Source organism: Rhodococcus sp. 06-221-2 (assembly GCF_002258365.1).
Classification (GTDB): Bacteria; Actinomycetota; Actinomycetes; order Mycobacteriales; family Mycobacteriaceae; genus Rhodococcoides; species Rhodococcoides fascians.
Genome location: NZ_NOYJ01000025.1, coordinates 403,699 through 461,369 on the forward strand (window position 1 = coordinate 403,699; position 57,671 = coordinate 461,369).

The 57,671-nt window shown below is 63.4% G+C and carries 50 protein-coding genes and 1 tRNA gene (2 of these 51 only partly in view); 24 read left to right on the forward strand and 27 right to left on the reverse strand.

Going from position 1 to position 57,671, the window contains the following annotated elements; all coding sequences use genetic code 11:
* The 3 genes from CH281_RS14340 to CH281_RS14350 form a co-directional block, all read left to right on the forward strand.
* On the forward strand, positions 1–840 hold the 3' portion of the coding sequence (locus tag CH281_RS14340) for a flavin monoamine oxidase family protein (RefSeq protein ID WP_032366152.1). The gene continues 504 nt to the left of window position 1, outside the view; 840 of the gene's 1,344 nt are visible here — the last part of the coding sequence; the start codon falls outside the window, past its left edge; it ends in the stop codon at positions 838–840.
* A 157-nt stretch (positions 841–997) separates the two neighbouring features.
* Complete coding sequence (locus CH281_RS14345; protein ID WP_094694536.1) at positions 998–3,061, forward strand: AMP-binding protein; 2,064 nt, start codon at positions 998–1,000, stop codon at positions 3,059–3,061.
* 413 nt (positions 3,062–3,474) lie between these two features.
* Complete coding sequence (locus CH281_RS14350) at positions 3,475–4,143, forward strand: response regulator (protein ID WP_032366150.1); 669 nt, start codon at positions 3,475–3,477, stop codon at positions 4,141–4,143.
* A gap of 7 nt (positions 4,144–4,150) precedes the next feature.
* On the opposite strand, the gene CH281_RS14355 is transcribed toward CH281_RS14350, so the two are convergent.
* The gene (locus CH281_RS14355; protein ID WP_230591966.1) at positions 4,151–4,519 is read right to left on the reverse strand and encodes a LytR/AlgR family response regulator transcription factor; all 369 of its coding nucleotides are present in this window, start codon (positions 4,517–4,519) and stop codon (positions 4,151–4,153) included.
* Positions 4,520–4,594: 75 nt separating this feature from the next.
* Between CH281_RS14355 and CH281_RS14360 the strand changes: the two genes are divergently transcribed.
* The 8 genes from CH281_RS14360 to CH281_RS14395 all read left to right on the forward strand — a co-directional run bounded on the left by CH281_RS14360 (position 4,595) and on the right by CH281_RS14395 (position 13,669).
* The gene (locus tag CH281_RS14360; protein ID WP_032366148.1) at positions 4,595–6,415 is read left to right on the forward strand and encodes a sensor histidine kinase; all 1,821 of its coding nucleotides are present in this window, start codon (positions 4,595–4,597) and stop codon (positions 6,413–6,415) included.
* A 117-nt stretch (positions 6,416–6,532) separates the two neighbouring features.
* Positions 6,533–7,354 (forward strand): alpha/beta fold hydrolase, encoded by an 822-nt coding sequence (locus tag CH281_RS14365; protein ID WP_032366147.1) that lies wholly within the window; start codon positions 6,533–6,535, stop codon positions 7,352–7,354.
* 40 nt (positions 7,355–7,394) lie between these two features.
* The gene (locus CH281_RS14370) at positions 7,395–8,228 is read left to right on the forward strand and encodes an NmrA family NAD(P)-binding protein (RefSeq protein WP_094694538.1); all 834 of its coding nucleotides are present in this window, start codon (positions 7,395–7,397) and stop codon (positions 8,226–8,228) included.
* Positions 8,225–9,844 carry an MFS transporter gene (locus CH281_RS14375; protein WP_370878705.1) on the forward strand — a complete coding sequence of 540 codons (1,620 nt, stop codon included), beginning with the start codon at positions 8,225–8,227 and terminating at the stop codon, positions 9,842–9,844. The genes CH281_RS14370 and CH281_RS14375 overlap by 4 nt, the downstream gene beginning before the upstream one ends.
* Entirely contained in the window at positions 9,844–10,224 is a 381-nt protein-coding gene (locus CH281_RS14380) for a VOC family protein (RefSeq protein ID WP_048320311.1), read from the forward strand. The genes CH281_RS14375 and CH281_RS14380 overlap by 1 nt, the downstream gene beginning before the upstream one ends.
* A gap of 47 nt (positions 10,225–10,271) precedes the next feature.
* Entirely contained in the window at positions 10,272–11,090 is an 819-nt protein-coding gene (locus CH281_RS14385; RefSeq protein WP_027497198.1) for an Fpg/Nei family DNA glycosylase, read from the forward strand.
* 153 nt (positions 11,091–11,243) lie between these two features.
* On the forward strand, positions 11,244–13,097 hold the full coding sequence (locus CH281_RS14390; protein ID WP_094694540.1) for a DEAD/DEAH box helicase: 1,854 nt from the start codon (positions 11,244–11,246) through the stop codon (positions 13,095–13,097).
* 197 nt (positions 13,098–13,294) lie between these two features.
* A complete protein-coding gene (locus tag CH281_RS14395) occupies positions 13,295–13,669 on the forward strand; it encodes a hypothetical protein (RefSeq protein WP_143544808.1) in 375 nt (124 codons plus the stop codon).
* Between the two features lie 16 nt (positions 13,670–13,685).
* Here the strand turns inward: CH281_RS14395 and CH281_RS14400 are convergent, their stop codons facing one another.
* The gene (locus CH281_RS14400; protein WP_027497200.1) at positions 13,686–14,150 is read right to left on the reverse strand and encodes an SRPBCC family protein; all 465 of its coding nucleotides are present in this window, start codon (positions 14,148–14,150) and stop codon (positions 13,686–13,688) included.
* A 131-nt stretch (positions 14,151–14,281) separates the two neighbouring features.
* Between CH281_RS14400 and CH281_RS14405 the strand changes: the two genes are divergently transcribed.
* A complete protein-coding gene (locus tag CH281_RS14405) occupies positions 14,282–15,226 on the forward strand; it encodes a phosphotransferase family protein (protein WP_218829781.1) in 945 nt (314 codons plus the stop codon).
* Positions 15,227–15,260: 34 nt separating this feature from the next.
* Here CH281_RS14405 and CH281_RS14410 read toward each other — a convergent pair whose 3' ends face one another.
* A complete protein-coding gene (locus CH281_RS14410; protein ID WP_094694546.1) occupies positions 15,261–17,249 on the reverse strand; it encodes a TerD family protein in 1,989 nt (662 codons plus the stop codon).
* Positions 17,250–17,612: 363 nt separating this feature from the next.
* Between CH281_RS14410 and CH281_RS14415 the strand changes: the two genes are divergently transcribed.
* Together CH281_RS14415 and CH281_RS14420 are read left to right on the forward strand one after the other, a co-directional pair.
* The gene (locus CH281_RS14415; RefSeq protein WP_256983544.1) at positions 17,613–18,392 is read left to right on the forward strand and encodes an SMP-30/gluconolactonase/LRE family protein; all 780 of its coding nucleotides are present in this window, start codon (positions 17,613–17,615) and stop codon (positions 18,390–18,392) included.
* 717 nt (positions 18,393–19,109) lie between these two features.
* On the forward strand, positions 19,110–19,877 hold the full coding sequence (locus CH281_RS14420; protein WP_094694550.1) for a potassium channel family protein: 768 nt from the start codon (positions 19,110–19,112) through the stop codon (positions 19,875–19,877).
* Between the two features lie 142 nt (positions 19,878–20,019).
* On the opposite strand, the gene CH281_RS14425 is transcribed toward CH281_RS14420, so the two are convergent.
* Positions 20,020–20,442: a hypothetical protein gene (locus CH281_RS14425; RefSeq protein ID WP_048320302.1), complete on the reverse strand. Its 423-nt coding sequence runs from the start codon at positions 20,440–20,442 to the stop codon at positions 20,020–20,022.
* Between the two features lie 702 nt (positions 20,443–21,144).
* On the opposite strand from CH281_RS14425, the gene CH281_RS14430 reads away from it, so the two are divergent.
* The 4 genes from CH281_RS14430 (at position 21,145) to CH281_RS27345 (ending at position 24,201) form a co-directional block, all read left to right on the forward strand.
* Entirely contained in the window at positions 21,145–22,029 is an 885-nt protein-coding gene (locus tag CH281_RS14430; protein ID WP_057474932.1) for a PD40 domain-containing protein, read from the forward strand.
* Between the two features lie 331 nt (positions 22,030–22,360).
* Positions 22,361–22,762: an ester cyclase gene (locus CH281_RS14435; protein ID WP_032408465.1), complete on the forward strand. Its 402-nt coding sequence runs from the start codon at positions 22,361–22,363 to the stop codon at positions 22,760–22,762.
* A 251-nt stretch (positions 22,763–23,013) separates the two neighbouring features.
* Positions 23,014–23,409 (forward strand): hypothetical protein, encoded by a 396-nt coding sequence (locus CH281_RS14440; RefSeq protein ID WP_143544809.1) that lies wholly within the window; start codon positions 23,014–23,016, stop codon positions 23,407–23,409.
* A 159-nt stretch (positions 23,410–23,568) separates the two neighbouring features.
* The gene (locus tag CH281_RS27345) at positions 23,569–24,201 is read left to right on the forward strand and encodes a hypothetical protein (protein ID WP_143544810.1); all 633 of its coding nucleotides are present in this window, start codon (positions 23,569–23,571) and stop codon (positions 24,199–24,201) included.
* A 43-nt stretch (positions 24,202–24,244) separates the two neighbouring features.
* Here CH281_RS27345 and CH281_RS14450 read toward each other — a convergent pair whose 3' ends face one another.
* The 3 genes from CH281_RS14450 to CH281_RS27355 form a co-directional block, all read right to left on the reverse strand.
* Positions 24,245–24,760, reverse strand: coding sequence for a hypothetical protein (locus CH281_RS14450; protein ID WP_032366131.1), 516 nt, complete (start codon positions 24,758–24,760; stop codon positions 24,245–24,247).
* 94 nt (positions 24,761–24,854) lie between these two features.
* Positions 24,855–25,115, reverse strand: coding sequence for a hypothetical protein (locus tag CH281_RS27350; protein WP_230591963.1), 261 nt, complete (start codon positions 25,113–25,115; stop codon positions 24,855–24,857).
* A gap of 282 nt (positions 25,116–25,397) precedes the next feature.
* Positions 25,398–25,577 (reverse strand): hypothetical protein, encoded by a 180-nt coding sequence (locus CH281_RS27355; protein ID WP_256983547.1) that lies wholly within the window; start codon positions 25,575–25,577, stop codon positions 25,398–25,400.
* 174 nt (positions 25,578–25,751) lie between these two features.
* Between CH281_RS27355 and CH281_RS14460 the strand changes: the two genes are divergently transcribed.
* Positions 25,752–26,156, forward strand: coding sequence for a hypothetical protein (locus CH281_RS14460; RefSeq protein ID WP_230591962.1), 405 nt, complete (start codon positions 25,752–25,754; stop codon positions 26,154–26,156).
* 33 nt (positions 26,157–26,189) lie between these two features.
* Here CH281_RS14460 and CH281_RS14465 read toward each other — a convergent pair whose 3' ends face one another.
* From CH281_RS14465 to CH281_RS14485, 5 genes are read right to left on the reverse strand one after another with little or no spacing between them, the layout of a single operon-like run.
* Positions 26,190–28,115 carry a hypothetical protein gene (locus tag CH281_RS14465; protein WP_094694554.1) on the reverse strand — a complete coding sequence of 642 codons (1,926 nt, stop codon included), beginning with the start codon at positions 28,113–28,115 and terminating at the stop codon, positions 26,190–26,192.
* Complete coding sequence (locus CH281_RS14470) at positions 28,112–29,299, reverse strand: VWA domain-containing protein (protein WP_094694556.1); 1,188 nt, start codon at positions 29,297–29,299, stop codon at positions 28,112–28,114. The genes CH281_RS14465 and CH281_RS14470 overlap by 4 nt, the downstream gene beginning before the upstream one ends.
* Positions 29,296–31,488, reverse strand: coding sequence for a DUF5682 family protein (locus tag CH281_RS14475; RefSeq protein ID WP_143544811.1), 2,193 nt, complete (start codon positions 31,486–31,488; stop codon positions 29,296–29,298). The genes CH281_RS14470 and CH281_RS14475 overlap by 4 nt, the downstream gene beginning before the upstream one ends.
* Before the next feature lie 2 nt (positions 31,489–31,490).
* A complete protein-coding gene (locus tag CH281_RS14480) occupies positions 31,491–32,573 on the reverse strand; it encodes an AAA family ATPase (RefSeq protein WP_032384291.1) in 1,083 nt (360 codons plus the stop codon).
* Positions 32,570–35,926 carry a DUF4132 domain-containing protein gene (locus CH281_RS14485; RefSeq protein ID WP_179274193.1) on the reverse strand — a complete coding sequence of 1,119 codons (3,357 nt, stop codon included), beginning with the start codon at positions 35,924–35,926 and terminating at the stop codon, positions 32,570–32,572. Before CH281_RS14485 ends, CH281_RS14480 begins: the two co-directional genes overlap by 4 nt.
* A 636-nt stretch (positions 35,927–36,562) precedes the next feature.
* Between CH281_RS14485 and CH281_RS26900 the strand changes: the two genes are divergently transcribed.
* The 4 genes from CH281_RS26900 (at position 36,563) to CH281_RS14500 (ending at position 40,929) form a co-directional block, all read left to right on the forward strand.
* Positions 36,563–36,787: a hypothetical protein gene (locus CH281_RS26900; RefSeq protein ID WP_162247567.1), complete on the forward strand. Its 225-nt coding sequence runs from the start codon at positions 36,563–36,565 to the stop codon at positions 36,785–36,787.
* A gap of 504 nt (positions 36,788–37,291) precedes the next feature.
* Positions 37,292–38,602 carry a hypothetical protein gene (locus tag CH281_RS14490; RefSeq protein WP_094694562.1) on the forward strand — a complete coding sequence of 437 codons (1,311 nt, stop codon included), beginning with the start codon at positions 37,292–37,294 and terminating at the stop codon, positions 38,600–38,602.
* A 188-nt stretch (positions 38,603–38,790) separates the two neighbouring features.
* Positions 38,791–39,636, forward strand: coding sequence for a hypothetical protein (locus tag CH281_RS14495; protein ID WP_143544813.1), 846 nt, complete (start codon positions 38,791–38,793; stop codon positions 39,634–39,636).
* A gap of 177 nt (positions 39,637–39,813) precedes the next feature.
* On the forward strand, positions 39,814–40,929 hold the full coding sequence (locus CH281_RS14500) for a hypothetical protein (RefSeq protein WP_094694566.1): 1,116 nt from the start codon (positions 39,814–39,816) through the stop codon (positions 40,927–40,929).
* 48 nt (positions 40,930–40,977) lie between these two features.
* Here CH281_RS14500 and CH281_RS14505 read toward each other — a convergent pair whose 3' ends face one another.
* Positions 40,978–41,688, reverse strand: coding sequence for a MerR family transcriptional regulator (locus CH281_RS14505; protein ID WP_094694568.1), 711 nt, complete (start codon positions 41,686–41,688; stop codon positions 40,978–40,980).
* Positions 41,689–41,774: 86 nt separating this feature from the next.
* On the opposite strand from CH281_RS14505, the gene CH281_RS14510 reads away from it, so the two are divergent.
* Complete coding sequence (locus tag CH281_RS14510; protein ID WP_094694620.1) at positions 41,775–42,938, forward strand: erythromycin esterase family protein; 1,164 nt, start codon at positions 41,775–41,777, stop codon at positions 42,936–42,938.
* 393 nt (positions 42,939–43,331) lie between these two features.
* Here the strand turns inward: CH281_RS14510 and CH281_RS14515 are convergent.
* The 14 genes from CH281_RS14515 to CH281_RS14580 all read right to left on the reverse strand — a co-directional run.
* Positions 43,332–43,405 (reverse strand) — tRNA-Pro (locus tag CH281_RS14515).
* Between the two features lie 85 nt (positions 43,406–43,490).
* Entirely contained in the window at positions 43,491–44,939 is a 1,449-nt protein-coding gene (der, locus tag CH281_RS14520; protein ID WP_027497207.1) for a ribosome biogenesis GTPase Der, read from the reverse strand.
* Positions 44,936–45,619 carry a (d)CMP kinase gene (gene cmk / locus CH281_RS14525; protein ID WP_094694570.1) on the reverse strand — a complete coding sequence of 228 codons (684 nt, stop codon included), beginning with the start codon at positions 45,617–45,619 and terminating at the stop codon, positions 44,936–44,938. The genes der and cmk overlap by 4 nt, the downstream gene beginning before the upstream one ends.
* On the reverse strand, positions 45,619–46,800 hold the full coding sequence (locus CH281_RS14530) for a pseudouridine synthase (RefSeq protein WP_094694572.1): 1,182 nt from the start codon (positions 46,798–46,800) through the stop codon (positions 45,619–45,621). The genes cmk and CH281_RS14530 overlap by 1 nt, the downstream gene beginning before the upstream one ends.
* 12 nt (positions 46,801–46,812) lie before the next feature.
* A complete protein-coding gene (gene scpB / locus CH281_RS14535) occupies positions 46,813–47,496 on the reverse strand; it encodes an SMC-Scp complex subunit ScpB (protein ID WP_057474926.1) in 684 nt (227 codons plus the stop codon).
* Positions 47,493–48,323 (reverse strand): segregation and condensation protein A, encoded by an 831-nt coding sequence (locus CH281_RS14540; RefSeq protein WP_162247570.1) that lies wholly within the window; start codon positions 48,321–48,323, stop codon positions 47,493–47,495. Before CH281_RS14540 ends, scpB begins: the two co-directional genes overlap by 4 nt.
* A gap of 2 nt (positions 48,324–48,325) precedes the next feature.
* A complete protein-coding gene (locus tag CH281_RS14545; RefSeq protein ID WP_048320374.1) occupies positions 48,326–49,291 on the reverse strand; it encodes a ParA family protein in 966 nt (321 codons plus the stop codon).
* A gap of 164 nt (positions 49,292–49,455) precedes the next feature.
* Positions 49,456–50,370 (reverse strand): site-specific tyrosine recombinase XerD, encoded by a 915-nt coding sequence (gene xerD, locus CH281_RS14550; RefSeq protein ID WP_094694574.1) that lies wholly within the window; start codon positions 50,368–50,370, stop codon positions 49,456–49,458.
* A 5-nt stretch (positions 50,371–50,375) separates the two neighbouring features.
* Positions 50,376–51,011 (reverse strand): NUDIX domain-containing protein, encoded by a 636-nt coding sequence (locus tag CH281_RS14555; RefSeq protein WP_094694576.1) that lies wholly within the window; start codon positions 51,009–51,011, stop codon positions 50,376–50,378.
* Positions 51,008–52,741 (reverse strand): CTP synthase, encoded by a 1,734-nt coding sequence (locus CH281_RS14560; RefSeq protein ID WP_027497215.1) that lies wholly within the window; start codon positions 52,739–52,741, stop codon positions 51,008–51,010. The genes CH281_RS14555 and CH281_RS14560 overlap by 4 nt, the downstream gene beginning before the upstream one ends.
* 155 nt (positions 52,742–52,896) lie before the next feature.
* Positions 52,897–53,844: a copper transporter gene (locus CH281_RS14565; RefSeq protein ID WP_032370606.1), complete on the reverse strand. Its 948-nt coding sequence runs from the start codon at positions 53,842–53,844 to the stop codon at positions 52,897–52,899.
* Positions 53,841–55,025: a putative cytokinetic ring protein SteA gene (gene steA / locus CH281_RS14570; RefSeq protein WP_032366203.1), complete on the reverse strand. Its 1,185-nt coding sequence runs from the start codon at positions 55,023–55,025 to the stop codon at positions 53,841–53,843. The genes CH281_RS14565 and steA overlap by 4 nt, the downstream gene beginning before the upstream one ends.
* 84 nt (positions 55,026–55,109) lie before the next feature.
* The gene (gene recN / locus CH281_RS14575) at positions 55,110–56,879 is read right to left on the reverse strand and encodes a DNA repair protein RecN (RefSeq protein ID WP_179274194.1); all 1,770 of its coding nucleotides are present in this window, start codon (positions 56,877–56,879) and stop codon (positions 55,110–55,112) included.
* 2 nt (positions 56,880–56,881) lie between these two features.
* Positions 56,882–57,671, reverse strand: partial view of an NAD kinase gene (locus CH281_RS14580; protein WP_032366112.1) — the 3' portion only. 176 nt of this gene lie beyond the right edge of the window; only the last 790 of its 966 coding nucleotides appear in the window; its start codon lies off the right edge, out of view — the gene reads right to left on this strand; the stop codon is at positions 56,882–56,884.

Here is a 57,671-nt window from a genome sequence, read left to right on the forward strand (position 1 = left end):
GGTGTCGACCAGGGGATGCTCGATGCGCACGGGTTGGACGACGACGCGATCGAGGGTGACGAGGTCGTCTTCCCCGAGGGGTACGACCGGCTCGCGGTCTGTCTGGCCGACGGGCTGGATGTACGACTCGGCCATGAAGTGACACGCATCGCGTGGGGATCGAACAGCTCCTCCGTCGAGACTCTCACCGAGACGTTCTCGGCCGACCACATCGTGGTGACGGTTCCGATCGGCGTCCTGAAGTCACCGACCTTGCTTATCGAACCACCTCTTCCCCATCCGGTGTCGACTGCGCTGGACGGACTCCAGATGAACGCGTTCGAGAAGGTGTTCCTACAGTTCCCGCATGCATTCTGGGACGAGGACGTCTACGCGATTCGGCAGCAAGGGGAGGCCGGGCGTTGGTGGCACTCGTGGTACGACGTCACCGTGCCGCAGGGGTTGCCCACGCTGCTCACGTTTGCGGCGGGGCCGTGCGCGCAGACGATCCGGCAGTGGTCCGACGCACGCATTGCCGAATCGGTGCTCGACGCGCTTCGTGGCCTCTACGGCGAACGCGTGATCTCCCCGCAGCGGGTGCATGTCACGCGATGGCAGGACGACCCGTTCTCCCGCGGTGCTTACTCGTACCCGGCGGTCGGCTCGCGACCGAGCGACCACGACGATCTGTCGACCCCGGTCGGCGGAGTTCTACACCTGGCCGGTGAGGCAACGTGGACGGACGATCCGTCGACGGTGACCGCGGCATTCCTGTCGGGACACCGAGCGACGGAGCGAATCCTGGCCCGCACGGTTCCGTTCGACGAGATCTGGGGCGGCGGCGAACTTCGTCCCAATTAGACGGAGATTCGCGTTTCCTTCCCGAAACCGCGCACCGGGATTACTATGACGACTTCATCCAGGCGGATGACCCGTTACCGATGTGCGCTGCCATTCTTCTGGTCGGTGCCGATGTGGCAGCGGCGCTGTTCGACACGGCAAGGCACAGGGGTGGACCATGGTTTCCGACGTCATCGACTGCAGCACGGTCTTCGCACACGACGTCGAGCAAGTGTGCGGGATGCTCAGTGCGGTCGAACTGTACCCGCGATATTTCCCCGGACTCGGGTACTGCCTTCTCAGCGAGTCGGCGAACCGCTACACGTGCGGCGTCGGTGGGGTCGAGCACGCACTCGAAGTCGTGGTGAACAGACGTAACCGGCCGATCATCACCGTCGAGCACGTCGAATCCGGCGGTTTCATCAGATTCACCCTCAGCGCGCGTTCACCGAGCGAGACCAAAATCGATGTGACGATCTTCAGAGCCGGCCTGGCCGGAACCTACTCGCCGCAACCCGAACACAATCGGGCAGTGGTCGACTGGGTCATGGGTGGCCTGAACAGGTTGGCCGAGTCCCTCTCCGGCGCAACGACATCGATCGTGTCCAACGCCGGCGATTCCCGGTCGCTACAGCTTGCGGTCCTCAAAACGATGATCGGTACCGGCGTCGTTCGCGCCGCGCGTCCTGATCGCGCATACCGGCAGCTGAACTCGCTGGCGAAATGGGGCTTCACCCTCGGCGGTGGCTTCGCGGCCGCCGCCGCCAAGTCACCGGACGAAATTGCCGTGATCGACGATCGCGGTACTCGCACGTTCGCAGAGATCCACCTGCGATCGCATCGGATAGCAGCAGGGTTCGCCGCATCCGGAATTCGCCCGGGAAGCACGGTAGGAGTTCTGGCCCGCAATCACACTGCCATGATCGAATGCGTCGTCGCCTGCGGCATGCTCGGTGTCGAGGTCGTACTTCTCAACACCGGCCTCGCGGCCCGCCAGATCGAGACCATCTCGAGTCGTCACCAGCTGCAAGCGTTGTTCGTCGACGACGAATTCGACAAGATGGTTCGCTACCTCCCCAACGACGTCCTCCGCGTCAGCTTGTCGGCTCATACCGTCGTCGCGGGCCGTCGCACCCTGGAGCATTTCGTCGCGGCTCCGTCCGCCACGTTCGACAGACCGCAACGGCCCGGATCCGTTGTCGTGCTGACCTCGGGCACCAGCGGGTCTCCCAAAGGTGCACTTCGCCCGACCCCACGCGGCTTCGGGACCGTCGCGGCCATGTTGTCCCGCATGCCACTTCGTATGAACGAGCGCATGCTGATCGCCGCGCCGATGTTCCACAGCTGGGGGCTGGCGGCGTTGCAGATCAGTACACCGCTGCGGGCAACCGTGGTTCTGCAGGATCGATTCGATCCGGAAGAGTGCTTGCGGGCAATCCAGACTCATCGGTGCACGTCGCTGATCGCCGTCCCGATCATGTTGCAGCGCATACTCGATCTACCCGAGTCCGTGCGATCACGCTACGACACGTCCAGCTTGAAAGTCGTCGCGTGCAGCGGTTCGGCGTTGACGGGGTCGACCGTCTCGCGGTTCATGGATGCGTTCGGAGATGTTCTGTACAACTTCTACGGTTCCACCGAGGTCTCGTGGGCGACCATCGCCACACCGCAGGATCTGCGTGCAGCTCCCACTACCGCGGGTCGGCCGCCGCTCGGCACGACCATCGCCGTACTCGACGCCGACGGCGCAGTGGTTCCGACCGGCACTCTGGGGCGGATATTCGTAGGTAACGACATGCTCTTCGACGGCTACACCAACGCCGAGCCTCCGTCGACTGCTTCGGCTCGCGGTGCAGCACTCATGGATACCGGCGACCTCGGGTACATCGATTGCAACGGGCGGCTCTTCGTGTGCGGGCGGGACGACGAGATGATCATCTCCGGCGGCGAGAACGTGTTTCCCGGGCCAGTGGAGGACGCCATCGCCAACCTTCCTCAGGTCGGCGAGGTAGCGGTGGTCGGTGTACCGGACAACGAGTACGGTCAGCGCCTCGCGGCGTTCGTCGTCGGTCGGGGTGCTGCAGGCCTCGACGCAGATATGGTGCGGGCCTACATCCGAAATCGACTGAGCCGGTTCTCGGTGCCGCGAGACATCACGTTCCTCGAAGAACTCCCCCGAACCGCGACCGGCAAAGTGATCAAGAGGATGCTGGTCGAACCTCCCACGGCCGCCGGTATGTAAGCCCGTACGTCGACTTCCTCACCACCCCGCTTCCCGACTCCACTCCGAGAACTCTCAGTTGTTTGACTGTTCAGAATCTGAGACTATTTGTGAGGAAGCGACACCCGTTCTGCGGGTGAGGGACGGAAGGGAGGAATGGCGATGTCGAGGTCATCGGATGAACCCCGTCAGGCTCGCGCCGCCCAGCCCGGGGATGCGTCGTCGTCCTTCCTGCAGTTGTTTTTCGAGGCAACCCGTGAGAACGACCTCTCCCCCGGGCCGAGTCCGAACCGTGGAATCCACGACGACCGATCGAGCGACTGAAGAATCGCGAAACCGAGTCGACACTCGAAGCGCGCAATAGAGTCGAATGACTGATGACAGCTCACGACGCCGCAGCCGATACTTCGAACCCGACGGGTTCGAGGAGCGTGATGTCCCAGATACGAGTAGTCATCGCCGATGACGACGTGTTGCTGCGAGAAGGCCTGGCCAGTTTGCTCACCCAGGCGGGCCTCGATGTCGTGGGCCGGGCCGGTGACGCCGAGGAGTTACTGGCGTTGCTCGAGAAAGATCCACCGGACCTGGCGATCATCGACATCAGGATGCCACCGACCTACACCGCCGAGGGGCTCGACGCGGCCGTGAAGATCCGCGACCGTTTCCCCGACGTCTCTCTACTGCTCTTGTCTGCTCACGTCGAAGTCGATCACGCACTCGAACTGCTCGACAGCGCGAACAACACCGCCAAGGGTATGGGTTACCTGCTCAAGAGCCGTGTGACCGACATCGCCGACTTCGTCTCGACGATAGATCGGATCGCGGCAGGATCGTCGGTCATCGATCCTGCTCTTGTATACGAACTGGTTGCGGCCAAGCGCCGAGGTGATCCCCTCGGCGCGTTGAGTTCTCGCGAACGGGACGTCTTGACCTTGATGGCCGAAGGGCTCTCCAACGCGGGCATAGGCAGACGCTTGTGGATCACCGAAGGAACCGTCGAGAAGCACGTCCGAAGCATCCTGACCAAGTTGGACCTGTCGGAGACGGCCGACGATCACCGTCGCGTGCGAGCGGTGATCCTGTATCTGGACACCGTCGGGTGACCCGCCGTCAGGTGCCCAGCAGGGCTTCGATCGCGCTCGCCGACAGCTCGAATTTCGACAGGAAACCCAGGGCAGAACTGTTGTTCACCAGGTCTGCGAAGTCCTCCTCGTCGTGTGTCGACACGAGAATGACGGCAGGCGGAGGCGTCAGATCCTGGGCGTCGATCGCTTCGACCACGTCGAATCCACTGTCGGCACCCAAGTCGATATCGACCAGCACGAGATCGGGGTGGGTGGACAGCACTGCATCGATCGCCGAGGTGAGTGAGGTCGCGGTGCCGACCACCGACATCCCTGCCGATTCCAACAGTCGGCGTGCAGCAACACAGAAAGCGTCGCTGTCGTCGACGATCAGGCACTGCAGGCGGGAGGGCATCACTCTGTCGAGAGTGTCAGAGACTGCTCGGGTCGGCATTACCGCTAGCGGTAATTCGAGCAGTCGGATGTGCCGATGACGTCGGACACCGCCCTCCGCGACCGGCTCGTCACTGTGATACTCCGGCCGAGTGCGCCGCCGGTCGCCTGCGGAATCGCAGTGGCCGCAGCCGCCATCGCCGTCGAGATACTCGTTGTGCTGACGCTCAAACGGGTGTCACCCGAGAATGCTTTCGGTGCGATATTTCTGTTCGGAGTGCTGATCGTGTCTGCGGGGTGGGGCTTTCGTCTGTCGATCGCGACATCGGTCGCCAGTGCCGGCGCGTACGCCTACATCCATGTACTCGAAAGCAGTGAGAGCCTCGTCCCTGCACTGATCGTGTTTCTTGCACTGGCGCTTCTGACCAACGTGCTGGTTGGCCAATCACGTTTGCGTGCAACCGAATCCGATCAACGTCGACGAGAAGCAGATATGTTGGCGGCGTTCGCCAAGACCATCTTGCGCTCGGACCACACCCCGACAATGCTCGATGTTGCCAGCACCCGGCTGGCTGCGGTCCTCGACCTGCCCTTCGCGGTGTTGCAGCAAGGGAATGCCGACGCGTCCGTGGGGCAGGAGAAAATCCTGCTTCGGGACGGGGAGGTCGTCACCGCGTCGCTGCTGGTTCCCGCCGATCTCGATAGCGTCGATGCCCGCCGTATCCGCCGTGTCGTGCCTTCGTTGGAGGCTCTTCTTGCCGCCGCCCGCGACCGTCAGGACATGCACCTGCGTACCGTCGCGCTGGCACGCCAGCAAGCGTCACTGCGGAAGGTCGCAACATTGGTGGCGCTGCGGGCCGATCCGGATGACGTGTACCTCGCAGTCGCACACGAACTCACCGTCGGGTTGGACAACGAACATGTTTCGGTGATCCGCTACAGCGACGGGTATTACACGATTCTGGCGATCCGCGACGACTCCGCCGGTGAGCGCGTGCAAGCCGGTGATCGACTGCCGATCGGTGGGCAGAACGTGGCCACGATCGTCGCCGACACCGGCCGCGCCGCTGCCGTCGACTTCACCGAAGCGACCGGCGGTATCGCTGAGCGACTGGAGGGCAGGGGTATTCGCTGGGTCGAAGGTGTACCGATCACTGTCGACGGCAATACCTGGGGTGCCGTCATCATCGGCACGACAGCTACGCAGTATGCGGCCGGCGGTGAGACCCGAGATCGACTGGCCGACTTCGCCGACCTCGTTGCCACTGCGGTCTACAACCACGACACACGAGTTCAGCTGACGCGGTCCCGGTCCCGCGTGGTCGCCGCAGCCGACCAAGCCCGCCGAGGTATCGAGCGTGACCTGCACGACGGTGCCCAACAGCGAATCGTCTCTCTCGGAATGGAATTGCGCGGCGCCCAAGCCGCTGCCCCGGAGAATCTGACCGAGCTCCGCGCGATGTTGGACCGCAGCGTCGAGACGCTGTCGCAGGTGCACACCGACCTCCGCGAACTCAGTCGCGGCATCCATCCCGCAATCCTCTCGCGCGGAGGACTCGCACCGGCACTCAAGACGTTGGCCAGACGCAGTCCGATTCCCGTTGCCCTCACCGCCGACATTTCCTCCCGGATGGACGAATCGGTGGAAGTGGCTGCGTACTACGTGGTCGCCGAGGCGCTGACGAACACGGCCAAATATGCCGAGGCCACCGAAGTCGACATCACCGCGCACCTGACCGAGGACAGCTTGGAACTGACCGTGACCGACAACGGCCGCGGAGGTGCCGATCCGAGCACAGGGTCGGGTTTGATCGGATTACAGGATCGGGTGGCCGCAGTCGGCGGCGAACTGACCATCGCCAGCCCACCCGGGGGTGGCACGACACTGTCGGTCCACATCGGTCTGTCTACCGGCTAGCAGGTAGCGGCGCCACCGGAATCTCCTCCCCCGCGTTGGATGGCAGCGGCGACGCTCTCGAACCGGGAACGGACGAATGTTGTCGGTACCCAATCGAACCGAACCAGGGAGCAGGCCATGCCGTACATCACCACCACCGACGGAACCGAGATCTACTACACCGAGCAGGGCACCGGAAAGCCAGTTCTGCTCAGTCATGGCTGGCCACTGTCCTCGGATGCCTGGCAGCTCGAACTGAAGCTTCTCGCAGACGCCGGCTACCGCGCCATCGCACATGATCGCCGCGGCCACGGCCGGTCCTCGCAGACTGCCGTCGGCCACGACATGGACACCTACGCCAAGGATCTGGCCGAACTGGTCGAGGCCCTCGACTTGCAGGAACTCACCCTCATCGGACACTCGACCGGTGGCGGCGAGGTCGTGCGGTACGCCGCGCAGCACGGTGGCAGCCGTGTCGCTCGGGTGATCACTGCCGGTGCCGTTCCCCCGGTCATGCTGAAGTCCGAGGCCAACCCCGAGGGCACGCCGATCGAAGCACTCGACGACATCCGCAACGGCGTTCTCTACGATCGATCGCAGTTCTACAAGGACTTGTCCGAGCCGTTCTTCGGTGCCAACCGTGAGGGCTCCGCCATCTCCCAGGGCGCCAAGGACGACTTCTGGCGACAGGGGATGCTGGTCAATCTGACTGCTGCATACGACTGCGTGAAGGCGTTCTCCGAGACCGACTTCACCGAGGATCTCAAAGCGCTGACCGTCCCGATCTTCATCGCCCACGGCGACGACGACCAGATCGTGCCGATCGCCGCGGCGGCGCTGAAAACCGCAGAACTCGTCCAGCACGGCACCCTCAAGGTCTACCCCGGTGCACCGCACGGAATCTACGGCGATTACCAGAAGGCCTTGGACGCAGACATTCTCGCCTTCATCGCCCAGTAGCAGCCCCGCTCTCGCCCTCCGGAACAAAGGTGACAACACGATGATCAGACCGTACGCAGTCGTCGGAGCAACCGGAGGGCAGGGCGGCGCGGTGGTGGATGCCCTGCTGGCGCGGGGGCTACCGGTGCGCGCAGTGGTGCGGCGTCATTCGGCCCGCGCGGATCGGCTACGTGAGCGAGGTGCCGAGATCGTCGTCGCGGACATCACCGATCGGGAATCGTCCGCGGCTGCACTGAGAGACAGTGCCGGTGCGTTCGTGATGACGACGCCGTTCGAGGACGGTCCCGCGGCCGAATTGGCTCAGGGCGCAGCCCTCGTCGATGCGGCGATCGCCGCGGAGGTTCCGCACGTGGTGTTCTCCTCGGTTGCGAGCGCTGACCGCCGCACCGGCATACCGCATTTCGAGACGAAGGCCGAAACCGAGGCACTGCTGCGTCGAGCTGGGCTGTCGTACACGATCGTCGGCCCCACCTACTTCTACGACAACCTTCTCGGCGGACTGGACGACGTCAGGGCCGGCCGCCTCGATCTGCCCTTGCCGCTCCACACTCCATTACAGCAGCTGTCGCGGCGGGATCTGGGGCGGTTCGTCACCCTCGTGTTGACCGAACCCGCGCACTTTCGCGAGATGCGAATCGATCTCGCGTCGGACGATCCGAGCTTGGAGGCCATGGCGAACACTCTCGGCGACGTTCTCGGAACCTCGGTGCAGCCGTATTCGAGCCGGGCACGGGACATAGGTTCCGAGGACATGAGAGCGATGTTCCAATTCTTGACCGACGTCGGATACGACGCGGACATCGACGGCTTGCGCACCCGATATCCCGAGGTCGAATGGCAGACATTCGCGCAATGGTCGGCGGGACTGGCGTGAGCGCCACCGACACCACGCCGGCAGCACCGTCCGCGTGGTCACCGCTACGGAATACCGTCTACCGCAGCCTCTTCATCGCACAGCTGGTGTCGAACATCGGCGGCTGGATGCAGACCGTCGGTGCGCAGTGGTTCCTGGTCGAACGTGAGGCGTCGACCACCATCATCGCCGCCGTGCAGACAGCAAGTCTGTTACCCACCCTGTTGCTGGCCCTGCTGGCAGGCGCGCTCGCCGACGCGCTCGATCGCCGCGTTCTGCTCATCGCGGTCGGTGCCGGTTCGATGCTGACCGGAATTATGTTGACCGCACTGGCATGGACCGACACCTTGTCTCCGTGGGGATTGCTCGCCTGCACATTCGTATTGGGTTGCTGGACATCACTGTCCGCTCCCGCCTGGCAGGCCATTCAGCCCGAGCTGGTGAGCCGTGAAGAAATCCCGGCCGCCTCGGCGCTGGGCAGCGTGACCGTCAACGGGGCGCGGGCCGTCGGACCGGCGCTTGCCGGGGTACTGGTGGCGTTGGCCGGGCCGACCTTCGTGTTCGCCATCAACGCCGCCTCCTTTCTCGCAACGTTGAGCGTGCTGATTGCATGGAAACGCCCGAAACATCCACAAACGGATCGAGAAGGCCTTGCCGAGTCGATCCTGTCCGGGGTCCGCTACATCCGGTCCGGCCCGATCGTTCGACGAATCATTCTGCGCTCGGCGTTGTTCGCCTTCCCCGCCTCTGCATTGTGGGCGCTACTGCCATCGGCTTCGTCGTCGGTACTGAAACTGGGCTCGGTGGGATACGGCGTGTTGTTGGGCGTACTCGGGGTCGGAGCCGTGATCGGCGTTGCCGCCACACCGATGCTCCGAAAACATTGCGGCGCAAACACCTTGCTCGTCGGCTCTGCTGTCGGGTACGGCGTGGGAATGGCAGCGCTCGCGTGGCTTCCGCTGTGGGCGGTGGTCCCGGCGCTGTTGTTGTCCGGCATTGCCTGGATCACGACGTTGACCGCACTGAATGCGTCTATCCAGCTTTCGCTCGCCACCTGGGTTCGAGCGCGCGGGATGTCGGTCTACCTTCTGGTCTTCATGGGTTCTCAGGCCATCGGCTCGCTCGTGTGGGGATGGTTGGCGTCGAAGATCGGCATCGTCGACGCACTCGCGGTCGCGGTAGCCGCCTTGGCATTCGTCGCTGCGAGTGTCGCAGTCCTCCCCCTGCGACCCGAGACCGGCGTGCTCGACCGTGCGGTGTCCATGGCGTGGCCGACCCCGACCGTGATGTTCGAACCCGATCCGGACGACGGGCCGGTGCGGATCACCGTTACGTACCGAGTGGTCGACGACGCTCTGGAGCAGTTTCTGACGTCGATGGCTCCGGTCGGGATCGCGCGGAAGCGAACGGGGGCGTACGCCTGGAACCTGTACCGGAGTCTGGACGTCGAGGACACCGTGGTCGAGCAGTTCACTGTGCCGTCGTGGAGCCAGTACCGACGTCAGCGAGAAGAACGGTGGACCGGCTCCGACCACGACGTGGTGCAGAAAGCGCTGGCCCACACCGTCGACGGTGCTACGCACACCGAAACCCATGACATCGCACTGTCTGTGCGAGCGAACCCGAACGGACAATGATGGACAACGCACTCTCGGGCGTGGGGAACGTCTTCTACTTCGCAGACGACCTCGCCGCCGCCGTCGACTGGTACCGAACGCTCCTGGGCACCGACCCCGTCGACGTACACGAGCAACTCGCCGCGTTCGACGTCTCAGGAACCCGGCTCACCGTCCACGTCACCGATTCGTACAACCGCCCCGCGGGGACCGCAGGGTCGGTCTCGTACTGGAACGTCGACGACGTGGACGCAGTGGTCGCCGGCTGCGTCGATCGCGGAGGCGTCGTGCATCGAGGGCCGAAATCGGTGTTCACCGGTGAACGTCTGTGCCAGGTTCTCGATCCGTTCGGCAACCTGATCGGCTTCAGACAGTTCGCCACCGGTAGGAAGCGCGCCTGACGACACAGGCTCGCGCATAGAGCCGGCGAATTGGGTACACCCGCTTCATGCCCGAACTACCCGAAGTCGAAAACGCTCGACAGGTCGTCGAGAAAGCCCTCGGACGCGTCATCGTCGACATCGATGACACCGACTCGTTCGAGTGCCGCCCACACATGCCGGGCGATATCGCTCACGCCCTGAAGGGCGGCAAGCTCACCGAGGCATGTCGACGTGGCAAGGCGATGTGGTGCGAAACCGTCACCGCCGACGGGTCCAGCGGTCCGACGCTGGGAATCCATCTCGGAATGGGCGGCCGCGTCATTGTCACCGCTCCTGACGGCGATCGCACGTCGCAGTACGGAGGCGGCGATCCGCACGTGGGCGAGCGCGACACCGACAAGCCCGAGTGGACACGCTTTGCCATGACGTTCGAAGACGGGGGTCAGCTCCGGCTCTTCGACAAGCGCCGGCTCGGCCGAGTGCGCCTCGAACCCGATATCGATGCGTTGGGGCCCGATGCTGCGGAGATCACGCGCGACGACTTCCGGCACCGAATCGGTTCCAGCGGAGCACCTCTGAAAGCACGTTTGCTGGACCAAGCAGCAATCGCAGGCGTCGGCAATCTGTTGGCCGACGAGGTGCTGTGGCAGAGCGAGCAATCTCCGTCCAGACGGGCAAAGACCCTCACCACCGAGGAACTCGACGAGCTCCGCGTTGTTCTGCGTCGCGCCATCAGGTCAGCGATCAAGAAGGGTGGCGTGCACACCGGTGAGATCATCCCGTTCCGCAAGGCGGACGCGGCGTGCCCACGATGCGGTGCTCCGATGACTCGCGGAACGGTGGGCGGCCGCACCACGTGGTGGTGTTCGCGCGAGCAATCCTGATCGGTTCCGCGCCGCTGCGTGCTGCTCGATAGCGCTGTAGGACAGCATTTTTCGGAATTGTCAAACGCTGTTGAATGCGGCGAAATCCCGTTCGGGCACGTACCGTGTGGGCAGCTTCGGGTCGACCGAAGCGCTCACTCGGCTGGAGGTTGCATGTTCTCGACGACCGACACGGGCCTCGCTCCGCAGGTCACCTACCTGCCCCGTCGACACTGTTTCGCTGTCTGGCAACGTGATTCCACAAGGACGGCTACCACAGCGACGACGCCGATCGAACTGACACTTCCCAATACGGGTGGCTCCGTGGCAGTACGGACCGTCGAAGCGCAGCTCGTCGAGCCGCGTCGCGTCGAACTCGAAGCGGCACTGGCACCATCGGCAGGCCTCCCGGAAAGCGCGTCGGCCCGGGGGTGGCTGGCGGTTCTGGACCACCTGGAACACCGGCCCCACTACGCCGAGATTCCTGCATCGCTGCTGGAGTCACTCCCCCCGGCGGCGTACGCGGTGCCCAACACGGGCGGGTCCAGCGTGTCGACCGCGCACGGTGCCGTCGATGCCCTACGCACCAGCCTGCACATGCAGGGCAGTCTTGGCGACAGTGCGTCCACTTTCACCCCGCGGCCGTATCAGGTGCACGGTGCGTCCTGGATTCCGACCGTCGGAGAAGCCGGGGGTGGAGGAATTCTCGCCGACGAGATGGGGTTGGGCAAGACTCTGCAGGCCATTTCCCACATGATTGTGGGAGCCTCGCGCGGTGAAGGCAATTTTCTGGTGGTGTGCCCGACATCCCTGATCAGCAATTGGCGACGTGAGATCGAGAAGTTCTCCGCCGGCGACCTGACGGTCAATGTCTACCGGGGACCGAACCGCTCGCTCGGTGGATGTGGCGAGGTCGGCTGCGTGACCGTGACCGGATATCCGACATTGCGCTCCGACACCGACCGTCTGGCCGAGATCAGTTGGAACACGGTCTTCTTCGACGAAGCGCACGTCATGAAGAACTCGCGCACGCAGGTTTCCCGTGCCGCGCGACGACTGAGCTCGACAACTCGCATCGCACTGACCGGCACCCCGGTCGAGAACCGCATGGACGAACTGTGGGCCCTGATCGACCTCACCAACCCGGGTCTGCTCGGGACCAGAGCACGCTTCACTCGGCGATTTTCCGCACCCATCGAGAACGCAGGTTCGGCGGCTGCGCTTGCGCACTTGTCCCATTCCATAGCTCCGGTCGTCCTCCGACGGACGAAAGACGAAGTGGCGACCGACCTTCCACCCAAACAGCAGATAGACGTACTGTGCCCGATCACGAACGAGCAAGCGATGCTGTACAACTCGACGGTCGAGGCTGCATTCGACACCGGTTTCGGTTCTACACAACGCCGAGGGACTGCGGTGCTCGCTTTGCTGACCTCTCTGAAACTGATCTGCAACCACCCGGGTCTCGTGAACGGCAACATGTCTTCGTCGCCCGACCGTTCCGGGAAACTCGACAGGCTCACCGACATCATCGAGGAGCTCGCCGAATCGTCGCAGACAGCATTGGTTTTCACCCAGTACCGCAAGACCGGTGAGCTTCTCGCCGGCCATCTCGCGCGTGTCACTGGAGCCGCCATACCGTTCTTCCACGGCGGACTCGACGTGGACCAGCGCGAGAGAATGGTGGACGAGTTTCAGGGCGGTAGCTGTCCCGTGATGGTGCTGAGCCTGAAAGCGGCCGGCTATGGGTTGAACCTCACCCGGGCCAGCACCGTCATCCATTACGACCGGTGGTGGAATCCGGCGGTGGAATCGCAGGCAACCGACCGGGTACATCGAATCGGACAGACCTCGCCTGTGACAGTCATGGCGCTCACCACCGAAGGAACATTGGAGGAGTACATTGCGTCGCTGCACGCCCGGAAGAAAGCAATTGCAGGGTTGACCGAGGGGAACAACGAGGCAGCGCTTGCCGCACTGGATGATTCGACACTCAGACAGACGTTGTCGCTGTCGGTGGCACGGTGATGGCATCCACTCCCCAGCCCCCGCCGTTCGGTGCGACTCCATGGGGCAAGGAATGGTTGCGTCGAGTCGAGCCAATCACCGCTACCCGACCCAATCCCATGCTTCCTCGAGCGCGGAGCCTGGCTCGTAGCGAGTCGGCCATCGTGGATACCAACACGATCGGTTCTCTTCGCTGCATGGTCTCGGCAGGAAAGAAAATGGAGACCGCGACATTCACGGTGCCGCGCTATTCGGCGGCTCACAAAAGGGCGGCTCTGCGCATCGTCGCCAGTCATCCGACTCACGGCAGAGGGAGCGGGGATCTGCCCGACGCGCTTCACGCGGAGCTGGTATCGGGGGGTCTGGCACCGGTTCCCATGGACGTCGACACGGCATGCACCTGTTCCAGCAGAACTGATCCTTGCGTTCACGTCACCGCAGCAACGTACGCGATCAGTCTGATCGTGGACCAGTCACCCACGACGGCGTTGGCTATACGTGGCCTGGACCTCGCCGAAGCCGCTGCGTCGACGGACTTTCCAGCTCGATGGATGCACATCGAGAGCGTCGACGCAGCGGCGTTCTACGGCTGAACGTATGCCCGAAAGATCAGGACGTTGCCTCGACAGCGAGGCGTGCAAGTGTGTCGTTCAGCTGATCCTCGGTGACCAGGGGAAACCCGATCTGCTGGAGAAGCTTCTTGTCCGTGACCTTCGACCAGTCGTAGGTGTGCCGCACCAATGTCTCGTTGGGTCCCTGAGACTCCAGTTCCCACAACCATTCCCATCCGGGAGGCTCGTTGCCGGCCGGCGCGGTCTTCCATGCCAGTAGCTTGTCCTTGGCGTACCCGGTGACGACATTGTCGGTCTGGTATTCCCCACCCATGTGATCGCCCTGCATGTTCATCGTGAACTTCTCGCCGACCTTCTGAATTCGGTCTGCGTGGTCCACGCCGCGTACGAATCCCGAGCCGTCGAGTGCCTGATGCCGCTCGGGATTGGACAGGACGTCGAAAATTGCGTCCACGGGCGCTTCGATGGTGCGTTCCACTGTCAGCTTTGCGTTCTCTGTCATATCTGCACGATGCCCAATACGCCGGATCCTCAATCATGGATACAGCCGAAAACAGGTGGACCGCGAAGGCTGCCTGGTGAGATGCTCGGCCGACACCGGGATTGCGGCACCCAGCGCAGCGGGACGGAGGCATGACCGTTATGTCAACCGATCTTGCTCATTCCACTGCCACCTGGGTTCTCGAACACCTCGAACCCGGCGAACGTGTGACGGCCGTGGACTCGATGACCGGAGGCATCACGGCCGAGGTGCGTCGGCTCACTGTGGCAGATGATCAGCACGCCGTTCGCGTGCTCGTGTTGAAGAGCTACACGGCACCGTCAGCGCAGGAGCACGCTGAGGAATGGCTCAGACGCGAGGCTGAGGCTCTGACGTTGCTCGAGTCCGACAGCATCCCCACGCCTCTGTTGGCTGCAGCCGACTTTGCCGCGACGCAGTGCGCGCATCCATCGCTTCTCATGACCCTCCTGCCCGGGCAACCGCTGTACGACGACGGCATCCAGACCCGTATCCGATGCTTGGCGCAGCTTCTTGTGGCAATTCACTCGATCCCCGTGAAAGCCGGGCTTCGCAGATACTCGACAGGGTCTATTGCAGAGAGCGCCGTCGTTCCACCGACCGCCGACACCGATATTTGGTCGGCCGCGACCAGAGTCATCGGCCGCCCACCGTCGCGCTCCCAGGCCCGGTTGCTGCACAGGGACTTTCAGCCCGGCAACGTTCTGTTCGACACAGGACCTACCGGGCCAGCCGTCTCCGGTGTGCTCGACTGGGCCGGGATTTGTAGCGGACCTGCGGATCTCGACGTCGCGCATTGCTGCACGAATCTCGCACTTCTGCACGGGCCGTTGTGGGGTTTGCGATTCGCTGCTGAATACACCGAGGCCGGAGGCGTCCTCGCCGCCGAATGGTCCGACCGTCGATATTGGCGAGTGCGAAGTTCACTTGCGTGCTCCGAAGAGCTGCATCAGTGGGTAGTGCCGTGGCGCGCAGCAGGCCGGACAGACCTCTCTGGACCAGTCATCGAGGATCGCTTGAACACTTACCTGGCGCTGACGATGAACGTAGATATGTGAAGCCGTTCAACCCGGGGTCCAGTCAGCAGCAGAGTCATTCATCAGATGTGTGAGTGGTCGCTTCCGGTGCAGAAGGCGTCCACGGCTTCAGCGGCTGCACGACATCCCGGTAGAACGCGTCGAGACCGTCGGTCACGCTACCGATGAAGCTGGCCGCCGACCCTGAGCGCTTGCTGCCCATCTTCGTCGGGGACGTCAGCGTGAAATACTGCAGCTCGCTGGTCCGGCCTGATGTGAGTGATTTCGTGTCTGCTCGTACAGTTGCCAGGTTCTCGCACGATACTTCGCTCGCGTCTGCGAACACGGCTTCGACCAGGATGTCTGCGGGAGCGTTCTTCAGTTGTCTCAGTAGCCATGATGCTCGTCTGAGCGCGGTCCCGTCGGTCGGCGCGTCGATAGCGGTACTGCACTGAATCTTGTTGGTACGCATATCGGCTTCGACGGTGACGTCTCCGGCAGCGTCGGGGATGCGCAGAGTGGCAGTAAGGCATCCGGAGGCCACGAGCTGGTCGACGATGTACTCGTTGCGTGCCTGAGGATCTCCGTTGAACTTCCTCGGAAGGTGATGCTTGACTGTGACGCCGAGATCGGCCGTCATCCTCAACGCCAGGTGCCTCGACAGCGACGCCCACGTGTTCGCAACCGACAGAGCTTTGACATCACTGGAGCGAAGGGTTCCCGCGGTGACGGAATCCCGGACCGCCACCCAGTGGCGACCCATGTCGACGAACTCTGTCGCACCGGATTTCGGGTGCGTCAGGTAGCGCACGAGCTCACTGAGGATCCACACCTGTAACGAGTCGGCGAGGTCCCCGTGCGACAGCAACATTCGGGCTTCGTGAATTACCTCGGACCACGAGATGTGTCGCAGGGAAACCTTGTTGAGCTTGGTCTTGTTGACCTGCACCGGAAGCTCGCCTGCAGAGGCCGGGATGTCATTGGACAGGCTGAGAACCGTTTCGTATCTGTGCCGTTTGGCGACATCGAGGTAGTTCTCGAGCTGCTCCTTCTGCAGCTTGCCTGTGCCTGTCTTCACTTCGAGCAATGCCGTCCATACCTGCCCCGCACGCGACACCCGGAAAACCCCGTCCGGAATGACCTTGCCTTCGCCTTTCACGAATTGCACCTCGAGGTAACCCTCGAATGGACCTGACGGTGCGCCAGCGTGCGCGCAGATCGCTCGGGCGAAGGGACGAACCGCTTGCATCGTTGCGATCAGTGCCGACGTGGCCCGCTTCTCCTGCTCTTCACCGGACCCGACGCCGGAAATGGAGAACAGCCGAGCCGTCTGCCAGCCCTCTCCCCCAGCAAGCGTGAATTGCGGCGGACTGGCCTTCTTCACGGACGGCTTCTTCGTTCGCACGCCGCGCTTGGTGGGTTCGACGTCGACAAGCGACACATCGACGAGCTCACCGTTCTGGTCCGTAGCCTGTACGTGCGAATCCGCGACCTCGACGACGACCACATCGTCGGCACCGCCTTCCGGTTCGCCGTCGTCGACGTCCACGCCGAAATCCGTTGCGAGCCCTGCAAGCCCGGATTCCCAACCCTGCCCGACCGCGCGCAGTTTCCAGACACCGGCCCTTCGATACACCTCCCCGAACACCAGCGCACGTTCGGCGGTGGCGTCGGCAGTGAGGAACTCCCCCAGCACCGATCCGGTTTGATCCCGTACTTGGAGCGACAACTTTCCGAAGTCGCCCAACGGAGCATTGTCCGAGCTACCCGCTATGACTACTTTCTCGATATCTGCTGGGAGAGAGTCGAGATGGATCGACAGCCGTTCCTGTTTGCCTTCATCGGTGCTACTGCTGCCGAGATAACGCACTGATGCGTCGGCAGACTCCGATTGGTTGTAGAACACGAAGTCCGAGTCCGACCGAACGTGTCCGGTCGATGTCACCAACAGCGCGGATGCATCGAGGTCTCGCTCCGGGTCGACCCACGACACGATGACATCCAGCTGTGTCGCCTCGTCCGGTAAGGAAATATTCTGGCCCTTGACGAGAATGGGTGAACTCACGCTGACACGCTCCTGTCGGCAAACGGACTTGCGTTGCTCACCCTATTCACAACGCACCGGTGTCAGTCGCCCTCGCTCGACATTCATTCGTTCGATCTACGGCTAGGCCGATTCGGTCCGAGATCAACGATCTGTGCACCCTGCTGTGCGCTAGCTGCCTGTCCCCCACATCGACTCAAATTTTCCGACCGCACGGTCTCCACTATCGTTCGCACCATGTCTCTGGCTTCGAACAGACTTCGTACACTTCTACTCGTCGGTGCGGTGGTTACGCTTGCGCCTCTCACGGCTGCACCTGCTCACGCCGGAACACCTGAGCCGAGCCCGCCGCCCATGACATGTGCAGGCTGGTCGGTCGAGACCGTGACGAGCGGACTCGACGAACCCGAGAATCTCGAGCCCGACGGAGCTGGCGGGTTCTTCGTATCCGGAGCCTCCAGCATCGTGAACGTGGATGCAGACGGTCACGTCGACCCGGTACTCGACAACCTCGCGGCTCCGCGGGGGATGCAGTTGCACTACGGCATCCTCTACTTTGTTGCCGGTCCAGGGCTTTCGCAATTCGACACCCGTACCGGCGAGGTCAGCGCGGTGACCGACATGGCGGCTCACGGACTTCTCCGACTGCCGAACGGGGACTTTCTCACCACCGACGTGGGCACGGACATCGGCTCGCCTTCCCGAGGTCTGACTCGGTACGACCCAACCGCCGGCGACGTCGAACAGAACTGGTCGCCCGTTCCTCGATCAGAAGGGTTGGCGCTCAGCCCGGACCACAGCCGGGTGTACACCGACGATCTGTTCACGGGCCAGGTCATCGAAGTACCCCTCGAAGCACCCGACGATTGGTCTGTGGTGGCTACAGTGCCGGGATTCTTTCCGGGACTCGACGACCTGACCATGTCCGACGCCGGCACGCTGTATGTCGCCGCACACGTAGAAGGTTCCGTGTACAGCATCGACCCCAGGACAGGGACAACATGCGTTATCGCAGCTGGTATTTCGCCAGGATGGACGGGACCGAGTTCGGTACGCATCGGACCGTCAGCCAACGGATGGTCACTGTATGCAACCGTGTTCGACGGCACACTCCGACGCCTCACTCCCCCACCCGGCGTGGATCTTGCACCGGTGAGATCCTGACCCGGTAGCCCTGCAGAACCTGAATACCACTGCGATCCGGGACATCGACTCAGCCTGGACAGCCACGTGTTCGCCTCGGCTATCTGTCGTTGCCGAAGAACCACCAGGTAAGAACTATTGCTATGACCGCCGCGATGGCAAACATGACGGCGTTGAGCCAATGCGGGTTGCCAGTGTCGAGATCTGCCAGTGCCATGAGTATTCGCCCATCCGTCCACCCTTGTGGACAAAACCGACTTCGACGGTCGAGCCTATACACACTGGAACGGATGAGTCCTCATCGCTCGACATCTATCCGTTCGCTCCACTGCACTGCTCACTGGAATCGAGTGGCCTTCAGTATCCGCTTTCTTCGGAAAAGCCCCCCAGAACGGAGACCGCTACTTGATGAAGTCACAGATGTTGCCCCGAGAAGTGTTGTATACGAGCTTTTTTCGTGTTGACGAAGAACTGAGCGGGAGGCGCGGGCAGGTAAGGACGATGACCACCGAGGCACTGCACATGACTACCGACAACACCCACAGGAGAGGCTCCCGGCTTCGGAGAACACCTATCACCGTGTGATTGCTCGGCAAGGTGTGTCAAGGACGACGAACTCGTCGACGCCGCGCCGCGCAGCCGACACGTCGACGCCTTACTCGTCGACTTCACGGGGCCGTCCAGTACGCGACGGCCGGCCACCAGAAATCTGATCGACACGCAGTGCAGTCCCCGCTCATGAACTATCGGCAATGGGAGCGAGCAAGCGAATGGCCGCTTGCCGGATCGGCTCTGACTTTCCTTGCGATCTACACCTGGACCGTACTGAGCCAGCCAACCGGCACTGGGGCACAGGTCGCCGAGTATGCGATCATCGCAATCTGGGCTTTGTTCGGCATCGACTACCTCGTGCGACTGGCCCTTGCGGAGCAACGCGCACGCTGGTTCGTGCGGCACCTGCACGAACTCGCCGTCGTCGCCCTGCCTGTACTACGGCCATTACGACTGCTCCGTCTTCTTACCTTGGTCAGCCTGCTGCAACGCTCGATCGGTGGCGCGCTGCGGGGGCGGGTAGTCACGTATGCCGTCGCCGGAACTTTGCTGTTGGTTTTCGTCGCGTCACTCGCAATGTTCGACGCCGAACGCGCCGAACCAGCCGCGACTATCAAGACTTTTCCCGATGCCCTGTGGTGGGCAATCGCCACTGTTACGACAGTCGGCTACGGCGACTTCTCACCGTCCACCGCGACGGGCCGTTTCATCGCCGTCGGGCTCATGGTTGCAGGCATTGCATTGCTCGGAGTCGTCACAGCCACCCTGGCGTCATGGCTCGTCCAAAAGGTCGCCGAGCAGGACGACGCGAACCAGACCGCGACGCAGCAGCAGGTGGCCGAGTTGACCTCGCAAATCGCTGCGTTGCGAATCGAACTCGCGTCGCGATCCGAGGGGCTCGGTACGGCCGCGTCCACGACACCCAACAGTGCAGGGCGAATCGACACGCACTGATCGAAGCTGATCTACCTTCGGTGCCTCAACTGAATTGAGCGACAGATATCCATATCGCGGCGTTGAACGGCAATGCTCGCGTTCCGAGCGTCAGCACTCACCATCGGTGGGTTCGGCCGACTCGACGAACTATTGCGCGTGTCTACTTTTCGGCGAGACCTGTCGCCGTCCCCAAGTATTCGCGTGAGTCCCGGAACGTCTGCGCTACACCGCGTCCAGCGATCGCGTGGTACCGACTGATTTGGTCGTCATCGAGAGCATCGAGAACAGTGCTGGAATCTGCGTGCATCCAACCACCGTCTTGGACCAGTTCGTGGGCGCGTTTGCCGTGCAGGGCAGAAATTCCCTCGACTCTGATCCCCTGGGGATCGGTCGACGCCGCAAGGTAGTAGGCCTTCTTGCCGGGGTAACCGGCCTTGACCTTCTCACGCAACCTGAAGACAGCGGCGGCTGCGTCGTCGATGGCCGACGCCTGCTCGTCGGACCCGGCTTCGGAGGCCGAAACTCGCGCGATCTCCGCGTCCAGCGCAGCGAGCAAAGTGGCGAGGTACTCGAGATCACTCATAGGCCCATGATGCCCTAGTGCAGTGCGCTCTCGAACCAGCACCTGACGGAAAGAAATCGACTATGCCTCCGCCTCTGGGTCCGCGACGCGACGTACCGATACCCTGACCGTCTACAACTCCGCGACCGCGCCGGGTTTGTCCCTCGCAGTTTGGGGGGTCTATTGGGTCCTGTCGGAAGTCCTGATACCCGCCGGTAGGGTCATGCGCCGCCGACGACGCGGAGCTGTCCGGACGGTTCGTTGCACCACCTGCAGCTCCCGTCGATGTAGTCGTGGCCGTCTTCACGTTCGCACTCATCCACCGCGCATCCGCTGCCGCAAGACAGCATCTGTCCACATCTGCACCGCTCGCCGTCGCACCCCGGGTGGTGAAGCGTTCGCGGCGGGGCACCGCAGTCGTGGCATTTGCTCCTGCCGTTGGGTATTCGACTGGGCCGCCACGTGCAACCCACTGAATCGAGCATTTCCAGATCACACGCCATGCAGATCGCCATGCCGTGCAGAGTCGCACAGAGCACCGACACGAAAATTCTTCGATCGAACTCCACGATGCAACATCCCTGTCCGCGGGCACCGCCGTGGATAGGCACAGCCCTGAGAATCGACAAGTGAGGCATGTCGAACGACAGTTTCACGACCTCGACAAGAGGCCACGCCTCGTAGAAGGGTTCTGCACGTTGGCAGTTCTGAGATGATTTCCCGATGCACCGGATCCGGCTGATCTTCGCACTCGTCGCGCTGACACTGCTCGCCACAGGATGCGCCGACGAGCCCGCACCCGAGCCGACACCGGTGGTCGTGGCATTCGACGACGGATGGGGCCAACTGTTCGTCATGAACCTCGACGGTTCCGGCTTGCGTCAGGTCACCCCGACCGTGGGCGAAGACAGCCGCGACCCGAACTACGCGAACGGCGCTGCCCTCTCCCCCGATGGCGAGCATCTCGCGTACGCCCGAGGCCGATTCATCGAGATCCTCGACCTCGAGTCGGGTGAATCGAAATCGGTATTCGAAGGTGGCTACCAACCGGCTTTCTCACCCGACGGATCCAAGATCGCGTTCACCGCGAACGGCGGCATCAACATCATGAACGTCGACGGGTCCGACGCACACGTCATCGCGCAAGAAGAGTCGGCGTTCGGAGCGACATTCTCGCCCGACAGCTCACGGGTTGTCTACGTCACCGGCGGCTACCTGAACGAAGTACCTGCCGACGGCGGTGAATCGACAGTGCTTCTGCGCGACCAGTTCTGGAACTCCGACCCGGCCTTTTCGCCTGACGGGTCGACGCTCGTCTTCTCCAGTAACCGAGGCGGCAACAACGGCTCGGAGATCTACGCAATGCCCTCCGCCGGAGGGGAGATCACGCCTCTCACCGATACCTACTCGGTACATCCGAAGTTCACGCCCGACGGCTCGCGCATCCTGTACGACCGAGCGGTCACACAGACGGGTGAACTGGTGACCGATGTCGCTACCGGCTCTCAGGCCGAGATTGCGTCGATGAACCCCGACGGGTCCGACCAGAAGCGGCTGACTCCACGCTCTCTGAGCGGTCAGATGCCGACCGTGAGCGGGGGACGTTGACCCGCAAGCTATTTGGCATGTTCGGGGTTCGCTCCGCCTCGCCCCGCGTTCAATCTGCAAGATCGACTACGCCCAAGGGCCGAGAACCGGGTCAGTCCATGCACCGAGTTTTCCGCTACTGGCTATGTAGACCGCCGCAGGCGACAATTGCTCGTGAGCACAGTCCGGTCAAGACGTAACCGATACAGGCATGGGGTGTCCGCCGTAACGGTGACTCGAACGGGCTCGTTGACAACAGCCCATTAGGCAGTGACGACGGTGAAATGCTGTTCGTGCAGCTGATCCGCTGTCGTCCTGGCCAGGACTACGCGGGGCCTTTACCGTGGATGGTATGGCGACTTTCGCAGACGATCCGCGCGGTACCTACGCTCGTTACATCACCGCCTGCAACGAACGGCGTTTCGGCGACCTCGACGAATTCATCACCACCGATGTCGAAGGTGTCCGCAGCGGCATCGACGGCTACCGCGACGGCCTTCGAGACATCACAGTCGCGTTCCCCGACTTCAGCTGGTGCATGGAGGACTTGGTCGTCGAGGGCCGGTCGATGGCGGCTCGCCTGACGGATACCGGCACCCACCACGGCGAGTTCGATGGGATCGCGGCGACCGGCCGGTATGTGCAGATCCAAGAACTAGCGATGTACCGGCTCGATGACGACGGCAAGATCGCGCGCTGCTGGGGAGATCTCGAGGCTTCATTGCGCTGTGAACTGCTGGGCCGCGGAGAATAGCTGGCTGCGATCAGCGAAGAGACATACGAGGAGTTAGCGAGCGCGGTTCAGCGGCAGTAGCGCAAGTCGTCAGATCTACGCTTTTGCAGCGTCACGTCCGGCGTCAACGGGTCCACGTGTAAACGTGAGCGGTCAGACAGCGGCTTCGAGACCGAAGCGCATTTCCGCCGTGTTCTAGTGGAACAGTGGACTGGGTCGAGAAAGAACTAAGGGTCGCTGGTCTTACCGGTACCTGCACAGCGGTGGGTGTCATGCTCCCCTGGGCCCTCGAAGGGACCTTGCTCCGGTTGGCGCTGCTGGTGTTTCCTGCGTTCTGCGGTGCCGTCGCCGGACTGTTGGTCGGTGTGATCGCAGTCGGTGGTGGACGCTTCGCCTTGTGGTCGAACCGGATGTGGGCCGCACGATCTCGCCACACCTGGCGACTCCGATTCGCCGCGTGCACCGCAGCAGCGGTCACGCTGGCGACCTCTCTCGCATTGTGCTGGCTGGTCGTCGCTGGCAGTGAAATCCTCACCGACACAGATGTCTTCCCGTCCTGGTGGATCTCACTGGCAGCGATAACGGCGGCGAGTTACCTATTCGCCTACCTTCTCGCTCCCACGACGGACTGCGCCGCCCGAACACAGGACGACTTCGGAGAGGTCTAGGTTCCAGCCCCGGTCCTTGCTCGGCCTCATCCTGGCGTGTGTGAGCCGCTGAACACCGTCGATCTGTTGCGATCAGAAGAGATGAGGCGGGGTAATAGTGTCGGACAGTCCGTGCTCGACAGCACTATTCCACTTTGCGGTATCGGCCATACTGGACACATGGCAAGTCGTGGAGTGGTCCGCACCTGGAATCTGCGCGAGATGCACGGTGTGATCGATTCGGACGACACTCCAGGGGGATGCTGGACATTTGGGGCGACGGTCGCGATTGCGGGATTCCCCAGCCTGGACGAAGGCCAAGTTGTCGAATTCGAGTGGCGACCAACCGGCGAGCTCGACCAGAGCTACAACTTCATCACACTTCGCGCGTGGCCGGCAGGTGTCGAGCCGGTGGATCGCCCGTCCGGCTCATCAGCGTGGAACATCGACGCCGATGGCAACGTCCTAGAAGAGACGGACTTGGATTTCCCCGAAGAGCCGCGGATCGGGACCGCGGCGAGTGGCATCGTGTCCGCCTGGCACGGCGACGAAGGCTGGGGCGTAATCGATTCCGCGGGTACCCCTGGCGGATGTTGGACTTACTGGAGTGCCCTGCACCCTGACGAGGTGATCGATTCGCAGGGCATGGGTCAGTTCAACATACGAGGAGGCATCCACGACCTCATCGTCGGCGAGAAGGTCGACTTCGAGTGGGAGTCCGTCACAGATCAGGATGGGTACAAGTTTCGCGCGATCAAAGTGCGACCGCGGAGGGAAATTCCGCCGTGGCAGATCGAGTGGATCCCGTCGTAACAGGGACCTGGAGGTTTCCGTGCGTCCTACGACCGTGGCTGCGTCAGGTCACGGTGAAGCGGACAGTGTTGCCGGTCGGATCGAGCAAGGTCGTATTCAGCGGTGCGTCAGTTGTCACCGTCAAACCCGCTCTACCGGAACCGATATCGATCGCTATCTGCTTGCTCCATTCGCCGCCTTCCGGGGGCACGGATCCGATTGCGGCGGAGTTGAGGGGCACCATCCACGAGCCCCCGGTCGGTTTGGCATCGCTGTACGGGTCGGCCCAGGGTGCATCGAAGTTGTTCATGTTCACGAACACGGTGAGTGGACAGTCGCTGGTGAAGAATGTCCGCCAGGTCAGCGTGACAACCGCGATGCCCGGCCGATCGTGCGGTGTGTACACGTCGCCGCCCACCTCGCCTGCGCACGGTAAAGACATCTCTTTGCCGAGCGAAATGTTGTATGGGAATGGGGTGAACTCCTGATGGTGGGCTGACGCCACCCCCGGCATACCGAGCAGCGCAGCCCCGAGGGCAGCGCCGACAACTGTGGTTCGCACGGTCCAAGTTCGAGTCACGAAATGGACATTACGGTAAGGGCCTTTCGTTGGGGCCGGGGATCGGTCTCGTCCAGTTTTCTGACCGGCAACCCCTCATCTACGGGCAAGCAGGTTATGGGTTGACGGTGTCGGTATCCCAGGCGAGTTTATGCGTGACAGCTACGGCCAGCGAATCGAGCTCGACGTTCGTGAGTATTGCGTCGATGCACGAGGTCGACGCACCGATGTAGGTCGTCATCAGGTCGATGTCTGTTGCCGTACACCACGCCTTATCATTCGGCCACCACAGGTGGGCGCTCATTCCAAAGGGAAACTGAGCGCTGGCACCGAACTTTGTGTCGGCGAGGCCGATACTGCCTGCGAAGAGCACCACATTTCGAGACGGCACCGGCAGTGAAGCTCATTCGACGGTAAGTCGACATACCCAGATCCTTCCCAGTGCCCGAACCGGCACTCCGCCAGTGCCTGTGTGAAGCGTCGGAGAGTGTCTGCCAAAGCCCGGGTGGTGTTTGTCGGCAACGAACCTTGGATTGGGGGTTCGTGCCAAATGCCCTCCTGTCCACCGGCGTGCCAGCTACCCACGATGGAACCCCACTCCATTGCCGGGTGCGCGAGCCGACCGTTGGCTCGGGAGACGGCCGACCAAGTGACCGGTTCATCGTCGATAGTCCTCGCCGGGTGAAAGATTCGCGCGTACGACGGGAAGATGATTTGGAACCAGTGCGGCCACACCACTGCCGAATTTTCCGATTTCTTCGAGGAGCCACGCCCTTGCGCCGACGTCGTCGGCCACCCGTAGTCCTCGTTCGTCCGAGTCCTGGGAATCGGTCGTCATCGGATCCCACGCCATGTGCCCACTAGATCACACGAAGCCGCATGTCCTGGCCTGCAGATACGTTGCAGAACAGAAGCGACGCAGCGACACGGCTGACATAATCGGCCTGTGCAGCTGTCCGAGCATCGAGAGTCAGTGATGACTGCGAATTGGAGGCCCCGGCGGGGCGTCCAAGTGACGCACTCGGATCTTCCTGATGCGTGGCTCGATGCGCTCGATCGTCTGGTCCACGATCTACGCGTACGCCAGTACGGCGGCGATGTCGAGTACATCGACTGGGTAGCCGAATACGAATCGGACAGCGGCATGGTATGGCTCTACAGCGCTGTCACGGTCGTCGCAGGCAGCCGAGGAAGACTTGCCTGCAGTGGAATCGGCGCTTCTGTCGACGATGACGTAGAGCTGGCGCTGCTGTCGATGGCTGACCTTGTTCAGAACGAAGTGGCCGAAGCGGGTACCGCGTGGCCGTGGGGAGACGACGGCGGATTCATGCATGCGGAACTCATCGATGGAGTCGCCATGTGGAAGGACAAGAACTTTCGCGCAACGCGTATAGGGGATCTATCCGAGAAGGACTGATAGAGAACACAATCGGACCGAGAGCATTGACCCTCAAGCAAATTCTTCGGCGACCACCAAGCGTAGAACCGCACGCACCCATGCGTCTGCGGATGCCTCCAGGTCGTGGCCGGTGAGTGCATCGGCAAGGCGATCGAGCGACAGACCCGTCGACTTCATACCTACCGATCTCGAGAGGTCAGCACGCCCGCGAATCGCAACCACGTCAGCCTCCGACACGAACCGCAAGCCACGGTGCGAGAGATCCGCCAGGGTCGACAGACATCCTGCAACAGCATCTACGACGCGATCCTGACTTACCTCGCCCGCCGAGCGGATCAGACTCGACATACCCACACGAGGCGCGAGATCGGGCACGACCACACCGAGATCGCACGCAATCGAGTACGGCGTGATGCAGACCTGCCCTGACCGGACACTCATTCGACCTGCCACCGCCCGCGGACCCGACGACATCGCGTGGAGAACCGCGTCGATAGCACCGGGAGCCTCCGCTCGATGCTCGACCACGATCTGTGCCTGACTCCCCTTACCGTCCGCGACCACCACCGTCAACGTCTGACCTGCCGGAGAGTAGTCGGTGTCGACCACAGCGTCGACGCTCACTATGCCGACCCCGTCCGTCACCAGACGGTTCCGTGCGAACGACGGCCTGCGTTCGGTCAACTGTCGACGCACATCGTCGTAGTCCGAGGAGAGGGCAGGCGAATCAGCCCAAGCGTCGGAACCGAGGGGAAGGATCGATGTCTTGCCGATACCTCTACGTCCCAATCGAATCGAACGGTTCGCGCGCCGAACAGCCGATTCGGTGACGATGGTCGACGAAGCCAACATCCCGATAGTCGTCCCCGCAACTCTGCGCCCCGCCACCGCATGACCGGTAAGCAACTCCCCCGGCCACTGATGCCGCATCAGATAAACGGCATTCGTATCGATTTCGGAGAAGTAGACGTCGACATTCACGGCGTCACCATTGGCCGTTACGCGGGCACCCAAACCGACCAGACGTGAACGTCTGAGCGGAGTTTCGCCCGCAGTCTCGGTTCCCAGTGCCATTCCGGCGAGCGCCGAGTCGGTCGCCCCTCCGAGCTGAACTCGCGCGTAGACCTCTGCGATCAACGACGCCACCCGGACCCGGTTGTGACGGGCATTCCTTGCGGCATAGGCTTCGACCTGATCGGCCAGATCTCTACATGCGTCAGCAAGCCACACCGTCGACGATGCCTCGGCCGAACGAGCAGCCCTCACTGCGGATGCATGTTGCACACCCGACGCCCCAGCCAGTCCGTCTACGAGGATAGTTCGGGCAACAACCTTGGCCAGAGCGGAATTAGCCGAATCCTGAATTAGACCAGCACTACTGACGAACACCTCGTCGCTACCCGATTCGTCAGCCTCTCGTACGGCCCACACCGCAAGGGCGATCGACTCCGGCGCTGCATGCTCGGATGCCGACGAATGAGTGTGACCCACATCGTGGGGTGTCAAGAATCGAACTGTGCAGTGCGGCAACTCGACACGCACAATCGAGTCGGTGCCCTCGGGGCGATGCACTGTCGCCTGATAACCCTCGCCGCGGATGCGCCTGGCCCGCCGCATGGCGGCCGCACCGACGTGCGATTCGACAACTGTGTCGTCGAATTCTCCTGGTGTCCATTCCGGTCCGCCGACATCGGTACCGAATCTCGCACGATAGGCGAGCACCAGACCGAGGCGATGCCTGCACGCCGAACTCGCGCCGCAGGAGCATGACGCGTCGGTGAACGGCAACGAAGCCGGGAGCTCGGTCACGACGCCGTCGGCGAACCGGGCGACGATGCGTTCGATTGATGCCGACAAGTCCGGTGGATTCTCCTCGACCATCCGCACTGCTCTTTTGACCAGGCCACGATTGGTGACGAGCACCAGTGCCTCGTCGGTGAGCGCCGCCACGTCCAGTCGGATGGATTCGGCGTTCATCGGATGCACCCGGCGACGAACTCCGCGAGCCCGCCCGGTGTCATCGCCCCCACGTGCACCCCCAGCCGGACTAGACGCTGGGCGATCTCTCGGTCGTAGTCGGGTTCGCCGGACTCGTCGAGTGCTGCCAACGCCAACACTCGCACGCCCTCGTCGGTCAAGCGAGATACGCTGCGCACGAACCGATCCGCTTGACTCTCGTACAGATCGGAGATGATCACCACGATGGTTCGGCGCGGAGTCTCGACCAGCTGCCCCGCATAGTCCACAGCCTTGGCACCATCGTTGCCGCCACCGAGTTGCACTCCCATCAACAATTCCACCGGATCCAGAACCTCCGACGTGAGGTCGACAACGTTGGTGTCGTACGCGATGAGGTGCGTTCGCAGACCAGGGACGTTCCAGAAGCATGCAGCTGTGACGGCGGAATGGACGACAGAATCGATCATCGATCCTGACTGGTCGACCAGCAGTATGAGTGTCCAGGTGTCAGTGTGTCGCCGGGTGCGCGAAGTGAACAGTGGTTTCTCGATCGCGATGGATCGTGTCTCGGGGTTCCAGTGCTTGAGGTTCGCGAGAACCGTTGCAGGAAAATCGAAGTTGCGAGAGTTCCGGAAGGAGGTGCGCTGCCGGCTGCGCGTGCCGTGGAAGGTCTTGCGGACGTCGACGGACAGCTTCTCGATCAGCTCTTTCACAACCGTGTCGACAGCCTTCTTGGCCAGCGCGAGAACCCGCAGGTCCATCAGATGCTTCGTTCGCAATACCGCACGAAGGAGTGTCACGCTCGGTTCGATTCGCTCGAGAGCCTCGGGATCGGTGACCACCTCGGTGATCTCGTATTTCTCGACTGCGTCTCTTTCGAGGCGGTGAACTGTCTCACGCGGAAACAAGCGGTGGATGTCGTAGAGCCAATCCACTGCGCTCACCACCGTTGTCCCGACTCCGCTCGGCCGTCCGCGACGGTCGCGGTGCAGTGCCCTACCCTCGCCTTTTTGCCCCTTCGCCAGAGCACCGCCTGCTCGAGCGCGTGAACCACCCGAGCGCACGCCCTGGGCGGCACGGGCCGCGTCGCGGCCATACAGCCATTCCAGCGCGGAATCCTGTTCTGCCGCAATACCTGTAGGGTCACCGAGTGCACCGGAGCTGGCGTCACCCAAGATCAATCGCCATCGCTCGGAGTTCATTGCAATCCAATGTTCGCGAGCGCACGATCGACTCGCTCGTCCAGTAGCTCGCCGGACAGTCCCGAGGCCGTAATGGACGGGCCGGCAGGCGCTGGTGCCACGCGTCGAGCGATGACCTCGCGTTCACGCGGAGGAAAGAACTCGAAGGACTGCCTCAGGGCAGGCAGTGCAGTCAGAAAATCATGCTCGGTCATCCGTCCTACGACGGCGTCGACGGCCGTCAACACTGCGTCACCGGAACCGGCATCGAGAAAACGTTCACGCGCGACGCCGAAGAGACCGGACAGCCAGTCGCCGAGCCGATCCGAGGGTATGGACCGCACGGCAGCCGCCGCATCTTCCGGCGTGGTTCGAGTCCACGACGCGCCCAGAGCCGATCCCCTCATATCCACTGCGGCACCGCTGTCACGCGCCAGCAGATCCAATTCTGTAGACGGGTCGTCGCGCAAGAGGTGCCCTGCGTACTGCATGGCATCGGCGATGGCCGCGACAGCCGCGATTCGACGGAGATCTGCGCCCCCTGTTGCTCGGACTCGCCGGGCGAGCGTAAGCACCTTGGGCGACGCGGCTGCCACCACTTCTCCGAGCAGCGCCGAACCCCGACTCCCGAACAGCGAATCGTGTCGCCACAGATCGAGGGCAGTGCGCAGAAGTAGCCCGGTATCGGCGAGATCGACTGCGTTGTCCAGCGATTGGATCGCCGCCGATGCTGACGTATCAGATACGTCGTCGAGTCCGCTCAAGACTGCGTCGAACAGAATTCGCGCGACGGCAGCCATGTCTTTGCCCGCTGACCGCAACGCGGAGACGAGCGCTGCACCCGCCGCGTCCACTAGCGTGTGCCCGTACGCGGCGGCCTCGACGAGTGCCGGAACTCGGCCGCCGTGGTCGGTGATCACCCACTCGTCGATCGACCGCACCTCGGAGACACCGCTCGGTCCGGCAGAGCGCTCGAAGCCAGGAATGCCGAGTAGTCGTAGCTGATGCAGCACGCGACTTCTCGAACGCTCGCGTTCGTCAGTGAGATCCAGAGACAAAGTCCCGGTGGTCAATTCGAACTCTTCGAGCAGCATGCCGACGTGATGGACCAGCCCAGGTGCCGGGGCGTCAGGATGCAGTTCCCCTCGCCGCTCTCCCCTCAACGTTCGGATGCATACCTCGATCGCCGGGTCAGCTTCGACACCGAGTGGTTCACCCGCACGCGTCCACGGCAGCGGTGAGGGAATGGCCTCGTCGACGAGTGTGCTCGCAGCACCGTCCAGTACGTCACGACGCGTGGGCACCGAGTGACCTCGCATCGCCGCCAGCGCATGGACCTGTGTTCGGAATCCGGCGAAGTCGGTGGTGGAAACCCGGTGCCCGCGGGCCCGCAGGTTCAGCACGACGGCCTCGATCGCGGTGTCCGACGCATGAGCCTGATTTTCCCAAAGCTGCTGGTACCACCACGGTCCCTCGAGTTCGAGGCGACGGTAGGAGTACGGGATCAGATAGCCTCCGACGTCGAGGGCGGACTCCGGACTCGGAACGGTCGGCCAGCTGTCATCGGCCGGTGGTCCCGTCTCGAGCTCCGACATGATCCCGGCACGGTGGAATCCGCCGCAGACGACGACGACCGAACCACCCTGCTCACGAGCTGCTTTCACCCAGGATGCCATGTACTTCTCGCGTTCGGAGACGTCGACACCATCACCGCGGATCAGGATGAAGTAGCTGTCGAGGATATCTCGCATCTCTTCGGTCGTCAGCGCGCCTGCCCGGGCTTCCACGACGTGGTCCCACATCGCATCGATGGTGTCGAGGCCCATCTGCTCGACTGCATCCACAGCGGCTGGGCTGTATTCGGTAGGCCCAGAATCGAAGTCGGGATGCCACGACGGAAGGTCGATGAACCGAACTGACGCACCCGTTCCAGTGGCCGCTTGCATCGCTACCCACTCCGGCGAGAACTCGGTGTAGGCATTCCAGGCCACCTGGGTGTGTGTACCCCTGCGGGCGTGTGAGAACAGCGCGATCGGAAGTCGATGTCCGAGCGTCAACTCGCCGAGGCGGTCTGTGTAATCGGCCGGACCTTCGATCAAGACGTGGGCCGGCCGCAATCGTTCGATGGTCTCGGCTACCACGCGCGCGCAGGCAGGACTGTGATGCCGCACGCCGATGACGGCCACCTCGTCGCCATCGTGACGTTCCACCACTAGCTCAGACGTGCGTGAGCTTCGCGCAGCTCGCGCCACGCCTCGCTCGATCGGTAGGACGATCGCTGCTCGATGTAGCGACGCAACCTCGCTGTGTCCTCGGCGTTGTCTTTCGCCGCGGTGCCGGCCAGGGACTCCGCGAGATCGGTGAACGTGCCTGCATCACCGCGCATGTACCAGCCGCGAATTCCGGTGGCATGCGCGAGCGAGACCGCCTCAGCCGTGCTCATCACAGACGACAACCGCTCGACGGGAGCACCGGCTTCGGTTAATCCCGATCTCAGGTCACGGAACAGCGTCACGAGAAGTTCCGCGACCGCCGGATCTTGATCGATCCCCACCCCGGACGCGCGCAACAGCGCCGCCGACTCCGCCCGCACCAGCGCGAGCTCGGTGTCGAAATCTGCAATCGGATGTACCGTCTCGAAATTGAAGCGACGTTTGAGCGCGGCGCTCATTTCGTTCACTCCTCGGTCGCGGGTATTTGCCGTCGCGATGACGTTGAATCCCTCACGCGCGTAGACCATCGCGTCCGTTCCGGTGAGTTCTGGCACCGCGAGAACACGTTCGGACAACAGCGACAGCAGGGTGTCCTGCACTTCGAGTGGGCATCGGGTGATCTCCTCGAAACGCACGATCCGACCCTCGGACATCCCACGCAGCATGGGTGCCGGAACCATCGATCGTGGGGAAGGGCCCTCGGCTACCAACAGCGCGTAGTTCCACGAGTACCTGATCTGGTCCTCGGTGGTTGCAGCGCCTCCTTGGATGGTGAGCGTGGAATCTCCACTGACCGCAGCCGCAATGAGTTCGGACAGCATCGATTTCGCAGTACCTGGTTCACCGACCAACATCAATCCGCGTGTGGTCGCCAAGGTGACGAGCGAGCGTTCGACGAGTGACGGGTTACCGACATACTTGGCGACGATTCCGCGGTGGGCGTCGCCCATCACGAAGCTGCGGGCCGCCTGCAGACTCAATTTCCACCCGGGTGGCCGCGGACCGCTGTCCTCGTCGGCGAGTCGCTCGAGCTCGTCTGCATACCGCTCCTCGGCAGGTGGCCGCTGTACTCCCGTCGTCACGACGCGAACCCATCCAGATCGGCGATGAGTTCCGAGACGGTCGCACGGTCGACGTCGTTCAAGGTCCCTCCTCGCAAGCTCACCTCGACGAGCTTCTGGTCCGGGTATCCGTTGTAGGGATCACCCGTCCCCATCCCCGGTTCGAGTCCCAGCAGCACCGAGACATCGTCGCTCAGTTGGTAGAGCAAGCCCTGACCCCAGGACACGGGGTTCTCCCACACCGGTTCCCATCCACGGTAGGTCAACCGGAGGGCCTGGCTCGGGGTCGCAGTCACCCCCGTGAACCTGGCCAGGCCACTGCCGTCGATGTCGCCTGGCAGCGGGTCGTGGACCGGTCGGCCCAACTGTGGGAACGGCTGCAGTATTTCGTAATCGGCGAATATGTTCGACCACGTCCCGACCGTGTCGGGTATGTGTGCCGGATGAACCAGACCTATCCGGCCGTCGGGAAGCTGGAGGGCATCGTCGTCGACGTCTGCGAGGGTGCTGTCTTCCGCGACCCGGAACACCACTGCAGGTTTGTTGTTGTCGTCGAACGACGCCCACAGGAGACGACGAGCTACGTGGATCAAGAGCGGATGTCCCAGCACGTATTGGGTGAACTCGTCGGCGGTCCAACGGCGTCCGATCACCATCGACCGATTGAGGCGCTTGATCTGTTCGTTTGCAACAGCTTTGGCTTCGCGCTTGAGCGCGGCGAAGCGTGTCTTGGCTTCCTCCGCGAGGATGGCATCGTCTCGGGTGGTGGGCTTGGGCAGGCTCGTCGTCTTCTTGCCATTCTCGTCGAGCACGTATGGAACAAGTGCTTCGGTGAAGCCGACCGTGAAGGATCGCTCGCCGTAGTCGAACATCATGGTTCCCGACGACGACAAATCGAGAGTGGGGACGATGCGGTCCGCCAACTGCTCACGATCGAGACCGAGGCTTTCTGCGACCTCGGCGACCCGCTGCTGCGCGCCGACCTTGAGGGACTTGAATTTCATCTTCCGTGAGATGTGGTCCAATTCGGTGAGGGCCCGGGTCGAGCCGTGCGCAGCCAGAGCGTCCAGCCCCAGTTGCGCTCGGGCAGTCCCGTTCTCGCCTGGCCAACGCCGGATGAGCGGGGCCAGTTTTCCGATTGTCGAGTCGTCGCCCAGCCACCCGAGTGCGAGGATCACCCAATTGTCTTTCGAGGGCGCACCTGCTCCCCACCATCGCTGAAAGAGCTCCCACGCTGCGTCGGCGAGTGACCCGCGATCGCAGTACGAGGTCACCGTCTCGAGCCCTGCGTACGGTGCATCGATTGTGCTTACCGCGCACATCGTCAAGATATGCGCCGTGGCGGAATCAGGCAGAGCAGCGGACCTGTCCGCGGTCAGTATCGGCGGCAGCGACGGCGCGTCGGCCCAGGCCGGTGTTTTCGGAATGCGCTTCGGTAGTACTTCCAGCGGATCGAGATCGACGATGGTCGCAATCGCTGCCGATACGTCGTCTCCGTACCTGTTTGCTCCGGCCAGCACTGTGTCTCGTGAGGTGGCGCGCGCGAGTCCGCGTAATGCTGCTGCAGCGTGATCTTTCTGCGCCCCAGCTTTTCCCACCGCGTCGGGGATCAACAGCGTTGCTGCGTCCGCCGCATGCCGGACGAGCCATGCCAAAGCGGGCTTGCGCAAGTTCTTCCGGGTGGCGAACATCGTCGCGTGCACGCGCGCGACATCGAGGTCGACGTACGGCATCAGATAGGGTGCCGCTGCACCGGGGTGAGCTCGTGTGAAGCGGAGCATGAGCGGTAAGGCGTCGAGTTCGTAACGCGCAACGACACGCAGCGGATCCTTGAGAGTTGTTCCCTCCCAATCAGTCAGGAACGGTCGGGCAATCTCGTCCGGCGCGATGAGGAAAATGATCCAGGCGTACCGGCCCCCTGCACCTGTCGGTGACGGGTCTGGAATGTACTGCTTGTAACTGTCCCATGTCGTATAGGAGTAATCTCCCGGCCTGTTCTTGATGGCCTCGAATTCGCCTGGCAGCCAGGCCATTTTGTGAAGATCAGGGACTTCGAGCCCTGTGATGGCGGTCGCGTCGGGCATCTTCTTGCGCGTCGACCACGGCGGACTGACGAGGATCGACGGAAGGTCGGTCGCCATCGGCAACAAGGTTGTCAGTTCCGCGATCCTGCGTTGCGCTCTCTCCGGCAACGTGGAGGCGATCTCGCGCGCCAAGTCCGGATCCCGCCGTACGTGGCGATCGAACAATCCCGAATCAGCCTCTACCAGAACACGGAACGCTCGACGCGGATAGTTCTGCATCGCCCGAAGGACGATTGGCTGCCCGTTCTTCATCCCTCCACGTCGGACCAGAGCCTCGAACGCATCGTCGGTGGGGATAGCCGAAAGGGCGTGCAGTATTCGCAGAAGCCAGGACTCGTCGTGCGCGTTTCCGTACGGATTCGGCGTGTCGAAAGCGTCCAGCAACACAGGCAGTATCGGCGGGCCGATACCATCCACCACCGCTGCTGTCATCGCATCGTCGAGCAGCCACCGCCGGTGCCCGTAGGCGTCATCGCTTCGATGAAGCTGTTCTGGCGTGTTCGCCGAGACCATCAGCTGCGTGCTCCAGTGGTAGGACTGAGGACGCACCACCATGATCAACTCCTCCGACCACTCCAGCTCGGTCGGGAAGATGAACGTAGCGGTCAGCTTTCGTACGGTGTTGCCTCGCAGCGTCGATGCCACGCTTCGGGCCGCCGCGTAGTCCTCGTCCGACGCCACCGCGATCAACCCGCGCATGCGCTCGAGCATGTACTCGCGCGGAGAATAGGTCAGTTGCTCGTCGTACCCATCCACCTGCGCGAAACGTTCTCGCGTCGTGTACTTCGGCATTTCGAAGACCGCGTCCGGCGTGGCATGACCGTGGGAAACGACGCTGATTACGGCACCTTCCGGGAGGTCCGCAACCAGCACCCTTTCGCTCACGAAACGCATGTCGGACAACTCCAGAAGCGCCTCGACCGCGAAGACCAAGCCGTGCCTGGCCACCCAGCCGTCGATGATCGAGACAACTCGCAATTCGTCGCGACTTACGAATCGGTTCAGGAGAAAATACAGAGCGGCGGCACCAAGAGCCGAGACGTCGCCTGCCTGGTACTTCCTGGCGGCGATCGTCAATTCGTCGGGGTTGGTGTCGTGGACGAGGTACCAGGACGCGTACTGGAGGCTGAGTTCGTCGGTCTCGATCTTCGCTAGTTCGACGCCTGCGTCAGGATCGACCGGCGCGACGCTGGCGCGATAACCCCCGCGTCGGGGATATTTCATCGGTAGCCACGTCAGCGGCGGCACGGACTTCGACTCGGACTCGGACTCGGACGTACTGTGGCTCACGCATCTCCTCGAGGTCCCGCACTGTTCGGCGACGTGCCGAGAATGATAGCGGGCAGAACGATCGCCCACCGGTGATCTTGTACCGCGTGGTCTGGCAGCGAAGTGTGGGCGGCGAAAGCAAAACCGACCGGACGGCATGCGGAACGAATTTCTGCCTTGCGCACCGCATCGGTCCGCGGGAGAGTGACGGTCGTGAACGACACACCCGCGTCCGGCCCCCCACCGCGTTTTCGCGGCGTGCCCATCAACGAAATCCCGGCCGTAGTGCCCCTGAGGTTGATTCTGGCCGAAACGGAGAGGATCGGTGCGTGGCTCAGCGGTGCACGGGTCTACAGCACATGCATGACCTTCTCGGTCGAAGCCTGTGTCCGAGAATCTGATCGCTTGCTGGGTATGTACGGGTTCGGTAGACCAGAGTCGAATCACACTCCGCCGATGCTCGTCGGTTTCGAGATTGTCGACGGAACCGTCTCCACAAACCTTCCCGGCAGGCGAACGGGGTTGAGCCCCAGCGGCGGTGGAGGAAACCGCCTGCACAGTCGAGCCGGCCTCATTCTGGAACCCGTCCCGCCCGCCGGTCCTTTGCATGTGTGTTTCGCTTGGCCGCACTTCGGGATCGCCGAAACACGTCATAGTGTGGACGCGAGCGAATTCGTCTCGGCGACATCCGAAGTGAGAAAGCTGTGGGACGAGGCCGATCCGGATACGGGCACCCAGTTCGACCTCGACGACAGGACTACACCCGAGATCGAGATTCCACCTGGCGGATGGTTCGAGACGGCCCTCGAACGCCAGAAGCCACCTCCACGCGACCCCAATGCGCCGCGTCGTATCAATTACGCGATCGGGGGTGATGATTAGGCGGTGCATGGTCGCTCCGACCGGCTGCGAGCTGGCAGGATCAACAGCGTGATCGAATCCATTTTCGTCGAGCACCTGCGGTTCTGCTCCGAGTCGAGCGGGCGGTTCAACCGGCATCCGCACCGTGAATTGGCCTCCTTTCGACGCACATCCCAGCAGTCCGATTGCGGTGCCGACATCGACGCGCGAATATCGACCAACGATGTGCTTATAGGTGGCGAACAGCGGAATGCATAAATCTATTGGTGTCCGCCGCCCTGCGTCCTGCGTTACCAGCCGACACAGAGGTGTTGCCGTCCTCGATAACTCCCCCGCTTCAGTTCCAACCTTGGGAGCGAAACCACTGCGCAGGCTTTAGTAGCGCTGAGGGGCGAGGAGGGTGACCTGACGCATTCGGTGAACATCGGTGGGTACGAGCTCCCGATCTAGTTTTCCCGCCTGTGAATCGACCACGACCCGAACGGGGTGAGGTAGTGTCGCGATCATGACACTGCAGAAAGGCGCATGAGCGCCCCGTCGTCCGAGCGCAGACTCTTGCGCCCACGATATATTCGTTTCGCTGCCGGTCGGCTGTGGGTTATCGACGAAACCCAGCCTGTCGCAGCGCTTCTCGAACCGACATCCGGACAGATCGATCGGATCGTGTCCTGGCCGGAGATACCCTCACCATCACCTGCACTGACGATTGCCTCCCACGCAGACCGTGTCTGGCTGCAGTACCGCGGAACCGATGTTCTGGCCTGCGTGACCGTGGACGGGGTACATCACGCCGAGTATCTCGAGGGCTCACATCTGCTGACAGCGGGATCGTCCGGAGCATGGTGTTTTCGACCCACACGCACGCGTGACGACGTCGCTCGCACCGCGGACGAGCCGCCGCTCCCCCGCCCGCGATCGCGACCACCTCTGCTCCTGGCTCACCCGGGCGGAGGCACGTCTCCGATCGACGTCGACGGGGTTCTAGTCGCAGCCGACTTCGACGAACAGTCGGTCCACCTCGCCGTCGAGCACACCCCATGGTCGCGCACCTATCGCGGAACCCCCACTCCGGCAGGATATGTTCTCCAACAATCCAAGTCGTGGATCCATCTACTGCTGGACGCGAGCACGACCCGCATCGAACTCGACGACTACCCTCGATCGCGGGCCGACGGCGCGTGGCACACCAGCGAGTACGCGGACATTACCTACAACGAGCTGCACCGCCGCAAGCGCGCGATCGGCGACGGCGTCCGATGGCACTGGGGCGTGACAGGCAGGCACGGCGGTGTTCTTATCGCGAAGGCATTCCGTGCCGGTTCCTCGACGCCCGTGTGTGAGATCGAACTGCCGGAAGTCCGGGCCTACGAAGGCACCGCATACGGTGACCAACTCTGGCTCCTTGTCAGATCTGTGGACGGTGCGAGCCGCCACCTTGTTCGGCTCTCGATAGACACAGCAGAGTCCGAACTCGACACAGCCATAGACGATCTGGACATCACGGGCTACTGCCGCCCCGTCGCTCCCGAGCCGCCTGATCATGCGTCGTACGTCCGCTACTGCATTCGTCGACTCGACGGGCGGCGGTTCTCGAAGAGAATGCACGACGTCCGCGCCGAGTTCATCGGCGACTGGCCGCACGGCCGCTTGCACATCAGTTTCACCCACGATGACTACGAGGGGCTCACTGTGGTGACTCGACTCAACCTGTACGACGAACAGGGCCAACGTCTCGACAACATAACTAGTTATGCCCCAGCGGAATTGATGGAGCAGGCAGACACCCGCGACTACCCGAATCGGTCGCACGCCATCGACGGGGTGTTGTACGTATGACGCATTGGGTCGAAGTGCTACTGAAGATCGTCGACGGTCCGCAGCGGCCGGTCATGGGTATCGCCCGCGCAATTCACGCCGACATCGGTCCTAGAGACGTCTACGACGGGCACTACGGCATCGTTCCGTCGTACGTGGGTTTCGGGCTCGGCGAAGTCCGTCTCTTCCGTTTCGGTCGACAGACACGCATGGAGTCTCTGGAAGGGAAACCGCTGTTCATCGCCGACGGCCATAAGTGTTGGGTGTTCGAAGCCGGTCACGATGATCCGATCGAAACCAACGAGCTCAACACCCGGATACCCGACCCGGGCCGAGAACTGATCGTCTCCCGCCCGGTCGAACACTGGGCGCGACCGGGCCTCACCAGACCTACACGTCCTATCGAAGAGGTCGAATTCATCGGACGGCGTTGCTGGAAGGTGGAACTGCAAACCGGCAGCAAGGGCTCGCCGATGGTTCTGACGATCGACACCGAGACCGGGGCCGTGTTGAAGCAGGAGTCCGAGGAGGGCAGTGCGGAATACATCGATTGTGCCCTGCCGGAGGAAGTTTCGGACTCGACGTTCGTGTGGAGCGGCCCGGCCAGAATGGCTCGTAACGTGTTCGCCGAGGATCGGGCGCGTGAGGTGGAACGATCGAAAAACAACATGCAATGGTTCCACGACAACGTCAGCGCGCAGCGGATACAAGCACACGTCTTGGTCGACTTCACCCCGACCGAGGTGCGCCGAGATCCCGAACATCCTGACAGCTTCGAAGCCGATATCGAGAAAGGTGCCGGCCGACTGTGGCGACGCGCGCGATCCAGCGAGGACTGGCTCCTCCCCATAAATTGGTCGGGCAGGAACTACCCGACACCTATCCGAGCATGGTCAACAAAAGATTTCGACTGGGCGTGCGCAATCGATTTGGGACCCGGCAGTTTGACCGATGCGACAGTGGCGCAACTCCAACACGCGCTCCACCCAGGCCAAGACATGGTTGGCATACCCCCACTGAATCCGCACCTAGCTGAGCAATACGACCAATCTTGATATGCCGGGCTACCGGTAGAGGTCTGCATATTGCGGCAGCACAACAGTTTTCGTGTTACTCGAGTCTCGACGCCGGATCAATCCGACGGGTCCTGACGCCGCGCAGATGCCGTTGGGGTGAGCGCGCGACGTTGTTATTCGATGGCTTGTTGATGGACTGTTTGAGAGGGTGCACGAATGAGTGCGGTCAACTGGTTACTGGCGGGCCCGCGTGGTCGTCGGTTGCTCCTCGAGTATGCGCTGCTCGCGGAAGAGGATTCGGCCGTCGATGTCGAGCATTCGTTCCGCTCTGCGGTGTTCCTGGCGTCCTACCGCCTTGACGTCGACCAAGGTGCCGGAGTGGTGATGTTCGGGCCCGGTGCTGAGGAAGCGCGGCAGACCGTGGTGACAGCGGAGGATGTGGCGGATCGCCTGTCTCGGGTGCCGCTCCCGGAAGTGACAGCCGGCGTGCTGCGTTCGGTCCTTGCTGCAGCGGTAGATCACGCGATGTACTGGCAGCCACCGAACGGTGAGGACGTTCTCGCCGCCACCGCATCGGTGCGGGGTGAGCTGGAACGGATAGCCGAACACGTCGCCTCGACGCCGCACGCACAGTGGTGGTCGACGGGTCTCGCGGCTGCTGATCAGTGGATCGTGTGGTGGGACAACGCATACGCGCAATTCCGGGATGACCCGGCGGCCACACTGACCACCGCAGAGACGTTGCACGACTACGGTGCTCACACGGCGAAAGAAGAAGTGCGAGCGGCGACCGTGCGGCCGGCGGACCCGGCCGCGGGCTTTTCCGGAGAGTGGTGGTCGGTTCCTCCGACACGGAGCTCGACTCGCTCGTTGTTCGATGGCACCCCGGCGGAGCTGTGGTTCGTCGAGGACGGCATGGGATGGAAGCGGGCGGTCTCGCGGCGCATGCGCGTTCCCAGCGGTCTTCGCGCGTACGAGATCGACGGCCCGCAGGCGTGGGCGCAGCTATGCAGAGAGTTCCCTGTCGAGGTCTCCGCGCAGAAGCGGCACGACTGGTACCGCGCTACCGGGCGGGCCGGGCGATGGGTCGTTCCCGACTGGCCACGAGTGGCGGAACAGTACGACGGTATTCACCTCACCGTCCGCGGCTATCTCTCCGCAGCCGGGACGGCCATCACCGTGGACGACGCCACAGCGAGTGTCATCGCTGGATGGGCACCCGACGAAACCTATTGGCTCACCGACACCGCAGCCGACGGCGACAAAGCCCAGGTGTGGGTGTGCGACACCGACGGGGAACACCCCGAGTGGACCGCACACAGAGCTCGCTGACGCGGTCTGCACACCGGTAAACGCCAATCCGGTAGTTGTCGCCGGCGTTCACCCAACACTCGAAGAATCCCGATCTCGAAGACGGAGATAAGCATCGAGCCGAGCCGCGCCGACAAGAAGGTCACGGCCCCTCGCGCTCAGCCGCGCCTGCCACGCGTCGAGAAAGGAACGCAACTCGTCGACACCTCCGGCACCGCGCAACGATTCAAGGAAGTGCGCGACTTCACTCAGTCGGTGGCCGCCGCGCCGGAGTTGCCGCGCGATCTCGACGTCCCGGACGGCGTCAGCGGCGTATTCGCGGTAGCCGGTGGTCGGGGCGCGTGTGGGTTGTACGACTCCTTCCGCTTCCCAGGCCCGCAGCGTCGCCGGGTGCAGATCGAGGCGTCGTGCGAGTTCACCCACCGTCAGCGGGCGTCCGTCGATCGGCCGCGGTGCCATCGTCGACAGGCTCCTCACGGCGGCGGCCGTCTCGCCGTAGGTGCCACGTTCGGAGTGGAGAGCGGCATGGTCGGCGTCGATCGTTCGGTATGCGACGTCGTCGTCACGGGTGTTGACTGCGCGCATGATTTCGACCGCCGGCCTGTACCCGTGTCCGCGGCGCAGTGCCACGAACGCGTCGAGCGCCGCAGCGTGCATGAGCGTGTAACACCGGTAGCCGGAGTCACTTCGGACCGCGAGAGGTAGGACGCCTACCTCTTCGTAGTTGCGTACCGCCTGTGTGGACAGTCCGTGTCGGCGGGCCAGATCGGTGGGTCTCACAATGCCTCGATTGAGGGTTAACGGGTATTAAGCCGGTGGCATGATGCCGAAGTCTCAATGGAATGCTCAACGATACCGTCGAACATATGCCTGCAGAACTGCACAACATCGCCCGAGAACTCGGCGAAGACCTTGGCCGCGTGGTCGACGCTTTCCTGACCGGGCGTCCGGCCGTCCTCCTGGGCCTCGGTGAGCCGACACACGGAATTCTTGCCTTCACGAGCCTGCGCAACGAGCTGCTCGTCCATCTCGTCGCTCGCGGATTCCGGTCGGTGGCGCTCGAGACCGATATCTTCGCCGCGTCCATCGTCGACGATTACGTGGCCGGTGGAACAGCGGGCCTCGACGAGGTGTTGTCGGCCGGTTTCAGTCACGGGTTCGGCGCAGTTCCCGGTAACCGTGAACTGCTCGAATGGCTGCGTGGTCATAACGCAGCGTGCGCGCCGGAGGACCGGGTCCGATTTCATGGCTTCGACGCGCCCGTCGAGTACTCGGGAGCACCGAGCCCCGGACCGTCCCTGAAGTTCGTATTGGAAGCCCTGGCCCCCGAAGAGGTGTTGCCTCCCCACATAGGGGACCTCGACGAACTCCTCGGTGACGACGCCGACTGGACCGATCCGAACGCGATGTACGACGCCGTCGCGTCGATCGGCGGATCCAACAGAGCCCAGGTTCTCGGCTCGATCGCGGAAGGACTGGCCGCCGCTGCACCACTGGACGCGCCGTGGGAGGTGTCTGCGCACGCGCGCGCTGCGCAGGGTTTGCTTCGCTATCACGCGGCCATGGCGAGTACCGCCCCCGATCGCATCGGGCAACTACTCGGCATACGCGCCGAAATGATGGCCGACAATCTCCGCGACATCGTCACGCGTGAACGCGGTCGCGGGCCGACCCTGGTGTTCGCGCACAACTCGCACCTGCGCCGCGGCGACTCGGCGTTACCGGGCGAGGCGAGCTGGGCTGCAGCCGGTGCGCTCGTGGCCCACGACCTCGGCGATGAATACGTATTCATCGCGACCGACGCCAACCCGTCGGCACCCGTCGGCACACTGCAGGCCATGTTGGCCGATGCCACAGACCGACGCGCGTTGTTCCTGGCGGACGCACTACGCAGCGCACTGCCCGAGTCCGTTACCGCGGGTACGCCGATCGCTCCGGGCCACCTGCCACTTTCTCCCGCAGACCTATCCGGAACCGACGCGATCCTGTTTATCGCCGACACCGATGGGCACCGACACCAATACTGGTGATCCGTCCAAAACGTATATCGAACGTTCAACCACCGACATCATCCCGTGGTGAACGCAAACGCCAGCTGGCAAGAGAGCTTATCGACAGAGCGCTGCCAGCGGATCTTGACGAAACACAAACCGGAGCCAACGATCTAGTCCGAGTTTCAGCTCGACACGGACCTCTATGTACTCCGAAGCTACCTGACAGCGAACCAGCTGAATCAAGTGGCTTCGTCCACTCAGGTGCATTCGCTCAACACGCAGATCGCCGGACACCAGTGGATACACCTGGACACCGACTCAGCGCCCAGTTCGACCGTGTAAGAAACGAGTAGTGACACTCCCGCGGCACGCACACAAAAAAGACGGCTTCGGATTTCTCCGAAACCGCCTCTGAACTGCATCTACGTGTCGGGCTGACAGGATTTGAACCTGCGACCACTTGACCCCCAGTCAAGTGCGCTACCAAGCTGCGCCACAGCCCGCCGCGCCTCGAAAGGCGCTTGCTGAGATTACCCCAGCCCTACCCCTGAGAGGAAATCGCCTGCTCAGGGGCCGGGTCGGACTAGGTCAGCGGTTGTTGCCCTTGCCCGGCCGTTCCCGCTTCTCGCGGATACGCACCGAGACGCGCACGGGGCTGCCGTCGAAGTTGAACTCTTCACGCAATCGCCGCTCGATGAATCGGCGGTAGCCGGCCTCGAGGAAGCCGGTGGTGAAGAGCACGAACGTCGGCGGCCGGGTGCTGGCCTGCGTCGCGAACATGATGCGAGGCAGGCGTCCGCCACGCATCGGCGGCGGGGTGGCTGCCACGACCTCTTTGAGCCACGTGTTGAGGCGTCCGGTGGGGACACGCTTGTCCCACGACTCGAGAGCCGTCTCCAGAGCGGGCACGAGCTTCTGCACGGCACGGCCGGTGTGCGCCGAGATGTTCACGCGTTGCGCCCACGGCACCCGAGCCAGATCGCGGTCGATCTCTTTCTCGAGCTGCTGACGACGATCGTCGTCCACCAGATCCCACTTGTTGAACGCCAACACCAGCGCGCGGCCGGCATCGGAGACCATGCTCAGCACGCGCAGATCCTGCTCCGAGATCACCTGTGAGGCATCGAGAAGCAGAATTGCGACCTCGGCTGCTTCGATCGCGGACTTGGTGCGCAGCGACGCATAGAACTCGGCACCACTGGCATGACTGACGCGCTTGCGTAGTCCGGCCGTATCGACGAATCGCCATGTCTTGCCGCCCAATTCGACCAGCGAGTCGACCGGGTCGACAGTGGTGCCTGCAACATCGTGCACCACCGAACGCTCGTCACCCGAGAGCTTGTTGATCAGCGACGACTTGCCGACGTTCGGCTTACCGACCAGAGCGACACGCCTCGGTCCCCCACCGGGGATACCTTCGCGCGGAGTCTCCGGCAGTGCCTCGAGCACACGGTCGAGCAGATCACCGGTACCGCGGCCGTGGGTGGCGGACACCGATAGCGGCTCCCCCAGACCCAGCGACCACAGTGCGGCGACCTCGGACTCGGTGCGACCGTCGTCGACCTTGTTGGCCACCAACAGAACCGGAGTCTTCGACCGACGCAGCACTCGTGCCACTGCCTCGTCCGTCGTCGTCGAACCAACGCGGGCATCGACGACCAACAGGATCGCGTCGGCGGTGTTCATCGCCAACTCGGCCTGGCGCGCAACGGACTGTTGCAGCCCCTTGGCGTCGGGCTCCCAACCGCCGGTGTCCTGCACCAGGAAGCGTCGACCACTCCAGTTCGCCTCGTACGACACGCGGTCGCGAGTGACGCCCGGGACGTCCTCGACCACTGCTTCGCGGCGGCCGATGATGCGGTTGACGAGCGTCGACTTGCCGACGTTCGGTCGGCCCACCACGGCGAGAGTCGGTACGGCAACGGCATCTTCACCGTCTTCGCCCTCGTTGAGGTCGACGTACTCCCACTCGCCCTCGTCGCTCCATGTTCCGTCGCCCGCGGTTTCCGCTGCGCCGGAGAAGAATTCTTCACTCACTGCACTGCTCCACTTCTGTCGTTCACCACGAGCAGCAAACGCTCGATCACGCCGTCGAGATCCAGCTCGCTGGTATCGACGATCACCGAATCCTCAGCGGGACGAAGCGGTGACACTGCCCTCGTCGAATCTGCATGATCGCGGCGCTGCACATCCGCGAGCACGGATTCGTAGTCGTCGTCGCGACCCTGTTCGATGTTCTGTTTGTTGCGGCGCTCCGCACGCGCCTCCGGTGAGGCTGTCAGGAACACCTTCACGTCGGCGTCGGGAAGCACGACGGTGCCGATGTCGCGACCCTCCACCACAATTCGCGTCGACGAGCTCGCGAGGTCGCGCTGCATCTGCACCAGCAGCTCGCGCACCGCAGGCACCGCGGACACGGCCGAGACGGCCTTGGTCACTGCGTCCCCGCGGATTTCGCCGCTGACGTCCTCTCCGTCGAGCAAGACGGTCTCGGACAGAGGATCTTTCCCGATCTGGAGGGGAAGGGCAGCAACAGCTTTCGCGACTGCGTCTGCATCGGTGGGCTCGACGCCCGAACGCAGCACCCATACCGTTGCGACGCGGTACATCGCACCGGTGTCGAGGTAGCTTGCTTCGAGTGCTGACGCGAGCCGGCGCGATACCGACGACTTACCGGTGCCCGACGGCCCGTCCATCGCCACGACCAGAGCACTCATCACAGGCCCACGGATTCGTAGAGCTTGCCGATCTCGCCGCGGCCGAGAACACGCAGTGTTCCGGGACGCTGATCGCCGAGCACGATGTTGCCGACGTCGGTACGCACGAGGCGTCCCACCGGGAATCCGACCTTGTCGAACAACCGACGCACGATGTGCTTGCGGCCCTCGTGCAACGTCACCTTGACGAGCGATTTGCCGTCCGAGATATCGAGCAGCTGGAAGCCGTCGACCTTCACCGGGCCGTCGTCGAGAGTGACGCCTTCGCGCAACTGCTTGCCGAGCGTGCGGGGAATCGTGCCGAACAGCGTCGCGAGATAGGTCTTGGACACCTCGTACGACGGGTGCATCAGCCGGTGAGCAAGGTCACCGTCGTTGGTGAACAACAACAGTCCCTCGGTGTCGGCATCGAGCCGACCGACGTGGAACAGACGCTGGCCCGCCTGCACGCGCTCGGCGACGATGTCGCCGACGCACGGACGACCCAGATCGTCCGACATGGTGCACTGCCATCCGCGCGGCTTGTTCATCGCGAGATGAACCAGTTCTTCCTTCACGACGACACGAGTGCCGTCGACGCGAACGACGGCGATGTTCGGATCGATGCGGATGCCCTGCTCGGTGACGATGCGTCCGTCCACCTCGACGCGACCGTCGGCGATCAGCTCTTCCGCGGCCCGACGCGACGCGACACCGGCCTGCGCGAGCACCTTCTGCAACCGAACACCCTCACCGGCAGGCACGTGCTTGCGCGGGGACGAATCGGTGTACTGATGCTTCGCCGGCTTGGCGTTGCTGATGGTGGTCGCCGGAGCCTGCTTCTTCTGCGGCTTCGGCGGCTTGGGGCGCGACGGCTTCTTGCGGGGCACCGCGTCGTTGCTGCGATCGTTGATGCCCGTCTCGACGGGCTTGTTCTCGAACGATTCCCCCTGCTCGACGCCTCTGCGCGGGGCCGGTCGGCCACCGGTGCGGGGAGCGCCTGCGCGTGGTCCCCCGGTGCGAGGGGCCCCAGCGCGAGGTGCTCCGGTACGGGGAGCCCCGTCACGGGGTGCAGCGTCGCGGGTGCGATCTCCGCGGCGTGCGTCACGCGGGGTGTCCGACCTACCTGCGGTGGGCTTCCTGCGTGGGTCTTGTCTCTTGTTACGGTCCGGTGTGCCATCACGGCGAGCGGGCTTGTTCACTTGTGTTACCTATCAGTCGTCCGAGTCGAGCTCGGCTGCCGGATCGGGTTTCGATCCGCGGTTCTTGGTGGAGCGGGTCGTTCTGGGGTCGGTGTCCATGCTGTCACTGATCTCGTCGATCAGGTCCACTCCCGGTAACAGCGGTGCCAGTTCGGGTAGATCACCGAGCGATGCGAGCCCGAGCCGTTCGAGGAACAGCTCGGTGGTGCAGTACATCGTGCCGTTGGTCTCCGGGTCCGTTCCTGCTTCGGAGATCAGTCCACGGGCGAGCAACGTACGCATCACTCCATCGACATTGACTCCACGTACGGCGCTGACTCGTGCGCGGGTCAACGGTTGACGATAGGCGATCACGGCCAGGGTTTCCAATGCTGCACGTGTGAGCTTGGACCGAGCGCCGTCGAGCAGTAGCCGTTCGACGTACGGCGCATAGGCGGTTCGGGTGTAGAAACGCCACCCGTCGCCGGCGTAGCGGAGGTCGATTCCGCTGCGACGTTCGGTTAGTTCCGCGGCCATCCGGTTCAGGGCGGCGCGTACGCGGGCCACCGACGAGCCCACAGCCGATGCCAGTTGTTCGTCGGAGGCGGGAGTATCGACGATGAGCAGAACCGCCTCGAGTGCCGACGCGAGCGTGTTGTCGTCGAGTTCGCCTGACTCGTCGACATCCTCGAGCTCGAGTTCCGGGTCGGCATTCATGCGTAGTCCTCTTCCGTGACCACGATGGGTCCTTCGTCCTTGCCGGTCCAGCTCACTCGAAGATCGCCGAGTGGTTCGGGTTGCTCGAAGGCGATCACTTGTTGCCGGAACAGTTCCAGCAACGCGAGGAAGCGCGCGATTATTTCGACCTGCACTTCGCAGTCCTGCACCAGCTCCGAGAACGATGCCCACTCGTTGAGTCCCCGGCCCTGCAGGTTCTCGAGCAACCACTCTGCCTGCTCGGGGATCGAGACCGCATGCTGATGAATGTGGTCGAGGCCCACTTGCGGGATCGGCTTGGGCCGAAACGCTGCGGCTGCGATGTCTGCGAACCTGGCTGGATCGACCCCCAGCAACACCTCGGGAATCAGATCGGCGAATCGATCTTCCACCGACACCGAGCGCGGATAACGCCGCAGCGCAGCGGCTTCCAGCTCACCGAACAGCAGCGCGACCTGCTTGTAGGCGCGGTACTGAAGCAACCGGGCGAACAGGAGATCGCGCACCTCGAGCAACGCGAGATCCTCGGCGTCCTCCACATCACCCGACGGCAGCAGACGAGCCGCCTTCAGATCGAGCAACGTCGCCGCGACGACGAGGAACTCCGTTGTCTGATCGAGTCCGACATCGGCACCGAGCGATTTGGTGAACGAGATGAAATCGTCGGTGACGGTGTGCAGCGCCACCTCGGTGACATCCATGCGGTGCTGACTGATCAGCGACAGCAGCAGATCGAACGGGCCCTCGAAGTTGAGCAACCGAACCCGAAATTTCGACGTGTCCGCGTCGGCGGGAACCTCGATCGGGGCCCCGTCGGCAGCGTCGATCGTCACGGACCCGACCGGTAGATCACCTCGCGCGCAAGAGCGCGGTACGCCTGCGCGCCGCCGGATTTGGGAGCCCAGGTGGTGATCGGCTCACCGGCAACGCTGGTCTCGGGGAACCGGACCGTGCGAGTGATCACGGTGTCGTAGACGACGTCGCCGAACACCTCGACCACCCGCGTCATCACCTCGCGCGAGTGCAGCGTCCGGGCGTCGAACATCGTGACCACGATGCCCGCCAGCTTCAGTCGCGGGTTCAGCCGATCGCGCACCTTCTCGACGGTGTCGTTGAGGAGAGCCAGGCCGCGAAGACTGAAGTACTCGCACTCCATCGGAATGAGGACCTCGTCGGCACAGGTCAGCGCATTGACCGTCAACAGGCCGAGCGAGGGCTGGCAGTCGATGAGCACGTAGTCGTAGCGGTCGAGAATGGGGTGCAGTACCCGTCCGAGCGTTTGCTCACGCCCCACCTCGGTGACCAGCTGGATCTCGGCGGCAGAAAGATCGATGTTGCTCGGCATCAGATCGAGATTGTCGACGCGAGTCCGCATGATGATGTCGTCGGCCGACACCTTCGCCTCTACGAGGAGGTTGTAGACCGTCAGATCGAGTTCGTGATGTGCGACGCCCAAGCCCGCGGACAGTGCGCCCTGCGGGTCGAGGTCGACAAGCAGCACGCGACGGCCGTAACCGGCCAGCGAGGCACCGAGATTGATGGTCGACGTCGTCTTGCCGACGCCGCCCTTCTGGTTGCACATCGCGATGATCTTGGCCGGGCCGTGACTGGCCAGCGGCTGCGGATCGGGAACCGGCCTCGTCTTGCGACCGGTGGGTCCGAGCTCGTTCGGAGCAGGAATGATGTCGCGTGTCTCCCGACTGGATTCCGGTTGACGTGTATGGAAAAGAGCGCCATCGCTGTGCGGATGAGACGGATGCGTTTCGCCGGTATCGGGGGTGACGGCGGGCTGCACGCCCCACGACGGTTCCGAGGCTGACTCCGCCGCTGGCGGCTGCGGTGTCGACACGTTCCAGCGCTCCCCTGTCCCGTTCGTCTTCGAGTAGTTCACGCAAACGCTACCGCTTGACGCCACGGCATTGTCATCGGACACGCTGACACACGATTGCCGACCGCGTGCTAGCGCGCTCGCGGGTGCGCACCCGCCCACACTTCACGCAACGTCGTGACGGTGACGAGGGTGTAGATCTGTGTCGTGGTCACCGACGCATGGCCGAGCAATTCCTGCACGACACGGACGTCGGCACCGCCGTCGAGCAGGTGCGTCGCGAACGAGTGCCGGAGCACGTGCGGCGACACCCCGGCCGTGATTCCGGCCCGCTGCGCGGAGTCCTGCAGCACTTGCCAGGCGCTCTGCCGCGACAGTCGACCACCGCGCACATTGAGAAACAGCGCCGGATTCGAGCGGGCGACGAGCCCTGGCCGCCCGCGCACCAGGTACGCGTCGACCGCCTCGATGGCCGGTCGCCCCACCGGGACGACTCGGTGTTTCCCGCCCTTACCGCGCAGGAGCACCGAGCGAGCCTCGGTGTCGATGTCGTCCACATCCAGACCGACGGCCTCGGAGATGCGCGCACCGGTGGAGTACAGCAGTTCGAGCAGTGCGCGATCTCGCAGACCACGCGGTGCGTCGGGACCGGCAATGGACGCCGATTCGAGCAGCGCCACGACCTGGTCGACGGGCAGCGACTTCGGTAGTCGTTTGGCCGGCTGCGGCGGCTTCACCTCGCTCGCGACGTTGCGGTCCACCATTCCCTCGGCCAGGGCAAAGCGGTGCAGACCACGCACGGCGATCAGCGTCCGGGCCGCCGAACTGGCTGCGAGAGCCGGGAATTCGTCGTCGCCACGCCGAAGGTACAGCACGAACTCGGTGATGTCGTTCTCGGTCACCTTGGCCAGATCGGAAATTCCGTACCCGCTCAGAAACCGCTCGTACCGCACCAGATCGCGACGGTACGACGACACCGTGTTCGGTGCCGATCCGCGCTCGACCACCAGATGATCGAGATACGTCGCAATCTGATCGCCGATCACGGTGGCTACTTTCGTGAACTCTTCCGAGACTCGAATGCCGTGGGTCGATCCGCCCACGGGGCGTCGGCCGAACGCAACTCGGTGCCGGTGGCACGAGCTGCCGCCAACGCGAGCACTCCCGACACGGCCGAGGCGTTGACGATCTCCCCGGCCAACGCACGACGGACGGCCTCGTCCATCGGCACGAAGGACAGCTCGATGTCTGCCTCCTCGTCGTGTGCCTCCGGGCGATCGACCTCACTCAGATCCTCGGCGAGGAAGATGCGTACGGCTTCGTCGGTGAATCCCGGCGAGGCCAACACGTCCACCAACACCGACCACTTCCCGGCCGCGAGACCGGTCTCCTCGGCCAGTTCGCGCTGCGCCGCCAGCACGGGCTCCTCCCCCGGCTCGTCGAGCAGGCCCGCGGGCAGCTCCCAGAGACGACGCCCGATGGGGTGCCGGTACTGCTCGATCATCGCAACGCGGTCCTGATCGTCGACGGCAAGAATGCCGACGGCGCCGTGATGCTCGATCACTTCTCGCTCGGCGCGACGCCCGTTCGGCATCGCCACCTGATCGAGCCGCAGCGCGAGGATTGCGCCGGAGTACGGAACCTCCGAACCGAGCGTCGTGAATTCGTGTCTGGAGTTCTCGCTCATCCGACGGTCTCGGCCTCGGCGTCCGACTTCTCGGCCGCAGCGGTGTCACCGTGAATGTCGACCGGCAGCCGCTCGGCAGCCTTGTACTTCAACGCCGCGTTGATCAGCGATGCGAACAGCGGATGCGGACGGGTCGGCCGGCTCTTGAGCTCGGGATGCGCCTGGGTAGCAACGAAGAACGGGTGCACCGATGCCGGCAACTCCACGAACTCGACCAGATGACCGTCCGGGGACGTACCGCTGAAGACCAAGCCACTCTTGGCAATTCGGTCACGGTAGACATTGTTGACCTCGTAACGGTGACGATGCCGCTCCGAGACGTTCTCGGTCCCGTACGACGCCGCGACGACCGAACCCTTCTGCAGCGTCGCGGGGTAGGCACCGAGACGCATGGTGCCTCCGAGGTCGGCATCGCCGGCGACAGCGTCCTCCTGATCGGCCATCGTGGAGATCACCGGATCCTTGGTATCCGGATCGAACTCGGCCGAATTGGCGTCGGTCAGGCCGACCGAACGAGCCGCCTCGATGACGACGCACTGCAAACCGAGGCACAACCCCAACAGTGGAATTTTGCGGGTACGAGCGAACTCGATGGCACCGAGCTTGCCCTCGATACCGCGAATGCCGAATCCGCCGGGAATGAGCACGGCATCGACATCACCCAACGCAGCCTGAGCCCCCGCAGGCGTCGAGCACTCGTCGGACGGAACCCACTTGATCTCGACCTTGGCGCGATGAGCGAATCCACCGGCACGCAGCGCCTCGGTGACCGAGAGGTAGGCGTCGGGCAGGTCGACGTACTTGCCGACGAGGCCGACGCGCACGGTTTCGCGGGGCTGGTGGACGCGCTCGAGCAGTCCGCCCCAGATGGTCCAGTCGACGTCACGGAACGGCAGACCGAGCTGCCGGACGACGTAGGCGTCGAGGCCTTCCTTGTGCAGCACCTTGGGGATGTCGTAGATCGACGGGGCGTCGGGTGTGGAGATGCAGCCGTCGACGTCGACGTCGCACATCAGCGCGATCTTGTTCTTGAGCCCAGGCGGCACGTCGCGATCGCACCGCAGGATCAACGCGTCGGGCTGAATGCCGATGCTGCGCAGTGCTGCGACGGAGTGCTGGGTGGGCTTGGTCTTGAGTTCACCGGACGGTGCCAGGAACGGGACCAGCGACACGTGCAGGAAGAACACGTTGTTGCGGCCGACGTCGTGACGGACCTGCCGCGCCGCTTCGAGGAACGGCTGCGATTCGATATCGCCGACGGTGCCGCCGATTTCGGTGATGACGACGTCCGGCTGATGGCCCTGGAGGTCGGGACCGTTCATGGCCAGGATGCGACGTTTGATCTCGTCGGTGATGTGCGGAATGACCTGAACGGTGTCGCCGAGGTATTCGCCGCGACGCTCCTTGGCGATGACCGTCGAATAGACCTGGCCGGTGGTCACATTGGCGAATCCGGACAGATCACGGTCGAGGAAGCGCTCGTAATGGCCGACGTCGAGGTCCGTCTCCGAGCCGTCCTCGGTGACGAAGACTTCACCGTGCTGGAACGGGTTCATCGTGCCGGGATCGACGTTGAGATACGGATCGAGCTTCTGCATGGTCACGCGCAAGCCGCGTGCGGTCAGTAGCTGGCCGAGGCTGGACGCCGTCAGACCTTTTCCGAGCGAAGACGCGACGCCTCCGCTGACGAAGATGTGCTTGGTGTCGGAACGCGACTGAAGGCGTGACAATGAGGCTCCCGTGACGACTCTGCAGGGCTTGCTCCTATCAGGGGGCTGATAAGAGAGATAAAGCGTGAAAATTGGGCCTGCTACCCACGGGACTTCACGGTAACACCAGTACGTACCTCACCGCCAACGACACGCGTATTCGACGCGAGCGCCGATCAACTCACCGGCGCTCCCACGGTGACGGCGTTCGCGTTCGCTCCGGTGCCGTAGCGGCCCGACGCACCGTCCAGTTGCTCCGCCAGGGCGAGAACCGTGGTGATTCGGCCTGCTTCACGATCCACGTTGTCCACCGTGCTGAGCGCAGACGACAACGCCGAGTCGGCTCGCACTACCGCGATCGAGCCGTTGCCCTCGGCCGCACCGGAACGACCTGCCAGTACCGCACCTGCTCCACGTGAATCGAGAGCTCCGGCGAAGCGAGCGACGATGGCACCGCGGTTGCCGTCCTCGACATCCGAGGCACCCGAACCGGTGACCACCACGGCCAGCTGCGCCGGCGCGACCGCACCGTTGTCGTAAGCGATGAACCCGCCGCTACGCAACGTCTCGAGCGCGAGAGACAGCTCCTCGGGGGTCGATTGCGGCTGCGCCGTCTGTGCATTGAGCAGCAACACCGAACCCAGCAGGTCGCCCGCCAGACTTCCCTGGTCGACCGCCCCGGTACGCAACTGCACACCGGCCGGAATGACGTTGGTCAGTCGGGTGCGCAGATCGTCGCCGTTCGCCGCGGACACGAACGAATCCGTCAGCGACACCCGGCCCGTGACCGTGGCACCGGACGCCCCGATCGAACGCGTGACTCCGTCGACATCGCCGGGATCTGCATCGGGCGTGGTGATGACCACGACACTGCGATCGACGAGGGTGTCTCGCAGTACTCGACCCGAGACCGCCGCATCGAAACCGTCGGCCGAGTTCAGCTGCTCGCCGAGCTGATTGTTGGTCGACTGCAGATCGTCGACCTGATTCTCGAGACCCGTCTTGTCGTCTCGCAGACCCGAGACCAGTCCGCTGGACAGCAGGCCCGAGCCGAGGACGATGCCGATGGCCAACGCAACGAACACGGCAGCCAGCGAAATGGCATGTTGGCGAAGCGAAATCACGAAAGCAACCCCTGGAACCACAGTGCGAATCGGTTCCACAGATCGATCGCCCAATCCAAGGATTCGCCGCCGATGTTGGAGACGGCCAACGCCACGATCACCGCAACGAGCGCAGCGAGAATGAGCAGGGCAATTGCGCCGCCCGACACGCGGCTTCGGTACAGCGTGGCCACCGCCTTGGCGTCGACCAGCTTGGCACCGACCTTCAGACGCGTCATGAACGCGGCCGGGTTGGTGTTGCGTCGTCCGCGATCGAAGAATTCGTCCAGGCTGGCCGGGCTACCGACCGACACGATCAGCGACGCACCGTGGTGGTCGGCCAACAGCAGTGCGAGGTCCGCAGCAGCACCGGTCGCCGGGAAGGTCATGGCACCGATGCCGAGATCCTGGATGCGTTCGAGACCTTGCGCGTGTCCGTCCGAATCGGCCGGAAGTACCACTTCTGCACCACATTTGAGTGTCTGCGCAGTGACGTCCTCAGGATCGCCGACGATCAGATCCGGGCGGTGTCCCGCTTTCATCGCTGTGTCCGCGCCCGCACCGACGCCGATGATGACGGGCGAGTACTCCTTGATGAACGGCTTCAGATTCTTCAGGTCCTCCGCGTGCCCCGGCCCGTCGGCAACGATCACGACGTGACGACCCTTGAGGTCGATGTCGATGTCCGGAACCCCGACGCCGTCGATCAGCAACGGACTCTCGGTCCGAATGAACTCGATCGTGTTGCCCGAGAACGCTTCCAGATGGTCGACCAGCCCGGTCTTGGCCTCGATCATCTTGTCCGAGATCTCGGCTTCGCTCTGCTCCTCACCCTTGGCGAGGCGGCGATCGCCGGTGTAGACGCCACCGTCGTTGAGCCGGATCTTGGTGCCGTCCTTGATCTTCTTGAAGATCTCGGTGCCGGCCGAGTCGATCAAGGTGATCCCGTTGGCGACGATGACCTCGGGGCCGAGGTTGGGATAGCGGCCGGAGATCGACGGCGACGCGTTGACGACCGCGAGCACCCCGGCCTCGACGAGCGCATCTGCGGTCAACCGGTCCAGATCGAGCTCGTCCAGAACGACGATGTCGCCGGGGCCGACCCGCTTGAGCAGCTTGGCCGTGTTGCGATCGACTCGCGCGATCCCGGTGATTCCGGGCAGCGAATCCTGACTACGTGACAGCAGTGCCGGCATCTTCATGCCCACCATGATGACCCGATCGACACGCCCGGCCATGGAGGCGCGCCGAAACAACTACCACACTGATCACATCAGCACCAAAAGTTACAGGGCAGCTCGATCCGCGTTTGCGGTGGCCAACAGCTCCTCTGCGTGTGCGCGACCGGTCTCGGTGTCGTCGAGCCCGGCGAGCATCCGGGCGAGTTCGACGACGCGTTCCGAGGACGACAGCGTCCGGACTCCGCTGTTCGCCGCCCCCTTCTTGGCGTCGGTCTTGTCCACCACCAGATGCGTGTCCGCGAACGCAGCCACCTGCGGCAGGTGGGTGACGACGATGACCTGATGAGTACGAGCCAGCCGACCGAGCCGACGACCGACCTCGACCGCCGCCCGACCACCGACTCCGGCGTCGACCTCGTCGAACACCATCGTCGCGCCCTTGTCGGAGCCCGCCAGCACCACCTCGAGCGCCAACATCACCCGCGACAGCTCACCGCCCGACGCGCTCTTGCTGATCGGCAACGCCTGGGCGCCGTCGTGCGCGGACAACCGGAACTCGACCTCGTCGACCCCGGTACTACCCGCATGCAACTCGGCACCGTCGACGACGATCGGTGCCGTGTCCGACGGTCCGGCCGGCAGCGATCGAACATCTATCTGCAGCTTGGCTTTTCCCATCGCCAGTCCGGCCAGCTCGACGCTGACGGCTTTGGACAGCTTCGTCGCCGCTTTCGACCGGGCAGCGCTCAGCTTGGACGCGGCCGCCGCGACATCGACCGCAGCCGACTCGACACGCGCACTCAGCTCCGCGAGCGCGTCGGCAGAGGTATCGATCCGAGACAAACGGTCGCGAGCGTCCTCGGCCCACGCGATGACACCGTCGACGTCGGCGGCGTACTTGCGCGTCAAAGACTTCAGCTCGGCCTGCCGGTTCAGGATCGTGTCGAGAGCTCCCGGATCCGACGGGAGATCCGACAGATACGTGGTCAGGTCGGCACCGATGTCGCCGACGACGGCCATCGCGTCGTTCAACCGGGGCAGCAGTTCTGTGAGAGCAGCATCGTCGGCGTGTTCGAGACGCGATCGTGCCTCGCCCAACAGATACAGCGCAGACGTGGTGTCCGACGCCTCCTCGGTACTCCCGACGAGAGCCGCGGCGGCACCCTCGGCGGTTTCCCGCAGCGAATCGAGGTCGCCGAGCCTGCGCACATCCTCGGCCACGGAGCGATCCTCACCCGGCTCCGGTGCCAGGGAGTCGATCTCCTGCAGGCCGAACTGCAGCCGGTCCGCTTCCTGAGCCAATTCACGGCTGCGTTCGGTGCGGTCGATCAATTCGTTGCGTGCGTCGAGCCACGTCTTACGGGCGGCGCGATACTTCGCCACCAGAGAGGCCACCGAATCACCGGCGAATCTGTCGAGTGCACCGAGTTGCTGGTCGGGGCGCAGCAGCCGCAACTGATCGTTCTGGCCGTGCACTGTCAGCAGCGAATCGGTGAAGTTCGAAAGCACCGATGCGGGGACGCTTCGTCCACCCAGGTGCGCACGTGAGCGGCCGTCCGAATTGACCGTTCGCACGGCGATGATCGAATTGTCTTCGTCGCGTTGACCTCCCGAGGATTCGAGCACCTTCTCGACATCCTCGATCACCTGTTCCGAGGCGGTGTCGGTGCTGAATCGCCCCTCGACCACGGCCCTTTGGGCACCGAGCCGCACCCGACCTGCATCGGCGCGTGCACCCGACAGCAGATGCAAGCTGGTGACCACCATCGTCTTGCCGGCCCCGGTCTCGCCGGTGAGAACCGTCAACCCCTCGTGAAATTGTGCGCTCGCACCGGAGATGACTCCGAGGCTGTCGATCCGAATCTCTTCGAGCATCCCTACCTCGCTCTCCCCCGCCACCCGGTCACGGGCAGTTCGAATTTCTTGACCATGCGATCGGCGAACGGTGCCGAATCCAGGCGAACCCACTTGATGGGCGATGCTCCCCGCACGACCTCGACGCGTGCTCCCGCCGGCAACCCCAATGTGCGGCGGCCGTCGCAGAACACGAAACCATCGTGTCCGCCGGCATCGATCTCGACGGCGATGATCGACTCGGGGCTGGTGACGAGCGGACGCGCGAAGAGGGCATGGGCGTTGCTCGGAATGACCAGTATGGCTTCGAGTTCCGGCCACACCACCGGCCCGCCTGCAGAGAACGCATATGCCGTCGACCCCGTGGGTGTCGACACGAGCACTCCGTCGCAGCCGAACGCGGAGACCGGACGCCCGTCCACTTCGAGAACGACCTCGAGGACCCCGAGCCTGGAACCGTTCTCGATGCTCGCCTCGTTCAAGGCCCACCCGCGCTCGACGACCTGGTCGCCCACTCGGATGGCAATGTCCAACGTCATCCGCTGTTCGATGCGATAGTTGCCGGCCATGACCCGCGCCAGCGCGTCCTCGAGATGGTCGGCCTCGGCCTCGGCGAGAAACCCCACGTGGCCGAGGTTGATACCGAGAACCGGGATGTCGGCCGCCTGTGCGAGCTCGGCTGCGCGCAGGAACGTTCCGTCACCACCGAGAACCAGAACCATCTCGCACCCGGCGGCCGCATCGGGACCGAACTCGACGACGTTGAGCCTCATGTCCGCCACGAACACATGGTCGTGTTCCTCGGTGTCCGAT

Bases quoted from the DNA above. Each gene is read 5' to 3' on its own strand.
- CH281_RS14345 (WP_094694536.1), top strand. From the start codon at position 998: ATGGTTTCCGACGTCATCGACTGCAGCACGGTCTTCGCACACGACGTC.
- CH281_RS14350 (WP_032366150.1), top strand. From the start codon at position 3,475: ATGTCCCAGATACGAGTAGTCATCGCCGATGACGACGTGTTGCTGCGA.
- CH281_RS14355 (WP_230591966.1), bottom strand. From the start codon at position 4,519: ATGCCCTCCCGCCTGCAGTGCCTGATCGTCGACGACAGCGACGCTTTC.
- CH281_RS14360 (WP_032366148.1), top strand. From the start codon at position 4,595: ATGACGTCGGACACCGCCCTCCGCGACCGGCTCGTCACTGTGATACTC.
- CH281_RS14365 (WP_032366147.1), top strand. From the start codon at position 6,533: ATGCCGTACATCACCACCACCGACGGAACCGAGATCTACTACACCGAG.
- CH281_RS14370 (WP_094694538.1), top strand. From the start codon at position 7,395: ATGATCAGACCGTACGCAGTCGTCGGAGCAACCGGAGGGCAGGGCGGC.
- CH281_RS14380 (WP_048320311.1), top strand. From the start codon at position 9,844: ATGGACAACGCACTCTCGGGCGTGGGGAACGTCTTCTACTTCGCAGAC.
- CH281_RS14385 (WP_027497198.1), top strand. From the start codon at position 10,272: ATGCCCGAACTACCCGAAGTCGAAAACGCTCGACAGGTCGTCGAGAAA.
- CH281_RS14390 (WP_094694540.1), top strand. From the start codon at position 11,244: ATGTTCTCGACGACCGACACGGGCCTCGCTCCGCAGGTCACCTACCTG.
- CH281_RS14395 (WP_143544808.1), top strand. From the start codon at position 13,295: ATGGAGACCGCGACATTCACGGTGCCGCGCTATTCGGCGGCTCACAAA.
- CH281_RS14400 (WP_027497200.1), bottom strand. From the start codon at position 14,150: ATGACAGAGAACGCAAAGCTGACAGTGGAACGCACCATCGAAGCGCCC.
- CH281_RS14405 (WP_218829781.1), top strand. From the start codon at position 14,282: ATGACCGTTATGTCAACCGATCTTGCTCATTCCACTGCCACCTGGGTT.
- CH281_RS14420 (WP_094694550.1), top strand. From the start codon at position 19,110: ATGAACTATCGGCAATGGGAGCGAGCAAGCGAATGGCCGCTTGCCGGA.
- CH281_RS14425 (WP_048320302.1), bottom strand. From the start codon at position 20,442: ATGAGTGATCTCGAGTACCTCGCCACTTTGCTCGCTGCGCTGGACGCG.
- CH281_RS14430 (WP_057474932.1), top strand. From the start codon at position 21,145: ATGCACCGGATCCGGCTGATCTTCGCACTCGTCGCGCTGACACTGCTC.
- CH281_RS14435 (WP_032408465.1), top strand. From the start codon at position 22,361: ATGGCGACTTTCGCAGACGATCCGCGCGGTACCTACGCTCGTTACATC.
- CH281_RS14440 (WP_143544809.1), top strand. From the start codon at position 23,014: ATGCTCCCCTGGGCCCTCGAAGGGACCTTGCTCCGGTTGGCGCTGCTG.
- CH281_RS27345 (WP_143544810.1), top strand. From the start codon at position 23,569: ATGGCAAGTCGTGGAGTGGTCCGCACCTGGAATCTGCGCGAGATGCAC.
- CH281_RS27355 (WP_256983547.1), bottom strand. From the start codon at position 25,577: ATGACGACCGATTCCCAGGACTCGGACGAACGAGGACTACGGGTGGCC.
- CH281_RS14465 (WP_094694554.1), bottom strand. From the start codon at position 28,115: ATGAACGCCGAATCCATCCGACTGGACGTGGCGGCGCTCACCGACGAG.
- CH281_RS14470 (WP_094694556.1), bottom strand. From the start codon at position 29,299: ATGAACTCCGAGCGATGGCGATTGATCTTGGGTGACGCCAGCTCCGGT.
- CH281_RS14490 (WP_094694562.1), top strand. From the start codon at position 37,292: ATGAGCGCCCCGTCGTCCGAGCGCAGACTCTTGCGCCCACGATATATT.
- CH281_RS14495 (WP_143544813.1), top strand. From the start codon at position 38,791: ATGGAGTCTCTGGAAGGGAAACCGCTGTTCATCGCCGACGGCCATAAG.
- CH281_RS14500 (WP_094694566.1), top strand. From the start codon at position 39,814: ATGAGTGCGGTCAACTGGTTACTGGCGGGCCCGCGTGGTCGTCGGTTG.
- CH281_RS14510 (WP_094694620.1), top strand. From the start codon at position 41,775: ATGCCTGCAGAACTGCACAACATCGCCCGAGAACTCGGCGAAGACCTT.
- cmk (WP_094694570.1), bottom strand. From the start codon at position 45,619: ATGAGTGCTCTGGTCGTGGCGATGGACGGGCCGTCGGGCACCGGTAAG.
- scpB (WP_057474926.1), bottom strand. From the start codon at position 47,496: ATGAATGCCGACCCGGAACTCGAGCTCGAGGATGTCGACGAGTCAGGC.
- CH281_RS14555 (WP_094694576.1), bottom strand. From the start codon at position 51,011: ATGAGCGAGAACTCCAGACACGAATTCACGACGCTCGGTTCGGAGGTT.
- steA (WP_032366203.1), bottom strand. From the start codon at position 55,025: ATGAAGATGCCGGCACTGCTGTCACGTAGTCAGGATTCGCTGCCCGGA.
- recN (WP_179274194.1), bottom strand. From the start codon at position 56,879: ATGCTCGAAGAGATTCGGATCGACAGCCTCGGAGTCATCTCCGGTGCG.